Source organism: Bifidobacterium sp. M0307 (assembly GCF_016100445.1).
In the GTDB taxonomy this organism is placed as follows: Bacteria; Actinomycetota; Actinomycetes; order Actinomycetales; family Bifidobacteriaceae; genus Bombiscardovia; species Bombiscardovia coryneformis.
This window is the reverse complement of sequence record NZ_JACFSL010000001.1, coordinates 519,044-576,714: the sequence shown is the minus strand read 5'-3', so window position 1 is coordinate 576,714 and position 57,671 is coordinate 519,044. Positions and strand designations below refer to the sequence as shown.

Here is a 57,671-nt window from a genome sequence, read left to right as displayed (position 1 = left end):
GACGGCCTCCTTGGCATTCTGCGCAGGACGGCTCAGGTCCAGACCGTATTCCTGCCCAAGCTTCAGCAGCTGTTTCAGGGCCTTGATCTGCTCGGAGTGCTCCTCGCGGAAGCGAATCCAGTGCTCGATCTCTTCCTCGGTGAAGTCATTGCGGTAGGGAATCGAATCCTTGTCGGCCTTCTTGTGGGCGATCAGCTCATTGATACCGTACAAGGCCACTCGACGATAATCGCCGATGATGCGGCCGCGACCATATGCATCAGGCAGACCTGTCAGAATCTTGTTGTGGCGGGCCAGCTTGATACGACGGGTATACACGTCAAAGACGCCGTCATTGTGGGTCTTGCGATACCGGGTGAAGATCTTCTTGACCTCGGGATCGGGCTCCTTGCCGGCCTCCATGAGGGCCTGCTCAACCATGCGCCAACCTCCGTTGGGCATCATGGCTCGCTTGCAGGGGACATCGGTCTGCAGGCCTACGATGACGTTGTCCTGCGTCTCGTCAGCCGACTTGCCGTCGATGTATCCGGCGGGGAAGGCGTCGATTCCGGCAGGCGTGTGGGTGTCTACATCATAGATGCGCTGCTTGCGCTCAACGGCAAGGAAGTTGTCGTCGAGGTAGTTCCACAGGAACTTGGTCTTCTCGGTGGCTGGCGCCAGGAAGGATTCGTCTCCGGTGTAGGGGGTGTAGTTTTCCTGAATGAAGTCTCGGACGTCGATGTTCTTTTTCCAGTCTTCACCCTTGAAGCTGTCCCAAGCCTTGGCTTGCAGCTCCTCGGGAGAGACTGATGTGGTCTCAACTGCTGTCATACTCAACTCCTTGTTGATATGTCAATGGCGCTTCCTCACACCACTGTTACCACCAAGTATAGAGTTGGCGTCATTCCCGAAAGTCAGCCAGGGACGTGAGCTTTGTCACATTGAGCAAGCCGTTCTTGAAGATATGCGGAAATGGGCTTGCATCCGCCGCCAAAACCTACGGAACGAGCCCATGACATGCGCGGCAGGAGCGTTCCATCCACTCAGTCGGCGACGGAGATGGCGAGAGCCGAAACACAGTAATCAGCGGAGACTCCCCTACTCTTCCCATTCCCGATACCCCTCTATAAGGACTCCGGGTCCCCCTCCCACTCCTGGCGCCAACGTCGGTCTTCCTCTTCCCAGGCCTTGTTACGCTTTTTGGCGATTTTCCATGCATCGAGCGCTTCTTCGTAAGACTGATAAGGACCCATCCTGCGGTCGGCCGGCGACTGCTTGCCCAGCTCAGGCTCGCCCGTCACCGTATTGAGAAACCACTCTGGCCTCTGCTCCGCCATGATTGCCTCCTGGCCATGATTCCTGTGACCGCATGCCACCCGGACCTGGGTGGTGTCACGCAGCCGTATCCCGCGAGCGCAACCCAGCTCTGGTCTTCACAGCCGACAAGGCAGAACCCAGGCAAGAGGGAAATCGATGCTTCACCATGCTGGACCCGAATCAGCCGGAATCGGTTGGGCACACAATGTCACTCTCTGAAAGCGTTGGTGATCGGGAGGCGACGATCCCGACCAAAGGCAAGCGATGTCACCTTGGGACCCAGGGGGTACTGACGCCTCTTCCACTCGGCCCGATCCACCAGACGCATGACCGTATTGACGGTCTCCGGGTCAAAACCGTCGGCCAAAAGGTCCTCGCGGCCGTGGGCCTTCTCGATATACGCCTCCAAGACACGGTCCAGAAGAGCATAATCAGGCAGGGAATCAGAGTCCTTCTGGCCCTCTCGCAACTCGGCCGAGGGCGGCTTGAGGATCGAATTGGCCGGAATGGGTTCAACCTGCCCCTGGCGCCTTGCCTCCTCATTGCGCCACCTAGACAACTCCCAGACCCTGGTCTTCAGAAGGTCCTTGATCGGAGCGTACCCGCCCACAGCGTCTCCGTAGATCGTCGAATACCCGCAGGCCAGCTCGGACTTATTGCCGGTGGCCAGGGCCAGGAGGTTCCTGGAATTGGAATAGGCCATGACGATGACACCACGTATGCGGGCCTGTATATTCTCTTCGGCCACACCTTCCAGATGCAACTCCTCCTGGAAGGCATCGAATTCGGGGCCGATGGCCTTCACCTCGTAATGCAGGCCCAGCCGCTGGGCCAGGTCGGCCGCGTCGTCACGAGACCCTTCGGAGGAGTACCGGCTGGGCATGGAGATGCCCCATATGTTGGAGCCACCGCAGGCATCGGCGGCGATTGTGGCCACCAGAGCCGAGTCAATCCCCCCGGACAGTCCCAGACAGACTCCCGTGAAATGGTTCTTGACCATATAGTCCCGCAGACCGAGCACACAGGCCCGGTAGATTTCCTCATCTCCGGGAAGATCACCGATCAGGGCGGACTTGGACCCGGCAGCCGTCTCCCCCACAACCCCCGATTCCGGCAGGGTCCAGTATCCCAGGTGCTCTATGAACTGGGGGGATCGTTCCAAGAGGGCACCGTCGGCACCTACCACGAAGCTCCCGCCATCGAAGACCAGGTCGTCCTGCCCTCCTACCTGATTGACATAGATGACCGAGGCATCAACCTGGCGAGCGCGCCTGGCCGCCAGATCGCGACGCACATGTCCCTTGCCCTCCTCGAAGGGGGAACCGTTGATGGTCACCAGGAGGTCAATGCCCTCTTGGGCCATCTCGCTGATGGGCCCGCCCTCCTGCCAGATATCCTCGCAGATGGCCAAACCGATACGTCGGCCTTTGATGTCGAGAATGACGCTCTCCTGGCCGGGAGTGAAGATTCGATATTCGTCGAAGACCCCGTAGTTGGGCAGGAAGTGCTTGTCATACCCGGCCCACACCAGACCGTCGTGAAGGACCACCATCCGGTTGCGCGGCCTGTCCTGTTCCCGGTCCGTGCCGACGGTACCGACGATGACGTATAAACCACCCAGCCCCTCATCCTGGAGACCCTTGGCCAACTGGTCGGCCTTGGACCAGGCTGCCCTGCGGAAAGTCGCCCGGAAGGCCAGGTCCTCGATCGGATACCCCGTCAGGGTCATTTCGGGGAAGACCACCAGATCGGCTTTCTTGGAGGCGGCTTTGCGGCAGTACTCCATGATTTTCGCCGCATTGCCGTCCAGGTCACCCACGCAGGTATCAATCTGAGCCAGGGCCACCAGGAGGGAGCCGTCGGATGAATGGTCGTGTTCTTCTATACCCATACTGGCGATTCTAAACCGAAAGCGGTGCCAGGCAGGGAAACCGCGCGTGATTCCCTGGTCGATTCCCCTTGCACAGCCCTGTCAGACCCGGTCGGCACCGGCCTTGCGTGCCGCCTGCCGCACCTTGATCGAGGCCACCAGACCCACCAGAAGGAGCACCCCCGCGAAGGCCATGGACAGTTGGGCCCCCTGGGTGAATCCCCGTGTCAAAGCTTCTGTGACTTGGGGTCCCAGCACGCCGAGTTGCCCCTTGGTGCCCTGCATCCTCATGGAGGATATGACATTGCCCGCCGATGACCGCACCGACTGGGTCAATCCCTGGGCAACACCGATTGGCAGGCCGGGGATCGCCTCCAAGTGAGCCGGCATGACCATACCCACGGCGGCGGAAAGAACGCTGCCGGAAACAGCCGCCCCAAGGGCAGTGCCCCACTGTCGAATCGTCGACTGGGTGGCGGAGGCCTGGCCTGACTGGGCAACGGGTACGCCGGACAGAACCAGGCTGGTCAGCTGAGCGGACGCAAAGCCCAGGCCCGTCCCATAGATGACAAGGGTCACCAACATGGTCCAGAGAGGCATGGAGTCGCGCATGAGCAGGACCGAGGCGGCAACGCCGAGAATCTCCATACCCAGACCAAGCTGGACCGTACCGCCTGCCCCCAGACGAGCGGAGACCAGCCGGGCAAGCCCGCCGGAGACCACAGACCCCAGAGCCATGATGCCCAGGACCGATCCTGCCTGAAGAGGGCTGAGGCCACGGGCATTGATCATATAGAGGGGCAGGATGAAGATGACGGCGAACTGGCCTGCATTGATGATGGCCGCCGTCAGGTTTCCCCAACCGAAGGTACCGATGGTGAACATGGACACATCGAGGACAACGATACGGTCCTGCCTCTTGCGGCGAAGCTCCACCAGGGCAAAGCCGACCAGGAGGACCAATCCCAGGACCAGGCTGATCGGCACCGGTGATACTGGCGCGCTGTCCGACCAGACCAGCGGACCCAGGACCAGGGTGGACGCAGGCCTGACCCAGCCATAGGTCTGTCCCTCAATCAGGGCAAAGACCACAAAAGCCGAACCCAAAGCCGACAGGAGGATTCCCTCCCAGTCGCGGAGCAGACCGAAACGGTCGGCGGATCCCGCCGGCGACGACTTGGTCTCGGGTACGAAGGCCATCGAGGCGAGGATGACAACCAGCCCCAAGGGAAGATTGACCAGGAATATCCAACGCCAGCCAATCGTAGAGGTGAACAGACCACCCAGGAAGGGTCCGACTGCTGCGGCACCGGACATGACGGCCCCCCAGACACCGAAGGCCGTGGCTCGGTACTTGCCTCGGAAGGTGGCCGACACCGATGAGAGGGTTGACGGCATGACCAGCGAGCCGCCTATGCCCTGGACCACACGTGCCATCAGAAGCCAGGACCCGCTGGAAGAGGTTGCCGCAAGAAGGGAACCCAGAATGAAGATGACGGTCCCGACCTGGAGCATCCGCTTCCTGCCGACCATGTCGCCCAGTCGTCCGGCGGGCAAAAGGAGGGCGGCCAGGACGATGCTGTAGAGTGCTGTGACCCACTGCGCCTCGGTCATGGTGATGTGGATGGCATTGATGATGGCCGGTATCGACACATTGACGATGGAAGAGTCGAGAACAATCATGGCCAGCCCCAGGGCCAGCACCCAGAGCGCCTTCCAGGGCGGTTTGCCTGCGCTCGCCTCCCCTACCGGATTCGTCCGTGCTTCTGTTGCGGCCCGGGTCCGCTCCCCCTCGTCGCCCTGATCTCGTCGGGTCATCCGACACCCCCTCATTGTCTGCCACCGGGAATCTTATGCGCTGATGTCCATTCAGCATCCCGATAACTCGTCTACGGACTTTTGAGACTATACGTCGCAAAAATTCCCCTGGCAAGCAGCGAGGCGGCAATCGCCAACAGCGGAACGGAAGAATCAGGACGGGGAATCGGGGCAGCATCGCAAAACGGCACCAACAAGCTGAGGCAACCAAGACCCGATGTCCACCAGCCGAAGTTGAGTCCATACACCCGGAGCCATATGATTCTTTGCAACGGGAAGAATCGCGGCCATATGCGATCGCATCATGCAGGAGCACAACCCCAGGAGGATCATGCCCAAGATCGAGGAAGCCAGTCTGGACGAGCACCGTTCCAGGACGCTCTCGCGCATCCTCACGGCAACCGAGCGGATACTCAGAACCTCTGGCCGGCGTGGTCTGACCATGGCCGCAGTCAGCAGAGGGGCAGGCATGGCGAGGAATTCCCTCTACCGGTACGCTGCCGACACCGACCAGCTCTGCGACATGGTCCTGGAGGCCCACCTGCCCGTCTGGTCCACGTCCCTGACCCAGGCCCTGAGTCAGGCGCACACGCCACAGGAGATCATCCTTGCCTGGACTCGGACCAACCTGATCCAGGCCGGCCATCACGGTCACAGTTGGCTGATGAACCTCTACGCCGACAGCAATGACACCCAGTTCCGAGACTCCTTTCTGTACGGGCAGCCCATCACACCTGACCAGAAGAAGACGGGCTCCACGGATAGGACCACGGGCGCCATGGTGGACTTCCACCGTCAGGTGAACCAGCCCTTGATTGACGCCTGGGAGTCCTTGCGTCCAGGAGATGCCCAGACCGGCGTGGAGGTCACCAGAGGCATCGTCCAATCCGGTATGCGACTGATTGACGCCTTGGCCATGGAGGGCGGAGAACCCAGCCGCGACAAGGTATCACGTATCGTCGAAGACATCACGAAATCCACTCAGGCCGTGGTGGAAACCCTGTCCGTAGAACAATCACGGCCACATCAGAGGGACCGGGGCAAGGACAACCTCTCATGAGATTCCTGGGCAACATCATCTGGCTTCTCCTGGGCGGTCTGGCAATCTCACTGTGCTGGGCCCTGATCGGCATCATCCTTTGCTTCACAATCGTCGGCATTCCGCTGGGTGCACAGGCTTTCAAGATGGCCGGTCTGACCCTGTCGCCCTTCGGCCACTCCGTCGCTTATCAGGGACGGTTCGGATCCGCACTGGCCAATCTGCTATGGCTGGTCCTGGGTGGCTGGTGGTTGGCCCTGTCATACTTCGTGGCAGGCCTGATCAACCTCGCCACCATCGTCGGAATACCCTTCGGCATACAGTCTTTCAAGATGGCCAAACTGGCCTTGATGCCCTTCGGCGCCGTCATCATCTGAACCAGACAGAATCGCCAGCACTCTGCAGCTGCCCACCACGCCCCTTCACCTCTTGCCGAAGCCGTATAAGGTGGAGCAATGAGCCCACTTGGCCTTGCGGTCGTTGGCCTGCCCATAACCAGAACAAGACTCGACCGAGCAGGTCGCGCACCGGGGATATGCGTCGGGCAGTCATGAAAGAATGAGAGGCATGACTACCATCATCATGCATACATCGGAAGGCGACATCCGCCTTGACCTCTTCGACGACAAGGCACCTGAAACCGTGTCCAACTTCCTGGATCTGGCCCTGGGCAAGAAGACATGGACGGACCCGGAGACCGGCCAGGAAAGGGAGGACCCCTTCTACGACGGTCTGACCTTCCACCGAATCATCAAGGACTTCATGATTCAGGGCGGCTGCCCCCTGGGAACAGGCACGGGCGGCCCCGGTTATGAATTCGACGACGAGATCGACTCCGAGCTGACCTTTGACCAGCCCTACAAACTGGCCATGGCCAATGCCGGCCTGCGTCGTGACCCCGCCACGGGCAGGGCCCACGGCACAAACGGCTCCCAGTTCTTCATCACGACCGTACCCACCCCCTGGCTGGATGGTCACCACACCATCTTCGGCCAGGTTGCCGATGAGGATTCCAAGAAGGTCGTCGACAGGCTTGATGCCGTAGCCACCGACTCCGGCGACCGCCCCCAGGAACCGGTCTTCATCAACAGCATCGAAGTGCTCTGAGCATAGGGTCCCGGGTATGCCTTCGAAGGTGGCTCCAAGCAAGTACAAACCCGGTACCCGCAGCTACACCATGTCCCGCATCAGGGGCAAGGAGACCTCCATTGAACGGTTGGTCCGGTCCTACCTCTTCGCCCGCGGACTCCGCTTCCGCAAGAACGACAAAAGGTACCCGGGCCACCCCGATGTGGTCCTGCCCAAGTGGCGGGCCATGGTCTTCGTCAACGGCTGTTTCTGGCATATGCATGAGGGCTGCGCCAAATTCTCCATCCCGAAATCGAACGTGGAATTCTGGACCACCAAGCTGACAAGGAACCGTCAGCGGGACCAGGAACAGGGCAGCAAACTGCGTGCCATGGGATGGAGGGTCTTCACGGTATGGGAATGCCAGTTGAACGCCACCCACCGCGATAAGACCCTGGACGAGCTGTATCAGGCCATCATCGACCCCGATCGCCAAGACGAATCGATAAAACCACCAATGCAAACAAAGGAGTAAGGATGAGTAGATTGAACGGCAGGCGGCAGGAAGCCCAGCAAAAGGGAAGGCGCGTCAACGTGGCTATTTTGGGGGCCGGCCGCATAGCCCACTCCCTGGCCAGGACACTGGTCATGATGACCAAGGATGAGCGCTACAGCCGACTTGTGGCCCCCTACGCCGTGGCCTCCCGGGACCGCGAGCGCGCCGGAGCCTTCGCAGCCCAGTATGGCTTCGAGCACCCATACGGTTCGTACCAGGAACTCCTGGAGGACCCCGAAGTCGACCTGGTCTACATCGCCACCCCCCATAATCTGCACGCGGAACAAGCCGTAGCCTGCATGGAGGCCGGCAAGAACGTCCTGGTTGAGAAATCGTTCACAGCCAACGCCAAGCAGGCCAGGCAGGTGATCGAAACCTCGCAGAAGACAGGACTCCTCTGCACGGAAGCCATCTGGACCCGTTACATGCCTTCACGACCCATCATCGACCGCATCGTGTCATCCGGCGATCTGGGCACCGTGCAGACGGTCACCGGCAATCTGGGCTATGTGACCACAGGAAAAGCCCGCATGACCGACCCTGCTCTTGCCGGCGGCGCCCTACTCGATGTAGGCGTCTACCCGCTCAACTTCATCGACATGATCATGGGGCCCAGGCCCATCGAGCGAATCACCACAGACTGGGTACGCAGCCCCGAAGGGGTCGACAGCCAGAATTCAACGACCCTGCTCTACCAGGACGGGACCATGGGGGTGGCAACCAGTTCCATGGTTTCGAACAGTGACCGCTTCGGCTCCATATGGGGAAGCGAGGGCTACCTCATGTGTGGGAACATCAACAACGTGGAATCCTTGGACCTCTACGACAATACGCACGAAAAGATCCGCAGTTATCCAATCCCAGATCAGCTGACAGGATACGAATACGAGGTGGCCAGCGCCGCCGAGGCCATCCTGGACGGACGGACCGAGTGCCCGGAGATGCCCCACCACGATACCCTGCGCATCATGGAGCTGATGGACTCGATTCGCCAGCAATGGGGTCTGGTCTACCCATTCGAAGGCTGATTCCTTGTTCCGAAGGGTCACTTGATGCGGTGCACGCATCCCCTCTCAACCAGGTATGCCTTCCTGGCCAGCTGCACCATCGGGGCATCGAAGTCGCTGTCGGTGTAGAAGGAGTCAATCCGTGCATCGTCCCCGACCGCTTCCATGAAATGAACTGGTTTGCCCGGACCGAAGTTGAGATACCCGACCTCCAGGGTCTCCATATCGAGTGTCGAACCGATGCATCGGCCCACTCCCAGGCGGCGGCACGCCTCTCCCGCCACCACATCGAAACTCGCCGTCAGGATGACATCATCCTGACGGGGTCGGTACCAGTCCATGATTTTGCTCATGTTCCTGTCCCAGAATTCGCTGACCAATCGATCCATATCAAAATCGGGACGGGACGTGAGCTGCTGTAGATACCTGCCGCCTATGCGGCGCATGGCCCTGTCGAGCTCTTCCAGGGTTACCCTGCCGAGCCGGTACCTGATGGCGTAGTACAAGGCGGCAGGAGCGAACCTCACCATGCTGCCGTACCGGCGCAGGGTGAAGAAGTAGAAGTCGAGCAGGCTCTCACCGTCATAGATGGTGCCATCGAAATCCAGTACCCGCATACCAACCTTCCTGACCAGGGCTCAGAACGAAGTGAACCCTAGCGTGCAGTAATGACAGGAGCGAGGGCACCTTTCCCCTTGAACCCAGACCTGGCAATCCGCACGTCCACCGGTAATCGAGTCCTGACATCTCCGGTAGGGCTCGTCAGATTACTTGCCAATCACTTGATTATTGTCATCGAGACTCCACGGTATGTACTATTGTCGCTATTCTGTCGGTTTTGCCATGGAAAACAGGGGGGTTGGCCATGTCGGAACATCGGCAGTAGACGAAAGGCAGCATGATACCCATGAGGGGGGGGGGCATGTTCGTATCGGTTAGGGAAAGGCAACTGAACCATGCTCAGGAAGAAGCAATACCACAACCTCAGTGGCTGCATTGCCGGCATTTACCGGCACTCAAGAAACAACATCAACAGGTACATCAAGAGCAACGGAATCAGGGGCACGCAAAACGACCTGATCATACACCTCTATGACCACCCGGGACTGAGTCAGCGGCAGATCGCCCGTGATCTCTGCGTCGACCCCAGCCTTCTGGCTCGTGACCTGAAGGCCTTGATTGAGCAGGGCCTGGTGAACCGTGAGCAGAACCCCTCCGACCGTAGGGTGAATGTCATCATCTTGACCGAAAAAGGCTCCGATATCGCCCAGGACAGGATCAAGGCAATCAACGGTTGGTGGGCAGAGCTCTTCGATGAGAACCCTCAGATCGATCCCGAGGGCTTGTATAAGGAGTTGCGTTGCGTTTACAACCGACTCCTCACAGCCGATGCGTGAGGGCCACCGAACCACGGAAAAGGCTGTGCTCCTTCTTTGTGTCCGGGCACAGTCTTTTCCCTTATCTGCCGCAGAGGTCACCTGATACAAGGACTCTCACCCGGCATCGATACCGTTCTCCCAGCCAGAGAAAGCAACCAGGAAGAACAGGTTGCCTAGGCAGCGATACCCCATCCTAGATTCCCGGGCAAATCCATCACGACTTATCTGTCACCGGACCCGCTCTGTGAGCCATCAGCCTGATCCAGTATCCGCCTGATGGCCTCCAGCCGAGGCCCAAGCTGGTGTTCATACCCGCGGTCCTTGGGCTGGTAATAACGACGACCTACCAGATCGTCCGGCATATACTGCTGCGGCGCCACGGCACCCGGAGCATCATGGGCGTACTGGTAACCCTCGTGGTTGCCCAACTGCTTCATCAGTTTGGTGGGTGCATTGCGCAGGTGCAGGGGAACCGGACCGGTCCTGCCTGCATCAACATCGGCAAGCGCATCGTTGATGGCCATATAGGTGGCGTTTGATTTCGGGGCCGTCGCGACCGCAACGACCGCCTCAGCCAAAATCAGCCGGGCCTCGGGCATCCCCACCATGGCTACGGCCTGGGCCGCCGCCACCGTTACCTGAAGCACCTCGGGAGAGGCCATACCGACCTCCTCGGCCGAGGCGATCATAATCCGCCGGGCAATGAAACGGGGATCCTCCCCCGCCCTCAGCATCCTGGCCAGATAGTGCAGGGAGGCATCCACATCAGACCCTCGCATGGACTTGATGAAGGCCGAAGCCACGTCGTAATGGTCATCACCCTTTTTGTCGTACCGGACCGTGGCCACATCCATCACCGAGGAGACCACGTCGGCGGTGATAATGGGGCGCCTCGCCCCCTTCGCCCTGGGGCCGTCCTGAGTCACAGCCCCGGCCGCCGCCTCCAGAATGGTCAGCGATCGACGGGCGTCTCCCCCGGCGAAGCGGACAATCTGATCCAGGGCCGCAGGATCCATGCGAACCTGGTTCTTGAGTCCTCGCTCATCCTTCAGGGCTCGCTCGATCAGGGTTTTGACATCCTCCACATCAAGGGCCTCCAACTTGACAACCACGGAACGTGACAGCAGGGGCGCAATGACGGAAAAACTGGGATTCTCTGTCGTGGCGGCAATCAGGGTCACATCCCGGTTCTCAACACTCGGCAGCAAGGCATCCTGCTGGGACTTGGAGAATCGATGGACCTCATCGATGAAGAGGACCGTCTCCTGGCCACTGGTGACGAGTCGCTCGTGGGCCCGGGCAATGACGTCACGGACCTCCCTGACTCCGGATGTGACAGCGGAGAGTTCCTCGAAATGCCTGCCGGACTGACCGGCCACGATGTATGCCAGGGTGGTCTTGCCGACCCCGGGAGGACCGAAGAGAATGATTGAGCTGGGTGCAGTCAGCTTATTGGCCGGATCAGCCCGGGCCAGACGTTCCAGAGGTGTGCCGGGGGCGATGACCTTGTCCTGGCCCAGCACCTGGTCAAGTCTGGTCGGACGCATCCGTACAGCCAGGGGCAGGGTGTGATCCTGCGGAGGATCTGCCGCCTGAAACAGATCATCAACCATGGTGCACCTCTCTCATACGCTTACCTGATTCGTTTGCTCTGATGCTACTTCCAGCATAGGTGGTACCTCAGGCAGGCAAGGCGCGCCTGACCGACCGCAGCGATGGCAAATCGTATCGCCATACGCGAATTAAACGGTTCGTAACCATCGACGAGTAGAGTGTTGCTCTACTTCACAGGCGTGAACAGAACAGATATGCCTTGATGTAGCTCGTGCCAAGCCCGGACACCCCTACCGGGCGTACCATTCGGTACAGCACGTCTTGAAACGCACGTTTCATATCCATGCCCCCTGTGGGGCACAGTACAGTCAGGAAGGGATGCACGTGATGCCTCTGAGGAATAATCAAGGCAGGAGCCTGAACCTGCCCAGGTGGGTTGCGATCCTCCTGTCGCTGCTGTTGGGTGCCGCCACCCTGACAGGAACCCTGGTGACGACCGGGGAGACGGCAGAGGCGTCCACCGTCTCTCAGGCGGTCGAGGGGAAGACCTTCAGAATCGCCACGGACACCACGTTCGCCCCCTTCGAGTTCCGCGACACCACAGGCGAACTGGTCGGTATCGACATGGACCTGATCCGGCAGATTGCCGAACGGGAGGGGTTCAAGGTTGAAATCCAGTCCCTGGGCTTCAATGCCGCCCTCCAAGCCCTGACCTCCAAGCAGGCTGACGCCGTCATCGCCGGCATGACCATTACCGAGGAACGCAAGCAGGTCTATGATTTCACGGACCCCTACTTCGATTCCGGCGTACAGATGGCCATTGCCAAGAGCAACGACGAAATCAAGGGATACAAGGACCTCAAGGGCGCGGTTGTCGCTGTCAAGACCGGCAGCGAGGGCGAAGCCTTCGCCAAGCGTAATGCAGACAAGTACGGCTACTCGATCAAGGCAGTCGATCAGTCTTCCACCATGTACGAAATGGTCAAGTCGGGCAACGCCCAGGCCGTCGTGGATGATTACCCCGTCCTGGCCTATGGCATAACCCAGGGCAACGGGCTCAAGACCGTTACCGAAAAGGTACCGGGCGGTTCATACGGAGTGGCCGTCAACAAGGGTGAGAACCAGGACTTCGTGGCCGCCTTCAATGAGGGTCTGGCCAAGATGAAGACCGACGGCAGCTATGACAAGCTCCTCAAGCAGTACCTGGGTCAGAGCGGCTCCGGAAAGAAAGCCGCAGCACCTAAACTCAGCTTCTTCGGCCTGGTCCGCCAGTCCTTCCCCTCCCTGATGCTCGGCCTGAAAAACACCCTGCTGATTACGGCCATGGCCTTCGTCATCGCCCTCCTGATCGGCGTTGTTCTGGGCCTGTGGCGAATCAGCCCCAACAAGATCCTCTCCTGGATAGCACGGATCTATGTGGCGATTTTCCGGGGTACGCCCGTCCTGGTCTGGGCCTTCTTCTTCTACCTGGGTGTTCCCCAGCTGATTGGCCATAAAATCAGCATCTGGCTTGCCGGTGCCCTGACCCTTGCCCTGAATTCCGGTGCCTACCTGGTGGAAATCGTCCGAGGAGCCATCCAGTCGGTCGATACCGGACAAATGGAGGGGGCTCGGTCCCTGGGGCTCACCCGGCGCATGGCCCTTCGCAGGGTCATCCTTCCCCAGGCTGTTCGCATCGCCACCCCGTCCATCATCAACCAGCTGGTCATCATGCTGAAGGACTCCTCGCTCCTCCTGGCCATCGGGTTCGGCGAGCTGCTCTACCAGGCCCAGCAGATATACGCGGCCAACTTCCGCGTTACCGAGACCCTCTTCATGGTGGGCATCATCTACTTCGTGGCCATAACCCTGTTGACATGGCTGGCCAATATCCTTGATAGGAGGATGAACCGATGAATCAGGCACTGAACCAGGCCATTGGCGGGCTTGAGGATTCCGACATGGACACCAGCCGGCTGACCCGGCGAATCCGTCAGACCCAGCAGAGCGACAAGCAGGGAAATACCGGAGTGGCCGTCAGAATCAAGGACCTTCACAAGCGCTACGGGAATACCGAAGTGCTCAAGGGAATCGACATGGAGGTGAAGTCGGGCGAGGTCATTTCGATCATCGGCCCCTCCGGCGCCGGCAAGTCCACCCTTCTGAGGTGCGTCAACGCCCTGGAAATGCCCAGCTCCGGATCGGTCACCGTCTACGGCATGGATCTATCCGACCCCAAGACCAACATCGACAAGGTCCGCGAGCATGTGGGCATGGTCTTCCAGCATTTCAACCTCTTCCCCAATATGAGCGTGGCGGAGAACATCATGCTGGCACCTCGCATGATTCACAAGACCCCCAAGGAGGACGCCTACCAGCAGGCGCTGGACCTCCTGGAGATTGTGGGACTCAAGGAGAAGGCCGATACGCGCCCCACCGACCTTTCGGGCGGGCAGCAGCAGCGCGTCGCCATCGCTCGTGCCCTGGCCATGAATCCTGCCGTCATGCTCTTCGATGAAGCCACATCAGCACTGGACCCTGAAATGGTGGGCGACGTGCTGGAAGTCATCAGATCACTGGCCGAGGGCGGCATGACCATGCTCCTGGTCACCCATGAGATGGGATTCGCCAGGGAGGTCTCATCCCGGGTCATCTTCACTGACGCAGGAGTGATCGAGGAGGAGGGAACGCCCGAACAGATTTTCGGGAACCCCCAGAGCCCCAGGCTTCAGTCCTTCCTCTCCAAAGTGCTCTGATGACAAAACACCTCATTCACAGCCTCTGGCGTTCGTCCGAGAACCGTGCCAAGCCCTGACGAACACCAGACGGACACATGGACAGGGAGGCCCCTGCTTCGGGTTGCAGAAACCGAAGCAGGGGCCTCCCTGGTTTTTCAGTAGGAGGGCCTGCACATGTGACGGCCCGAACACCGGTTCACTCCATGCAGGATGCCACTTGAACCGTCCGGGTCAGAGGGCCATGAGTTCTTCGATGGGCCCGACCCTATAGCCGCCGAATACCACCTGACCGCTTTCCTGGGTGGCATCCAGGTCTACGATGCCGGCAATCCCCCAGTCGTGGTCTCCCTCCACGTCATCGAAGATCTGGCGGACCTTCCAGGTGTGATTCCTGGATTCCCCCTGCTGGTCAATGCTGAAGTAGTCGGCGGACCGGGCCTGGGCATCCGTCCGTATCTCATCATGGGCCTCATAGAGGTCATCCAGCGTGTCCTGCCAAGCCCGCAAGCCGTAACCCCAGTCGGAGTCCAACTCGGCCAGACGCTCGGGTCTGTCGTTGGCGACCAGTTCCACCCGCTGGAACATGGCGTTACGGACCAGAACCGTTAGCCCTCGCCGGTCCCCGACCACCTGGTCGTCCTGGCTGGGCGGGGCTGCGTCCAGACCGCTCCCCTGGTCAGAGTCCGTACGTCCTGCGGCCTCCCACTCATCGACCAGGCTGGAATCGACCGATCGGACAATCAGCCCAAGCCAGGAGACGATATCCTCCAGGCGCTCGTCCAGGTACTCTTCGGGAACCGTCCTGTCCAAGGCCCTGTAGGCATCAGAAAGGTAGCGCAGGAGGGTCCCCTCCGACCGGGATATGCCATAGCGAGATATGTACCCGTTGAAGTCCGAGGCCGTCTCAACCATGTCGCGCAGGACGGACTTGGGGTGAATCTCATAGTCGTTGGCCCAAGGCACGTCCCTGCGATAGCGGTCAAAGGCCTCTGCCAGCATATCCCCCATCGGCATGGGGTAGGTCATCTCCTGGAGCCGTTCCATCCGATCCTCATATTCAAGCCCCTCCTCTTTCATCTCCTGAATTGCCACATCCCTGGCCTGTCGCTGCTGGGCCTTGAGTATCTGCCTGGGATCCTCCAAGGTGGCCTCGACCATGGAAATGAGGTCCATATCGTACGAGGGATCATCGGGATCCAGCAGCTCCAGGGCGGCCAGAAGAAACGGCGAAAGAGGCTGATCCAGAGCGAAGTCCTCAGGCAGATCGACGGTGGTGTAGTAGTCAAGACCACCATCAGGGTTCCGCTCTGTTTCGATGACCTCCGTGTCGGTCAGGGTCTGGAATATCTCGTCGGCCCTCTCCTGGAGGTTCTCCTTCTGCTGGGGCGTTTGACGGGAGTCCTCGATGAGGTCTTCCACCCTGGCGCGGGCATCACCACCCTGAGCCACCTCGTTCAGGACCATGGCATGGGTGATTTTCAGGTGTGGTGTCAGGGTTTCGGGGCTGGCGTGAATCAGCTTGTCGAAGGTGCCCTCGCCCCAAGTGACGAAACCCTCCTGAGGCTTCTTCTTTTTGATTCGTTTCAGCTTCTTAGGATCATTGCCTGCCTTGGCCACAGCCTTGGCGTTTTCGATTTCGTACTCTGGCGCCTCGGCCACGACCAGGCCCTGGGTATCGAAGCCCATCCGACCCGCGCGCCCGGCTATCTGGTGGAATTCCCTGGCCCGGAGCCTGCGCATCCTGGTCCCGTCGAACTTCGTCAATCCTGTCAGCAGGACCGTATGGATAGGTACATTGATGCCGACTCCCAAGGTGTCCGTACCGCAGATGACGGGAAGCAATCCCTCCTGGGCCAGCTGCTCAACCAGTCGGCGGTAGCGGGGAAGCATGCCAGCATGGTGGATCCCCACGCCAGTGCGGAGAAGCCGCTGCAGTATCTTGCCGAAGGCCGTCGTGAACCGTGTTCCGGCCATGGCCTCCTTGACCCGATCACGCTGCCTTCGGTCCGACACCCCTGAACTGGACAGGGCCTGGGCGGTCTCCAAGGCAGCATCCTGGGAAAAGTGGACGATGTAGACCGGAGTGTCCTGATTCTCCAGCAAGGATTCGACCGTTGTCGGCAGGGGTGTATCAACGTATCTGTATGACAGCGGTACAGGTCGTGGGGCATCCGAAACGATGTCCACATCCGATCCTGTCTTCCGCTCCAGGTCATCGGCAATTTGGCTGACATCACCCAGGGTGGCTGACATAAGCAGGAACTGGGTGTCGGGGAGGGTCAGGAGCGGTACCTGCCACGCCCAACCCCTGTCGGGGTCACCATAGTAGTGGAATTCATCCATGGCCACACAGCCGATATCGGCATGACGCCCCTCGCGCAGGGCCTGGTTGGCAAGAATCTCCGCCGTGCAGCATATCACCGGCGCATCCGTATTGATATGGGTGTCACCGGTAATCATCCCCACCCGGTCACGACCCAGAACCTTGACCAGATCGAAGAACTTTTCAGAGACCAGAGCCTTGATGGGCGCCGTGTAGTATGACCGCCTCCCGGTGCAGAGGGCGATGTAGTGCATGGCGAGAGCCACCATCGATTTCCCTGAACCTGTCGGAGTGGCAAGAATGACATGATTCCCAGACACCAAAGAGAGGATGGCCTCCTCCTGATGGGGCCAGGGGGTGATGCCTCGGGATTCGACCCATTGGAAGAAGCGCTCATAGATGTCATCATCCGTCAGATTGCGCGGCTCTCCCCACTCCGGCACCATGTCGCCGAGGAGAAGAGGGTCCCCGGTTTGCTCCTTGGACGAGGTCTCCCCCGGTACGGATGAGGTGGGTTGCACATGTTCTGACAAAGACATGACTCCCAGTCTATCCATCGGCAATCACATAGGGTGCCGGACTCATGGAAAAGCCCCCGCCTGCCAACATCGATCAGGCAGGGGCGGAGGCTCACTGACAGGAATCAGAGTCAGGATTTCCTGCTGGACGAATCGGAGGCGCCATTGGAACCGCGCCCCTTCTTCTTCCCCTTGTTCCTCTTGTCCTTATACGGGATAGGTGGCTTGAGGAAATCGGATATCTCCATGTTCCTGGGCTCGACCAGGGTATCCGGCTGGGTACGGTCGTATCCCTGGATGTACCGGGTCTTCTTCCAGTGCTTGATGGAGGCGTTGGACCCCCGATGATGCTCATGGTACTGCCTGGGAGCGCCACCGTACTTGTCCTCGTCGACCTCCTTGGCCACGGCGATCTGGTTCACATTCGAGGGATCCATGATGGCCAGGGGCGCCACCGGCTCCACAAAATCAGATGGGGCCGCCGTCCGTTCCTGCATCTTCCTGGGCAGCCAGCGCGCGAAATGCGAGAGGAGGAAGCAGACGAAGAAGTAGACCACGGCCGCAACCACCAGGGTCTGGAGGATGTTGAAGTACATGGACCCCAACCGCCGAGACTCCTGGAGCAGATCCGTATACATGATGATTGAACCGAGGGCCGTATCCTTAAGAACCACAACCAGCTGGGTCACGGCCGCAGGGAGCATGGCGTAGACCGACTGGGGCACCTCTATCTGCATCAGGGATTGGGTCCTGGTCAGACCGAGGGCCAGGGAGGCTTCACGCTGTCCGTTAGGCAGGTTGCCCACCCCGGAACGTATCAACTCGGCCACAACAGAACCGTTGTAGAGGATCAATCCCAGAACAACGGCCCAGTAGGAGGCTTCGCTGATGCCGGAGAAGGCGAACCACCGCCAGAAGAAAATCATCAGCATCAGAACGGGGACGGCCCTGCAGAACTCGACGATAAAACCGGAAACCGTTCGAACGATGACGCTGGGAAGGAGGCGTCCTATGCCGAAGATGAAACCGAAGAGGACTGAGCCTATCACTGCCAGGACCGCGGCCTTGAGTGTCAGCCATAGGCCCGGCAGGTAGAAGTCCGTCCAGGCCTCATAATCAAGTGCCGGCTTCCATAGATCCCAACTGAGCTGGTTCTCCCCGCCCGGGGGATTGTGCAGACGCATCAGAATCAGGACAATAACCAGCGCGAAAACCAACGCCGCGACGAAATTGGCGATACGAATGACGCGACGCCCCTTGGGACCGGGCTGGTCAAAGAGGAGTGAACTCTCGTTTGTCTGTGCCATCCCGTTCACCTCCTCACGGCTAGCTTGTTGGACAGGAAGGTGGTCAGGGCCCCGATGGGCAGAATCAGAACAACGTATCCCATGGCGAATATCAGGAAGATCGCCACGATGGAATTGGCATGGTACTCAATCATCTCGCTCATCAGGGAGGAGCTCTCCGAAGCCACCGACGCGGCTGCAGCCACCGTGGAGTTCTTCAGGAGGGCGATGAAGGTGTTCCCCAGAGGTGCAACCGATCCTCTGAAGGCCTGGGGCAGGATGATCTCAGAGGCCGACTGTACGAAGCTCAGACCAAGGGCTCTGGCTGCTTCCGCCTGACCCAGGGGAACCGTGTTGATGCCGGACCGCAGGGACTCGCAGACGAAGGCTGCTGTGTAGAAGGACAGTCCGACCACGGCCAGCCAGAAGAAGTTCACGGAAAAGACGTCCGAGAAACTCAACTTGAGCTGGGCAAAGGCACCCAGGACCATGAAGACCATGATGATGGTCAGGGGCATGTTCTGGAAGAACTCCACATAGGCCTTGCTGAAGATCCTCATTGAGGAGATCGGCGAGATGCGCATGACCACCAGGAGCACACCCAGAATGAGCGAGAAGAGGGCAGCCCAAAGCGTCAACTGGATATTGACCCAGAAGGCGCCCGGTATGTTGTACTCGGAGAATAGCTGAAGCACGGAACCCATGATCACTCCCCTTCCTGAGGCTTGGGCGGATTGAACTGGGGATTGGGCTTGTAATGGGTGCCCCTGGTGTTGTTGTCGAGGGCGCGCTGCCAGGAGCCGTTGGCCTCCATATCCACCAGAGCGGCGTTGATCTTCTTTGCCAGTTCCTTGTCGCCCTTCTTGATGCCCACCCCGTAGCGCTCCTCGGTGAAGGGCTTGCCGACCAGCCTGAGCCGCCCGCGGGAGGCTGAGGCCAGGCCCGCCAGGATGATGTCGTCCGTGGTAACGGCATCGACAATCCCCGAAAACAGCGCGGTGGCGCACTCGGCGTATCCGGGCTGCTCCATGAGCTGGACCTCGCTGGCGAACTTCTGCTTGACGGTGACGGCCGACGTAGAGCCGGTCACCGAGCAGAGGCGCTTGCCGTTCAGGTCCTCCGGCCCGTTGATCTGGTGGTCATCCGTCCTGACCATGAGGTCCTGCCCGGCCACAATGTACGGCCCGGCAAAACTGACCGCCTTCTTTCGTTCATCGGTGATGGAGTATGTGGCCAGAATCATGTCCACGTCACCGTTCTGAAGCATGGCCTCACGTTGCTTGGAAGGGGCCTCCTTCCAGACGATGTCGTCTTCCGAATACCCCAGCTTGTTGGCTATGTATGTCGCCACATCAACGTCGAAACCCACGTAGGTTCCGGACTTCTTGAATCCCATTCCAGGCTGGTCGAATTTGATTCCGATGCGAATCTTGCCGGCTCCCTTGTCCGACCCGCAGGCCGCCAGGGAGAAGAGACAAGCCATGGCGCACAGGGCCGCTGTCAGGTTGCGTAAGAACCGCCTGGCATGGACCACCATCCCTTGCATGTTGTCTTTCATTCCATGTTCTTTCTATGACTGTTCAAGTCTTGCCTTCACTCGACTCAGTGGGTGAGTATCTTGGAGAGGAAGTCCTGGGCGCGCTTGGTCTTGGGGTGGTCGAAGAAGCCATCGGGGGTGTCCTCTTCGAGGATGCGACCATCGGCCATGAAGACGATTCGATTGGCTGCCCTGCGGGCGAATCCCATTTCGTGGGTGACGCAGATCATGGTCATCCCCTCCTGGGCCAGCTGGGTCATAACATCAAGCACCTCGTTCACCATCTCAGGATCAAGGGCCGAGGTGGGCTCGTCAAAGAGCATGATCTTGGGCTTCATGGCCAGGGCTCGCGCAATGGCCACCCGCTGCTGCTGACCGCCGGACAGCTGGGAGGGCATCTTGGATGCCTGGGATTCCACTCCGACCCTGGCCAGGAGATCCATAGCCAGGTCCTCGGCATCCTTCCTCTCCATATGGCGCACCTTGATCGGCGCCAGGGTCATGTTCTCCAGGATGGTCTTGTTGGCGAACAAGTTGAAGGACTGGAAGACCATACCCACCTCGGCCCTCAGATTGGCCAGGTCTCTACCTTCCTGCGGTAGGGGATCGCCGTCTATCCTGATGACACCGGAATCGATGGACTCCAGCCTGTTGATGGTCCGGCACATGGTCGACTTGCCTGAACCGGAGGGACCGACCACCACCAGGACCTCCCCGGTATTGACCTTCAGGTTGATGTCCTTGAGGACATGCAGGGACCCGAAGTGCTTTTCGACGTGGGACAGTTCCACCAAGGGCTTGGTGGCTGTCATGGCTGCTGAGACGCCATTACCGGCATGGCTTTCCGCGGTAGGCGCTGTTCTTGTCTCGGTTTCACTCATAAACGGCAGTGTAGTCAAGGTTTGTTAGGAGGCAAGAAACGAGGTTGGTTCCAGATAGGCGTTGATGGTGCCGAATCGGATAATCCTTGGAAAACCGCTGAATGGCTAAAAAGGGAAACGGGAAAACCAGTCTCGCATATTGAGCAGGAGCGTGTATTTCAGGAGGAGATGCGAATGGAACATGGGAATCAGCGGGAAGGATAACCCAGCACCCTGAAAAGCAATGGGGAGGGGCCGAAACAGATGGCCCCTCCCCTGCACAAAATCGACCGTCAGTCGGTCTCGTCCTCTGCATCCGGGTCGTAATCGACGCCGGTCTCGGCACGCTGGTCATCGGAGATGGGAGCCGGGGCACCGGTCATCGGATCCTGTCCGCCACCGGACTTGGGGAATGCGATGACATCGCGGATTGAATCGGCCCCGGACAGAATCTGCGCAGCCCGATCCCACCCGAAGGCGATGCCCGCGTGGGGCGGTGCACCGTACTTGAAGGCCTCAAGCAGGAATCCGAACTTCTCCTGGGCCTCTTCCTTGTCGATGCCGAGCACGTTCAGGACCCTGTCCTGGATGTCATCACGGTGGATACGGACGGAACCGCCGCCTATCTCCTCGCCGTTGCAGACGATGTCGTAGGAATCACTCATGGCGTGCTCGGGATCCTGGTCGAACCTGTCAATCCAGTCTGCCGAAGGCATGGTGAAGGGATGGTGCATGGAGGTCCACTTGGAGTGCCCCACTGCCACATCGTCGTCCTCCGGGTCATCCGTTGGCTTGAAGAGCGGGAAGTCGACAACCCAGGCAAGGGCGAACTCATCAGGCTTCAACAGCCCCTGACGACGGGCTATCTCGACCCTGGCGGCACCCAGGAGGGTCTGGGACACCTCACGCTGACCGGCGGCAAAGAAGACGGCATCCCCATTCTCGGCATGGACGGCCTCCTTGAGCCCTTCACGCTCCTGGTCCGACAGGTTCTTGGCCACAGGCCCCTTGAGAACACCGTCTTCGGAGAACTGGACATATGCCAGGCCCTTGGCCCCACGCTGTCGGGCCCACTCCTGCCATGCGTCGAATTGACGGCGGGGCAGGTCGGCGGCGCCCTTGTAGACCACGGCACCAACGTAAGGGGCCTGGAACACCCGGAAGGGGGTGTCCTTGAAGTAATCGGTCAACTCGACAATCTGGTTGCCAAAGCGCAGGTCAGGCTTATCGGAGCCATACTTATCCATGGCATCATGCCAGGAGATGCGCTGGATGGGGAGCTTGACCTCAAAGCCGGCTGCCTTCCAGACGGACGCGATGACCTTCTCGGCCATGGCCATGACATCCTCTTGCGAGGCGAAGCTCATCTCGATATCAAGCTGGGTGAACTCAGGCTGGCGATCGGCTCGGAAGTCCTCGTCACGGTAGCAACGGGCTATCTGGTAGTACCGCTCGAACCCGCCGACCATCAGCAACTGCTTCAGGAGCTGGGGGGACTGCGGCAGAGCATACCAGGAACCGGGAGACAGACGGGCCGGCACCAGGAAGTCACGGGCACCCTCAGGAGTGGACTTGATCAGGGTGGGCGTCTCGATTTCGCAGAAGTCCATATCATCCAGGGCGGCACGGGCGGCCTTGTTCATCTTGGCCCTGAGTCGAATCGCCTGCTGCATGGAGGGCCTGCGCAGGTCCAGATAGCGGTACCTGAGGCGGACATCCTCACCGGGAAGCTTGTTCTCGGACTCGTTCTCCAGGGCCGTGGAGACCTGGAAGGGCAGGGCATCGGACTTGGAAAGCACCGTGATGGCATCGGCCACGATCTCGACATGACCGGTGGTGAGATGGTCGTTGTCGTTGCCTTCGGGCCTGGCCCGCACCATTCCCCTGACCTGGACGACGAACTCGCTCCGAAGGGGACGGGCGACCTCTTCGTCGTAGATGACGACCTGGACCAGACCTGAGCGGTCCCTCAGATCGATGAAGGCCACACCGCCATGATCTCGACGACGATCCACCCAACCGGCGACCGTAACCTCTTCTCCGATCCTGGCCTCGGTGACCTCCGTGGCGTAGCTGGTTCTGTAAGCCGAACGGCCCATGCTTCCTCGTTCCTCCATTGTGCTCGCCTGTCCCTGTGTCAGGCCTTGAATTCCACTGTCTGCCGGGCATATACGCTATCCGGCGTCCAAGACAGCAAATCAGCAGGTTCCTGATCTCCTGTGATGATGTTCTTGACCTGGTCGCCCTCTTCCCCGTCTTCCTGGGCCGGGAACCAGACATAGGGGATACCCAGATGGTCGGCGTACCGGATCTGCTTGCCTATCTTGGCGGCTGTCGGCGCCACATCCGCCGCTATTCCCCTGGCCCGGAGGTCCTGGGCGATGTGGTTGCTGGCGGGGCGGTCATCCTCGTTCCAGACGGCCACCATGACCGATGCCGGGGAGACGCGCGAGGCCTGGGCCCCATGGGCCAGCAGGTACGACAGGAGTCGGGAGAGCCCGATGGACAGGCCCACACCCGGATAGGTCTTCTTGCCCTGGGAGGCAAGGTTGTCGTAGCGACCGCCGGAGCAAACGGAACCAAGGGACTCGGCCCCCTCAAGGAAGGTCTCATATACGGACCCGGTGTAGTAGTCCAGGCCGCGGGCGATCTTCAGATCCGCGATGACCGCGCCGGGTCTGATCCTATCGGCCTCGTCAATGATCATGGCCAGGGTTCCCAGTCCCTCCATGGCCAACGCATAGGAGTCCGATCCCTTATCGATGCCTACCCTGTCGGCCAGGTCCTCGAACCGCTCGCGCAGCTGGTCGCCGTTCCGGGCGGTCAACTCGGCCAGATCCAGGCAGGCGCGGGCCTGTTCCCGGTCGGCACCGCACTCGGATACCAGGAGGTCGGCAACCTCGTCCGCCCCGACCTTGTCCAGCTTGTCGATCTCGCGGAGCACACCCTCGATGTCGGTCAGCCCAATGCCCCGATAGAACCCCTCGGACAGCTTACGGTTGTTGGCATGGACCGTGGGTTTGGGCAGGCCGAACGCGCGAAGCTCCTCCAAGGCGCTGAGCATGACAAGCGGCACCTCTACCTCGTAGTGGTCGGGAAGATCACCATTGCCCACCACATCCACATCCGCCTGGACAAACTCGCGGAACCGGCCTTCCTGGGGCCTCTCCCCCCTCCAGACCTTCTGAATCTGCCAACGCTTGAAGGGGAAGACCAGCTGCCCGCTGTTCTCGACCACGTACCGACTCAGGGGCACGGTCAGATCAAAATGGAGTCCGAGGCGGTTCTCGACCGGCACGTCCTTTTCCTGGCCCAGATCCTGAAGCCTGGAAAGGAGATAGATCTCCTTGCTGGTCTCACCCTTTTTGAGCAGACTGGCGCCCTGCTCCACGGCCCTGGTCTCTATGCCTATATACCCGTTGAGCTCAAAAACCCTGCGGAGAGTATCGATGACCCGCTGCTCAACCACCCGCTGGGAGGGCAGCCATTCCGGAAATCCTGATAATGATGCGCCTTTTGCCATAAGAACCTATAATAGAAGAAATCAAGGAAAACGCACCGTCGTATTCTGCGATCTCTCCAACACACAAGCTTAAAGGAGCTGGCCATGGCCGACGAGACTGCCACCACACCCGAGAACACCCAGATGCCCGAGGGGGAGCAGCGCACAGACAATGCGGTGGGCGGCAACGCAACCGCCGTCACCCCCCAGGTCGGCACCGAGCCCACTGCCACAGCCGAAGCTCCGACACCCTCCGAGCCTGAGGTAACACCCGAAGCACCGGCAGCACCGGTTTCCCCTATTGCGGAAGCCGTACCCGCCTCCGCCGGAAAGCCCGTACCTGCTCCGGGCAAACCCGAAGGTCCTGCCCCCACACCGGCTGCTTTTGCGAAGAAGACCCCGCAGGTGGCCCCCGCTCCCGGCACACCCACATACTCCGATAAGGACATCAAAGAGGCCGAGAGTTTCGGCCGGGTGGACGACGAAGGCAATGTGTTCGTCAAAGAGGGTGAAACAGAACGCCAGGTAGGCCAGTTCCCGAACGCCACCAAGGATGAGGCGCTGAACCTCTATGCTCGCCGCTTCCTGGACATCAGGGAGAAGCTTGACCTCTTCGCAGCCCGGCTCAAGACCACCAAGATCAAGCCTCACGAGATTGACGAGTCGGTCAAGAGCCTGGGTGAGGAAATCAAGGAGCCTGAGGTCGTCGGCGACATCGCCTCCCTCCGGTCCCGTCTTGACGACCTGACCAAGCAGGGCCAGGCGAAGAAGGAGGAACTGGCCGAGGCCCGAAAGGCCGCCATGGCCAAGGCCATCGAAGAGCGCACAGTCATCGTTCAGAAGGCCGAGGAACTGGCCAATTCCCTGGATGAATCGACCAACTGGCGTTCCACGGCCGATAAGTTCCGCTCCCTCTTCGAGCAGTGGCAGAACCACCAGCGCACCGCCATCCGCATCGATAAGGCAGAAGCGGATGTCCTCTGGAAGCGTTTCTCCTCAGCCCGGACCACATTCAATCAGGCACGCCGTAAGTGGGCCCAGCAGCGTGATGCCCAGCGTTCCGACGCCAAGCGCATCAAGGAAGAGATCATCGCCCAGGCCGATAAGATCAAGGATTCGACCGATTGGGGCGCCACCTCCCATGAGTTCAATGAGCTCATGGACCGATGGAAGCAGGCTGGGCGTGCAGGCCGTCAGGATGACGACCAGCTCTGGGCCCGCTTCCGACAGGCCGCCGACGTCTTCTTCAACGCCAGGCAGGCCGACCGCGACAAGACCTCCGTCGATGAAAAGGACAACCTGGCCAAAAAGGAAGCCCTCCTGACCAAGGCGGAGGCCCTGCTGCCCGTCAAGGATGTCAAGGCCGCCAAGCAGGCACGCCAGGCCCTGGCCTCCATCCAGGAGGAATGGGACCAGATCGGATATGTCCCCCGCGATGACGTCCGACGCATCGAGGGCCGGATGGATGCGGTGGACAGGGAGATCAAGTCCGTGGAAGATGCCGCTTGGAACCAGTCCGACCCCGAAACCGATGCACGCGTATCCAGTTTCGAGGGGCAGCTCAGGGCCCAGCTGGAAGAGCTCAACCAGCAGATCGCCGCCGAGACCGACCCGGATAAGAAGCGTCAATTGGAGACCGAGAAGGCCACCAAGGAACAGTGGCTGAGCGCAGTCAAGTAATCGGCTCTCCTCGCCCGTGATTCAGGGCAAACCTAAAAGGGGGTCCGCACCGGTAAGGTGCGGACCCCCTTCACTTATGTCCTGTTCTAAAAACTGCGCATATGCGGGGTACCCGAATCCTTGGCGCCCGTCAGACGGTATGCGTCAAAGACCCCGTCAATCCTGCGGACGGCTGCCAGGAGGGTATTGAGATGCTGCGGGTCGCCCATCTCGAATACAAACTGACTGATGGCCACCCGGTCGCGACCGGTTGACTGGCTGCCGGACAGGATGTTGACGCCATGGTCCGAGAGGACCTGTGTGATGTCAGAGAGCAGATGGGGTCGATCAAGGGCCTCGACCTGAATCTGGACCATGAAGGTTCCCTGTTTGCTGGTCCAGGCCACCTCGATGATACGTTCGGGTTGCTTGCTCTTCAGGTCCAGAAGATTCTGACAGTCGGCCCGGTGAACAGAAACGCCCTGGTTCTTGGTGATGAATCCGACAATCCTGTCCCCCGGTACCGGGGTGCAGCAACGGGCCAGCTTCACCCAGACATCGTCCACGCCCTTGACGGAAATGCCTTGGGAGGACTCCGTGTGGGTGGTCTTGGTCACCTGGCCCAGGGGGATGGCCTCCTGCTCCACCTCGTCTTCCAGGTTGGACCTGCCGGCATCCTGGACCAGTCGCGAAATGACGTTTTGCGTGGATATCTGCCCGTCACCGATGGCGGCATAGACGGCTTCCTCGTTCGGGAAGTTCAGCTCATCTGCCGCCCCGACCATGGCCTCCGGAGTCAGGAGGGTGTTGACAGGCAGATTGCGCTTGCGCATGGCCCTGATCAGGTCGTCCTTACCCTCTTCAATGGTCTCGGATCGACGTTCCTTGCTGAACCACTGACGAATCTTGCTGCGTGCCCTGGGACTCTTGGCGAAACTGAGCCAATCCCTGGATGGCCCGTTGGTATCGGACTTGCTGGTCAGAATCTCGACCGTGTCGCCGTTCTGGAGCTTGGTGTCGAGAGGTACCAGGCGCCCGTTGACCCTGGCCCCCATGGTCCGGTGCCCGACCTCGGTATGGACCGAATAGGCGAAGTCGACAGGGGTCGAATCCGCAGGCAGGGAGATTATCTTCCCCTTGGGGGTGAAGACGTATACCTCCGAAGATCCCAGATCGTCCTTGAGTGATCCCAGGAACTCATCCGAATCGGGAGTCTCGCTGGTCCAGTCCGCCAGTTGCTGAATCCACTTGAGGTTGTCCTCCTGTGACAGCTCACTGACCTCTTGCTTCTCACGCTTGACGTCTGACTGGTCGGGTTGGGAGAGTTGCCTGCCGGCTGTCCCGTTCGCCTTGTACTTCCAGTGGGCGGCGATGCCGAACTCGGCCCTGCGATGCATCTCCCAGGTCCGTATCTGGATCTCGACCGGCTTGCCCCCGGGGCCAACCACCGTGGTGTGGAGGGACTGGTACATGTTGGTCTTGGGCATGGCTATGTAGTCCTTGAACCGGCCAGGAACCGGCGACCAACGGGCATGGACCGCGCCCAGTGCCGCATAGCAGTCTCGGATGGAATCGACGATGATCCTGACACCGACCAGGTCATAGATGTTCGCGAAGTCATGTCCCCGCACAATCATCTTCTGGTAGATGCTGAAGTAATCCTTGGGGCGGCCGGTCACCTGTGCTTCGATGCCCTGGGAGTCCAGATCCTCATGGATTTCGTCCAGTATCTGCCGCAGATAGACCTCACGCTGCCCCGCCCGCCTGGAAACGAGGACCACGATTTCGTCGTAGATCTTCGGGTAGAGGGTCTTGAAGCTGAGCTCCTCCAACTCGGTCTTGATGGCGTTCATACCCAGCCGATTTGCCAGAGGGGCGTAAACGTCCAGGGTCTCACGGGCCTTACGTTGGGCCGATGAGGGTTTCACGTACCGCCAGGTACGGGCGTTGTGGACCCTGTCGGCCAGCTTGACCACCAGGACCCGAACATCCCGACTCATGGCCACGATCATCTTGCGGATGGTCTCGGCCTGGGCCGAATCACCGTAGTCCATCTTCGATATCTTGGTGACCCCATCGACCAGACCGGCCACCGTATCACCGAACTCCTCCCTGCACTCGTCAAGGGTGTAGTCGGTGTCTTCGACCGTGTCGTGCAGGAGACCCGCCGATACCACGGTCGGCCCCATGCCCAGGTCGGCCAGGATCTGTGCCACGGCAAGGGGGTGGATGATGTACGGCTCCCCCGATTTGCGCCTCTGGTCGGCATGTTGCCTGACCGCACGGTCATAGGCCTTCTGGAGCATGGAGAGGTCTTCGTCGGGATGGTGGGCCCGGCATATCCATCTGATGGGGGCCAGCGGATTGAGAGGATTGTCGCTCACCTCGCACCCCAAGGCGCGGGAAGACAGCTCAGACGGCCCCTTGCCGCTCACGTCATTGCCGCAGACGCTGCCTTCCATAGCGACCATCAAACCTCCAATGTCCGATAATGCACCAATCCTACACGCTTCAGGCGTGCCGGCCCCAACCGTGTCTACAGTCCCCGGGTCAGACTCCTGTGGAGCCGAATCCCTGCGAGGAGCGGGCCGAACCCGGCAGACGAGTCGCCGGCACGAACCGGGCCTGCACATAGCGCTGGATGACCAGCTGGGCAATCCTGTCACCCGGTTGGAAGCGGACCGTATGTTCGGGATCCAAGTTGATCAGCGGAACCTTGATTTCACCACGGTATCCGGCATCGATGGTCCCCGGTGCGTTGAGAACGGTAACACCCTGCTTGACGGCAAGACCCGAACGCGGATGGACCAGGCCGACGTATCCGGCCGGGAGGGCCAGGGATATGCCGGTCGGCACCAGAGCGCGACTGAATGGTGCCAGCTCCACAGCCTCGCGGGTTCGCAGATCGGCCCCGGCATCACCTTCCAAGGCGTAGACCAGGGGGACGGACTCCTCCGTCCCCTCACCGTTAGGACCACCTACGTTCTTGATAAGGACCTCAATGGTTTCAGGTTCGTTGTACGCCTCATCCCAGGCCATCAGGCGGCGCACTCCTTGCAGACAGGCTGCCCGTCAGGAGTGGTGTAGGCCAACTGGCTACGGTGCTTGACCAGGAAGCAGCTCGAGCAGATGAACTCATCACCCTGCATGGGAATGACCGTAACCGATGAATCCTCGTTGCTCAGGTCCGCTCCAGGAAGTTCGTAGTCCTCAGCAATGGCGTTCTCGTCATCATCCAGGTCCGCCCCGGCGTCCTGGCTGGTCTTGCCGAGTTCCTGCAGGGATTCCTCATCTTCGTCCTTGTCACGGGGGGAATCGTAATCCTGTGCCATCATTACCCTTTCATTATTCATCCGGCCCTGTTCACCGATGAAGCGTATACGACATGTACTGCGCATAGGATACACGATTTCAAAAGCACGTAAAATACAAGCCATAGGGCACAATGGAATAAACATGACAATCGAAGAGATAGGGGCATGAATGTCTGAGAATGGGATCAGGATGGCCCGCTTTGACCACGTAAGTGAGAAGGGCGAGCTGGTCTTTGTCTGCGACCATCGGCACTTTGCCGTGCCGGTCGATGATGCGCTTGATCATGCCATTCTCGAGGCCAAGCAGGTCAAGGAAGAGGAGGAAGGCGCACCCCGTCCTCAGGCATCTACGCCCCTGCCGGTCTCCTCTATTCAGGCTGCGGTCAGGGCCGGTGCCCGCCCCGCGAACGTGGCCCAGCAATTCGCTGTGAACGAAGCCATCGTTCGGCGTTTCGCGGCCCCTGTCGAAACAGAAAAGAAATACGCCATAGAACAGTTCCTGACCATGCAGGCCCCCAAGGGTTCCGCCGGACACACCAATCAGGACCTGATCGCCAAGGTGCTCAGGCAGGCAGACGCAAGCATGAAGGACCTGACCTGGGAGGCCACACGCCGGGGGTACGAACCCTGGATGATAAGCGGGGTCATCCAGCTCGACAAGCTGATCATCAACGCCCAGTGGTCCTGGAACATGCGCGACAACACGGTCACCTGCCTCAACGATGCCGCACGGACCCTGCTTGACCAGTCCAGCCTTACCGACCTCCTCGGCAACATGTCCTCACCGACGCAAACACAGCAGGCAGACCCCGAGCAGGTTCCGGAGACCGAGCCGATTCAGTCTCAGCCTGAGATGACGGGGCCTCTGCAGGATTCCTTCGGGACAGAACAAGCCCTCCCAATTCAAAACACCGCTCCGATCGAGAACCCGATTCCGGTCGATAACCCCGTTACCAGCACTCCAATGACTGCCGCTGAAGCGATCGACAATGGGCCTCTGCCGACCGAGACGCACGAAAGTAAGTCCGGGGCCGGCAACGATGACCGGCACTCCGCCCTCACCGCCTGGCTTTACGGGAAACCCTCCAAGGAGAAGGCCAAATCACGAGAGACCCCACGGCTTGAGAACACCCCCCAGGAGCTGGACGACGAAACCAAACACTCGTTAGGCCAACCCGCAGCGTCCGTCCCTCTCCAGGAGCCGATAGATGATGATGCGGCCACAAGGATTATGCCGACCCAGGAACCAGTCGCACCTCAATTCGCCGAAGCCGACACACCACAGCAGACGGAAGAGACCCAGGTCCTTCCCCGGCAAAACCAGATGCACCAGGTATCCAGGGAGCCGGAAGCACAGCCGAGCCAGCAGGCAAGGGTGAGTCAGCGCAAGCACTCGGGACGTTCGGCCGTACCCAGCTGGGATGAGATTCTCTTCGGCGACTGATTCCGGCTGGGAAGAACTCCAGCCCCCAGGGCAATGATCCGGGCGGGCTGGAGACCCGGGGTGTCAGACCAGATCGATCAGGCAGGGAATCCGGGTCTCCAGAACCGTCGAAGATCCATGCACACCCGGCAAGCGCGTTGCTGCATCGATTTGAATCCTTGAATCCACCAGTGTCACGTGGTCATGGGCCAGAACCAGGAGGTCACCGATCATCGGCCTGACCCGATTATCGACCTCCCCGAAGAGTCCGGCACCAATGGCCTCCTCTCTGGTCATGACCGTGGCCAGGTCGCCAAGTCTGGTCCTCCATCGCTCTGCTATGGCTTCCGGGGCCACGTCTTTCCGGGCATACAGCATGACGGCTCTGGGCTCCCCGCCGACCAGCTCCACCCCCTCGTTCAGCACCGGTTCACAGGCGATGTCGATTCGCTGGGCAGGGTCGGCCGCGACCATGCCGTGGTCTGCCACAATCACGACCAGGGTGCCCTTGGGCAGACTTCGATGCAGGAGGGCCAGAAGGGCATCAGCGCTCTCCAAGGCCGCGATCCACTCCGGCGTGTCCCAGCCGTGATGATGCCCAACCTTGTCAACGTCACGAATGTAGAGGTAGGTCAGACCTGGTTCGCGAGCGGCCTTGGCCGTATCCAGAACACGCTGACGGGAGTGGTTTGCCGATTGGTAAACACTCCCCCGTAATGCCGCCCTGGTCAAGGCGGAATCACGGAATCGGGGAAGACCGCAGGAGGTCACCCTAACATCCTGGGCCACCAGCTGCTCGAATACCGTCGGCTGCCGTTGCAGGTCGAGTGGGTCGAGGGCATCCCGGAACTGAATCATCTGACTGATCAAACCGTTCTCAGGATTGAGCTGGGTGTAACCCGTCATTCCGGTCAGCCCCGGGCAGGTACCCGTGCCGAAGACGCCCATGGCGGCAACCGTGGTCGAGGGCAGGCAGGTGGTCAAGGGGCGCTGGTTCAGGGGTTCATTCAAAAGCGAGCGCAGATAAGGCACATGCCCAGCCCGGGTGGCCAGGTTCCAAAAGCCCAGTCCATCCACCAGCACCACCACGGCTGAGTCCGCATCCGGCAGATTGAGCGCCGCCTGGAGCCCCTCCGGCGAAGGATGGACGGGAGTCGCAATGGGATGCCCTATGGCCGAGCTCACCGCAGGCAGAACAGAAGAGAGATGCCGGGCCCCGCCGACTTTCCCTGTATCGTCCTGGTCCCCATATTGCAACGGCATGGTGGGGTGCAGCAGTTCCTTCATCTCCGGTACATCCAGGCCCATGAGCCTCATTCAACCACGCTTTGCCGATATTCAGAGCGCCGCTCGATCCGTCGGAACCTGTTTTGGCGGACCATCCGGTTATCATGGGGCGGAACGTCAGGAAGCAGGAGAGCAGACAGCATGGCAAGGCAACGCAGGAGCAAGGCTGCCGGGTACGACCCCCGGGAGGTCAAGGAAAACATCGTCGAGACCCCTCTGAACGAGGAGATGAGCAAGTCCTTCCTGGAGTATGCCTACTCCGTCATCTACGCCAGGGCCCTCCCCGACGCCCGCGACGGCCTCAAGCCGGTGCAGCGCAGGATCATCTATCAAATGGGGCAGATGAACCTGACCCCTGACCGGCCCTACATGAAGTCCGCCCGTGCCGTGGGCGAGGTCATGGGCAAGCTCCACCCCCATGGCGACTCCTCCATCTACGAGGCCATGGTCCGTCTGGCCCAGCCCTTCGCCATGCGTCTGCCCCTGGTTGATGGTCATGGCAACTTCGGATCGCTGGATGATGGTCCGGCAGCCTCCCGATACACCGAAGCACGCCTGGCCCCGGCCGCACTGGGCATGAACGCCGACATTGACCAGGACACCGTCGACTTCAGCCCCAACTACGACAACAAGCTGAAGGAACCGGTTGTCCTCCCCTCGGCCATACCCAACCTCCTGGTCAACGGGGCCTCCGGTATCGCCGTGGGCATGGCCACCAATATGGTCACCCACAACCTGGGCGAGGTCGTGGCGGCCGCCAAGTATCTGATGGGTCACCCAGACGCCGGCCTTGATGATCTGATGCGTTATGTCCCCGGTCCCGACCTTCCCGGCGGGGGTGTCATAGTAGGACGCGACGGGATTCGCCAGGCCTATGCCAAGGGCCGTGGCGCCTTCGTGACCCGATCGGTGACCCATGTTGAAAACGTCACCGCCCGGAAGAAGGCCATCGTCGTCACGGAACTCCCCTTCATGGTCGGCCCTGAACGTGTCCTGGAACGGATCGGCGAGGGGGTCAAGAACCACAAGCTGGAGGGGATTTCCAGCGCCATCGATCTGACCGACCGCCACAACGGCACCCGTATCGTCATCGAGATCAAGACAGGGTTCGACCCGGGCAAGGTCCTGGGCAAGCTCTTCAAATACACACCGCTTGAGGATTCGTTCACCATCAACAACGTGGCCCTGGTGAACGGGCGGCCCCACACCATGGGGCTCAAGGAGCTTCTTGAGGTCTGGATCGAACATCGACGTACGGTAATCAGACGGCGCAGCGAATTCCGCAAGACCAAGGCCAAGGAACGCCTCCACCTGGTCGAGGGCATGCTCCTGGCTCTGGTCGACATCGACGAGGTCATCCAGGTCATCCGCACCTCAGAAAACGCCGATGAAGCCAAAAACCGGCTCATGGCGGTATTCGACCTGGACCAGATCCAGGCCCAGTACATCCTCGACCTTCGTCTGCGCCGCCTGACCAGGATGAGCCGGATTGAGCTGGAGAGCGAGAGGGACGACCTGCGCCGCCAGCTGGACGAACTGGAAGGCATCCTCTCCTCCAGCGCCGCCCTGGACAGGGTGGTGATTGATGAGATGGACAAGGCCGTTGAGGAGTGGGGCAGCCCCCGGCGGACCGTGATTCTGGACCAGGAGCCTTCGGGCGAGTTGGCCCCGGTCACCGCCCAAGAGGACGAGGAGAGCGCCCAGAGACTGGCCAAGGCCACCAGGGCCCTTGCTGCGGCAGGGGAACCCGGCAAGAGTGGTACCGGAGCAGGTGCCGACCTCCAGCTTGAGGACCAGCCCTGTACCGTCATGATGAGCGCGACCGGTCTTCTGGCCCGGAGCACGGCTGGTGCCCTGGATGTCTGGAAGGGCAGGAGCAACGCGGACGGGCGGGCGGCCGATGATCAGATACTCTCCATCTTCCCCACCACAACCCTTTCATCCTACGGACTGATCACCTCCGCCGGCCGTCTGGTCACGGCCCAGGTGGCAGACCTCCCCCTGATACCGGCCACAGCCAGTCTCAGCCTGACAGGGGGTGTCCACGGGAGCGAGCTCCTGAACGGGACCCAGAGTACCGACCCCCTACCCGGGGAGGAGGCCATAACGGTCGTCGACCTCAAGGACACCACTCCCCTGGCCATCGGAACCAGGAACGGCATAGTGAAGCGGTGGAACCGTGAGGCGCCAACAACCATGGACTCCTGGCCCATCATTGATCTGAAGGATGGCGACGAGGTGGTCTTCGCCTCTCCTTGCGCAGACAAGGACCGACTGGTCTTCATCGCTTCCGATGCCAGCCTCCTCACCTTCCCGGCCGAGAAGGTCCGCCCACAGGGACGTAACGCCGGAGGCATGGCAGGAATCAGACTGAACGAGGGATGCCGGGTCACCACATTCGCCGTGGTACCGGTCGGTGGACTGGCCTGGACCTACGAGGAGACGGATACCGGCCTGACCTCCCAGTCCGGTGCCGTGGTCCTGACCGTGGCCGGTGATTCCGAGGCCCTGCCGGGGACCGAGAACGGTGCCGCCAAAGTGACACCCCTGGAGATGTACCCCATCAAGGGACGAGGCACTGGCGGAGTGCGTTCCCAACGCTTCCTGAAGGGGCAGGACACCCTCCTGACGGCATTTGTGGGTTCCTGGCCGCTTCGAGCCTCCACGGCCGCTGGCACCCCCGTAGAACTCCCCGAAGTGGATATGCGCAGGGATGCCTCCGGTCAGGAACTGGCCGCACCCATTGCCTACGTGGCCTGATAGCAGATCCGATTGTGTGAGGCTCCGGGTGGGAAGGTCCTGTTCCGGTAACACCGACTCTCCCGCCCGGGCCTGAACGGGCGAGTCCCCTAAGGCACGAGCGCATATCGGCCGCCTTGGTGCAGGAGGCATCCCGACGCCTGTGAACAGGAGCACCTGAGATGAATCGGGGGTAAACGCCCCCATAGACGTTTACCCCCGAACCGAACCGCCGGAATCAGGATCGATCAGGTATCGATCTTGCTCCGATCAAAGTCATCGGCATTGTCCACGATGAACTGCTTGCGTGGCGGCACGTCATCACCCATGAGCAGTGGGAATATGCCGGAAGCCCTCTCGGCGTCCTCCATACGGATTCGGCGAAGCATCCTGGTCCTGGGGTCCATGGTGGTGTCGGCCAGCTGGTCGGCATCCATCTCACCCAGACCCTTGTAGCGCTGCACATCGGGGTTGTAATCGATATGCTGCCTACGCAGGTCGGCTAGCTTCCCCTCCAGCTCATCGTCCGAATAGGTGTAGATGAACTCACCCTTGCGCTTGCCCGCCAGGGCGATTCTATGAAGGGGCGGCACGGCGGCGTATACATGACCGTACTCGATCAGCGGCCGCATGTACCGGTAGAAAAGGGTCAGCAGGAGGATGCGGATATGGGCACCGTCAACATCGGCATCGGTCATCATGATGACCTTGTTGTACCTGGACTGGTTGATATCGAAACTGGCTCCGGACCCGGCCCCGACCACCTGGATGATGGAGGCACACTCCTTGTTGGTCAGCATCTGCGAGAGCGAAGCCTTCTGGACGTTGAGAATCTTCCCCCTGATGGGCAGAAGGGCCTGGAACATGGAGTTCCTGGCCGCCTTGGCCGTACCCAGGGCGGAATCGCCCTCCACGATGAAGAGCTCGGCGATATCGTCATTGCCCGGCATGGAATCCGAGAGCTTCGATGGCATCGAGGCGGACTCCAAGGCGTTCTTGCGCCGGGTGACCTCCTTGGTCTTTCTGGCCTGAATGCGGGCATGCATCTCGCCCACGATCTTTTCGAGGACCCGGCCCGACTGCTCCTTGAATCCCCGCCTTGAGCCGGTAATCATCTCACCGAACTGATCATCCGTCATTCGGGTCACCAGTGGCTTGACCTGCGCCGTTCCCAGGACGTCCTTGGTCTGACCCTGGAACTGGGGTTCGGCGATGCGAACCGTAACCACGGCCACCAACCCGGCCAGGACATCGTCACGTTCGATCTTGCTGTGGGAGTCCTTCAGGTTCACCTTGAGCTTACGGGCGTTGGCCTCGACGGCCTTGCGAACCTGGCGGGTCATGGCGTTCAGGAACCCATCCACGTGCATGCCGCCGCCGGGCGTGGCCACCACATTGACGAAACTGCGAATGACCGAGTCGTAATCATTGACCCAGCGCAGGGCTATATCCACCCCGCAGGTTCGTTCCACCTGCTCGGCATGGAGCTCCCCGTCAGGACCTACCTTCTGGGTCTCTTCCTGGTAGGTGGACTCGCCGGAGATGTGCCAGACATCACTGACGGGCTCCCCCTTGGAAAGGAAGTCAACGAAGTCCTTGACCCCGCCCGTATGGAGGAACTCCTCCACGCGCCGGTGACCGGCCGATTCCACCGGCTCCAGCATGGCCTGGTCAGCCTGCTCGGTGGGGCCAATCTCCGCCCCGGCCTGCTCGGTCTCCCCTGCCTCGGCAGTCTTGAAAACCTCTACATCGGCCTCATCCTCTTCGTCATCACCAGGTAGAGCGGCATCGGAGAGTTCTGATTCCAGATTCAGCGAAGCCGCCGAATCGGATAGGAACCCAGCTGCCGAATCCGTGGTCTCGTCAGCGGATGGACCCGACTCGGAGGAACCCCTGTCAACCTCCTGCATGAGGTCCTGGTCCGGATCGCCTGTTTCCGGCACCTGCTCATCTATGACGGTTATCTTCAGACCGGGAACCAGGAAGCTGGTCTGCCTGGCCCTGTCTATCAACTGCTCATAAGAGAAGCGGGCCGTGGCATTGAAAATCTCGGGATCGGCCCAGTACCTGACCCTGGTACCGGTCTTGCGCTTGGAAACGCTTCCCACAACCTCCAGGGGGGTGGGCTTGTTCTTTCTGGTGCGCTTGAAGGGGGAATCCGGTGAGGGATGCTCAGGGTCGGCATCCTGGTAGACACCGGGATGACCCTGGTGGAACTGCATCCGATGGGTCTTGCCATCCCTGTCGACCTCAACATCCAGGCGGGAACTCAGCGCGTTGACCACGGACGAACCGACACCGTGCAGACCACCTGCAGCGTTGTATGAGGCGTTGCCGAACTTGGCACCCGCATGGAGCTTGGTAAGGACCACCTCGACACCGCTCAGGCCCGTCTTGGGCTCAATGTCGACAGGAATGCCCCGGCCGTTGTCCGCCACCTCGATGGAGCCATCCTGGTGGAGAGTGACCGTAATCTCTGTGCAGGCCCCGGCCAGAGCCTCATCGACGGAGTTGTCGATGATCTCCCAGAGGCAATGCATGAGCCCCTGGCTGTCGGTGGTTCCGATATACATACCTGGACGCTTGCGCACCGCGTCCAGACCTTCCAGAACCGTCAGACTATTGGCACCGTATGCACTGCCCGTCTCAGCCTTGCTGCCAGCCATTTTCCTCGCTGTCCACCTTCGAAACCGTGGGCGGCTCCCGCAGACCGGACCGGATTCCTCCGAGCCGACCCGAGTAGCCTGCCCTCACCTACCGTCAACCTTTTCTAGCAAGGGACCCCCGACAGTGCCGGGCTCCCCCGCTTGGACTCACTGGTCCAGGAAGTCGCGCAGGGTCTGCGACCGTGAGGGGTGACGCAGTTTGGACATGGTCTTGGACTCGATCTGACGGATGCGCTCACGTGTAACCCCGTAAACCCTGCCGATGTCGTCCAGGGTCTTGGGCTGCCCGTCCTCCAGGCCGTACCGCATCTTTATGACGCCGGCCTCTCTGGGGCTCAGGGTCTCCAGAACCTGCTTGAACTGCTCCTGGAGAAGGGAGAAGGCCACGGCATCCGAGGGAGCGATGGCATCCGTATCCTCAATCAGGTCCCCGAACTCGGAATCACCATCTTCGCCCAGCGGGGTGTGGAGGGAGATGGGTTCGCGACCATACTTCTGGACCTCCTGTACCTTCTCGACAGGCATGTCCAGTTCCCTGGCCAGCTCGTCAGGGGTGGGTTCGCGTCCCAGGTCCTGGAGCATCTGACGCTGAACGCGGGAGAGCTTGTTGATGACCTCGACCATGTGAACAGGCACACGGATGGTGCGGGCCTGGTCAGCCATGGCCCTGGTGATGGCCTGGCGAATCCACCAGGTGGCGTAGGTCGAGAACTTGTAGCCCTTGGTGTAGTCGAACTTCTCCACGGCTCGAATCAGACCCAGGTTGCCTTCCTGAATCAGGTCCAGGAAGAGCATGCCACGGCCGGTGTAGCGCTTGGCCAGGGAGACGACCAGGCGGAGGTTGGCCTCCAGGAGGTGATCCTTGGCCTTCTTCCCGTCGTTGGCGGCCCACTTGAGCTCACGCCGACGCTTGAAGTCCATTCCCTCATCATCGGTATCCAGCAGGTGCTGGGCATAGAGACCGGCCTCGATGCGTTCGGAGAGGTCCACCTCCTGCTCAGCGTTCAGCAGGCTGACCCGGCCAATCTGCTTCAGATAGTCCTTCACCGGATCCGCAGTGGCACCTGCAGTGACCACGCGACGTTTGGGATTGCCGGAGGGGGTGACGCTCTCGTCATCCTCGGAATCGTCTACAACGAAGGCTCCTTTGACCTTGGCGGCCAACTCGTGGGCGGCCTTTCGATCCTCCTCGGCCTCCTCGCTTACTTCGCGGGCCTCGTGATCTTCCTCGTCGTCACTGCCGGGCTCGTCTTCCAACTGGTCCTGGTCCTTATCCAGTTCGTCGGACTCGGGGGTGCCGTTCTCATCGATGTCCGTGACATCGAATTCGTCCTCGCCGGTCTGGTCCTCCAGGATTGCGTCGTCAACAGGCTTATCCGTCGTCTTACCGGCCTTGGTCGAGGTACTCTTACCGCTTGTTTTCTTGGTGGTACCGGTCTTGGCTGCTGATTTTTTGGCAGAGGACTTCCTGGCTCCGGTCGACTTGGACTTCCCCGTTGAGGAACCCTCTACGGACTCCTTCTCAGCAGTGGCTCCGCTCTTGTTGGAAGAGGTCTTGGCGGCGGCGGTCTTCTTCGCGGCGGACTTCTTGGTCGGCGTTGCCGTCTTGCCCTTGGCCCGGGTACCAGTCTTGGCCTTGTCACCCTTTTGGCTCCGGTCCTTACCGGAAGTCGAGGGGGTCTTGGCCTCCTCGGCGTCCACCTCGGCTGTCTTGACTGACTTGGTGTCCTTAGTGGCCAAATTATCCTCCTGCGGTATACCCACCTTGCGAACCGCCCTTTGGGCACAGTTATGGCAAGGTCAAATCTTTACTCATTAAGTGAACCATCTCAGGGGGACGATTATTCCCGATTCAGCCGAATTCCTTCCAAGCCGGCAGAATCGAGTGAACCGTCAGGTTGAGCACGATGGCCGCCAGACTGCACTGGGCATCATCGGCAAGGGCCTCCTCCGCCTTGCTCGCAGCCCCATCACCACCCATCCACCAGAGGGTATAGGCGGCCACCGCATGGGATTGGGCCTTATGCCCCCGGCGCATGATCCCCGCCATGCGGTCCAGCAGGGCCAGTCCCGCCCTGCACCGGGGAAGGTCCGGACGTGAATCGCCATCCTTGAATGCCGAGTCGAGGATATCGCAGAGCAGGGTGACGTTGTCGGCCTCGTGGGGATGTACACACAGGTCCAGGAGTCTGGGACAGTCCAGATTGCCCTTTCCGCATATCAAGGAAGCAATCAACCCGTCACGGATGGGCAGGGTTTCACCAATCAGGACCGCCAGGACCGCCATCTGAGCCAGGGACATGCACCGATCCGAAGTCGGGGCTTCCGCCTGTTTCCCCGGGCCGCCACATTCTGACTCTCCGGCTTGTTCCAAGGCCCGGGACCAGGCACTGAGCGGGGACTGCAACCATGCCTTATCGGCTTCCGCAACCCCCGACTCCCGCCTGTCCGCCCGGTACTTCTCCAGGATCGACTTCTCCTGGGAGGCCGTCAGAGTCCCATCAGCCCCCATGACCTCGAACCGCGCCCCGTCTTGATTGACTCCTGTCATTCCCGGTACCTCCCGACCTGTTGATCTGCTGGTGGCACACGGGAGAACGACCGGAACCACCCGAACCACTTGGCTTCGTGACACAAGCCTGTCATCGATGTCCCATGAGGCACATGCCTCACAGACGGTGTGGTCGAATGTGGGCACACCCCATCTGCCCTGAGAAGAGCCTGACCCATGGGGACGTCTGCGGATAGGCTCATATCCATGGAAACCCTCACACCTGAGACCATCGAACAGCGGATGAGCGAACTGGTCGAGGCCTGTCGGCAGGACCACCTCGGCGAGCCGGAAACGGGCGCAGACGGCATCCCGACCCCGATACAGGCCTTGAATGCCGTGTGGGACGAGGCCGGCCGGGCGGGCCGGGGCGGCAAACGACTGAGGGCACTCCTGCTCTGGGACACCTATCGGGCGATCGGAGCAGGCGAAGAGAACACCGACCAGGCAGTCATCGATCTGGCCTGCGCGCTGGAGGTCTACCAGACCAGTGCCCTGGTCCATGACGACATCATCGACAACTCCCCCCTTCGCCGCGGCAAACCGTCCTCCCATATGGTCCTGTCGAACCTGACAGGCCCCGAGGAGAACCCTGAACGAACAGGCCTCGGAAATCCGATGCGTCAGGACCACCTCGGTGCCGGTCGAAGTTCAGAAGCGACAGCAGCCAGGGGGCGTGGGCTGGGCATCCTTCTGGGAGACCTGCTGTCCACCTCCAGCTCCGATCTGGTCTCCAGGGCGTCCGCCTCCCTCCCATCGGGCGAGAGCATCCTCCGGACCTTCCTCGGCATGCAGACCGCTGTGGAAACCGGGCAGGTCCTCGATATGGGCATGGAAATCATGCCCTTGGATGATCCCGAACAGCTGCGTCGTGAGGCATTCAGGACCATGGGATGGAAAACAGCCTCCTATACGACCATGGCACCCCTTGCCCTGGGACTGATGGCAGGCGGCATCGACCCGGACCGCACCCGTGCTCTGGCCTATGATCTCGGCCTCCATCTCGGCCTCCTCTTCCAGTTGCGAGACGACCTCCTCGATGTGGAGGGCCGCAGCGGTCAAACCGGCAAACCCCAGGGAGGGGACATCCTGGAGGGGAAGCGGACCGTGCTCCTTGCCGATACCCTCTCAATGGCCTCTCCGGATGAGGCCGAAAGGCTCAGGGCGGCCTACAGGGCACCCCAACGCACACCGGATCAGGTGGCATGGGTCCGACGCCTGATGGAGACCAGCGGGGCTGTGGAGAAAAGCCGGAACCGTATGGATCGTCTGACCAGTTCGGTCTATGAGGAAATAGCCAACCTGTGCCGAGAGTTGTCACTGGATGACAGGCAGGGCTCCATCATCGAGCGGGCCTGCCGCCGTTTCATGCCCGATGCCGCGACTCCCGGGTATCATAGGCATGGAATTGACGGATAAGGAGGCCGAACCAGCCTCCCCAGCGACCAGAAGGCCATACGATACCAGCATGAGTGAAGCGGAAGATACGACCAGGGACCGAATCATCGACGGCCGCTACCGCATCCTGCGCAAGGTGGCGGAGGGTGGAATGGCCACGGTCTACGAGGCCCTGGATGAACGGCTGAACCGCCATGTGGCCGTCAAGGTCATGCATACGCAGTTGGCCCAGGGCCCACACCGCGCCCAGTTCGAGGAACGGTTCCGCCGCGAGGCCCAGTCGGCCGCGGCAATCGCCAACCCCCATATCGTCCAAGTCTACGACACCGGGCTTTTCGAGGGACTGGACTACCTGGTCATGGAGTATGTGCACGGCATCAGCCTGCGCCAGGAGATGGGCCGTCAGGTGACCTTCAACCTGCGGGAGACCATGCGTATCCTGGGTGAGATCCTCGATGGCCTCTCCTCGGCGCATCAGGCCGGAGTGGTCCATCGCGACATAAAGCCGGAGAACATCCTCCTCAACGACCGGGGCCACGTGGAAATCACGGACTTCGGCCTGGCACGGGCCGCCTCACAGGCCACCCTTTCCTCAACCGGCATGCTCCTGGGAACAGCCGCATATCTGGCCCCCGAAACCATCGAGAACAACCAGGCCACCCCCCAGGGCGATCTCTATGCAGTCGGAATCATGGCCTATGAGATGCTGACAGGCACGGTCCCATTCGCCAGCCAGAACCCCGTCACCATCGTCTTCAAGCACGTCCATGAGGATGTCCCCGCCTTGTCAAAGGTCTGCCCAGGCATTGACCCGGCCGTTTCCGACATGGTCACCCGTCTGACAAGTCGCTCCATCGCGGGAAGGCCCAAGGATGCCACCCAGGCCCTGCAGGAATTGAATCAGGTCCAACATGGGCTGAGCATGCAGGCGCTTCAGTTCATCATGCCCGCCCCCCATGCTCCAGAGGCGACAAACAGCACCAACGGGGTCCAGCAGACATCGGACGCGACTGCCGACGGGTCTTCCCTACCTCAGTCCGATAAACATGACGCCACCACCGATATGGACCAGCCGGTCTCCCCCGCCCCGCCAGTGCCGGCGCCCCCGCAAACGCCCGGACGGGATGGAACCGACAGGGCGACTTCAGCGGAGACCCGCAGGTACATCCTGAACGATGTCAACCCCGAACAGACCCAGGTCATGTCGTCCCCAGCCACGAACCCGTCGGAGACCACCCGAATCGGCTCTGACCCCCTGGCACCAGGCCTCCAGAGCGATGCAGGACTGCCGGCAGAGGCCCAAGGCGAGGAGCAGCTCCCCTCAGGGTCGGGCAGCAGGAAAAAGGGGAAGCGGGCACTGATCATCGCACTCATCGTCATCCTCGTCCTTGCCCTGGCAGGGGGCGGAGGCGGTTCCTGGTGGTACTTCATGGGGCCCGGCAGCTATCACACCCTCCCCAAGCCTGATGATATTTCCTGCGCTGAAAACCAGGCCTGCAAGGTCATTGGTGCAGATTTCGCCAAGTACTCCCGCACTCTCAAGGTCGCCGGCATTGAGATGGAATCTGCTTATGACTTCAGCGATTCTGTGGCCAAAGGCGCCATCATGGCAGCGGATCCTGATACGGTGGGATCCCGCATCAGCAAGAGGATGGGTCGAGTCAAACTGACCGTCTCCAAGGGCGTCCGTGAGGCCACGGTGCCGGAAAACCTCCTCACAGCAGACACCGCCGAAGGCAAGGACCCATTGCAGGCCCTGAAAACAGCTGGGTTCAGTCGGATAGACCATGACCAGTCCAAAGATCAGTACTCGATGGACATACCCGAGGGAGCGGCGATTTCAGTGGACCCCGCCCCGGGAACCAGGACCCGCCACGACACCCAGGTCACCCTGGTTCTGTCCAAGGGAAAGATGCCGGTGGCCATGCCCGACGTCGTCGGCAAGTCAAGAGAAGAAGCCAAGGCTGCCCTGGAGGCCCTTCGACTCACCGTCAACTACCGTGAGGACTGGTCGGACAAGGTGCCCCGCAACCGGGTGGTATCCGCCTCCCATCAGGCCCAGGAACAACTCCACTGGGGGGACACGGTCGACGTGGTGGTGTCCAAGGGACCGCAGGCCATCTCCATGCCTGATGTCAAAGGAAAAAGCCAGGACGAGGCCACCAGGATTCTGGAAGGCTACGGGCTCAAGGTCAACATCTCCGCACCCCTGGGCAACCTGACCCATACCGTGCGAATCCAGGACCCCGAACCAGGCAGTCAGGTCAAGGTGGTCAATGATGATGGCTCACCGGCAGTGGTGACCCTGACCGTGGTCTGATGACCTGCCCGCAGGCATCCTTCGGCAGACCGGAACGTCAGTCGAGCTCCTTCTTCGCCTGATGCGCCTTGATGACCTGGGCATATACATCCACATACCGCTGCCCGCTCATCTCCTGAATCTCCTGCATGATCCGATCGGTCAGGTTACGGACCTCTTCATGGGTGAGACTGTTGACGGGAGTGTAGGGCACGGGAATGGGCTTGCCGAAGATGACCTTTGTCCTGCCCCGGTGAGGAAGCACACGACCAGGCTCCTGAAGTTCCCTGGTACCTATGATGGCTGCGGGAACCACGGTCGTCCCGGTCTCGAAAGCGAGACGCGCCACCCCGGTGTGCCCCCTGTACAGCCGACCGTCAGGGCTGCGCGTACCCTCCGGGTGAATACCAAAGATATGCCCGTGCTCAAGGATGGAACGCGCGGTTTCCATGGCTCCCAGCGATTTGGAACCACCCGACCTGTCAACGGGGAACACCCCGACCGAGCTGAACCACCACTTCTTGAATCTGCCCTTGAATCCCTTGCCATTGAAATACTCGGCCTTGCCCATGAAGTGAATCATCCTCGGGCAAGTGATGGGCAGGAGGGCATCGTCGATTACGGCCAGGTGGTTGGAGGCGATGATCACGGCCCCATCCTTGGGAATGTTCCCCGCACCTTCGACGGTCGGCCCGAACCAGGTACGGGCCAACGGACCAAGCAGTTTGACGAAGAACCAATACAGCACAAGGCCTCCTTGGTAGCGGATGCGTTCCGCCGAGGTTACGATGGTTACATGACCGAGCACAAGAATAACAACGCCGGGGAACAGTATAACAGCGATGAGGGAACCGGGTCCGCACAGGAGAACGGGGAGTGGGAGCACTTCCTGAACTCACATGCAGACGAGTTGAATTCACTGGAGTCATCCAGGACGGCAAGGAAGTTCGAGAAAAAGGCTCGGAAGTCCGAGAAGAAGGCGGCTCTGAAGGCAGAGGATCTCAGGCAGGGCTCATTTGTCGGCGGTGCCGGTCCACGTGATTTCCGGGGTAGCAGCTGGCTCGACACCGATGAGGTCATGGACGGGTCGTCGACCTTCACCCCGCCCGATCCCGATCTGAGCGACCTCGGCAGAAGCAGAATCGTTTACATCATCATGACCGTTTTGGGCCTGGTCTGCTTTTTCCTGACCTTACTCATTCCCGGATGGTCCCGACTGACAGGCATCCTGGCTGGCCTACTTCTGTTAATCGGAATCTCTGGACTCATCATCGACAGGAAGAGCTTCCGTCAGTCCTCAAGCGGCCTCTTCGATGACGACGAACGTCTGTACCGGCGTTGATGTCAAAGACCCTTCACGCACATCAGTCCTGCTCGTAGCGGGACCTTGCCGCCCGGGCCCCTTCCACCCAGGACGCAAGCAGGCTGGCGGCCCTGCCCTGGTCCACAGCCTCCTCTGCCAGGTGATAGGCCTGGGCAAAGCGGGAGGTCAGATCGGCCCCGGGGCCCGCATTGATTAGCGATCCGTCCGCCACGATGGCGGATGCCGCATTGAGCAGGGCCGTGGAACGTGAGGGAACCGGCTTTCCTGCAAGGAAGTCCCTGACAACGCCGGCGTTGAAGGCGGGATCACCGCCGCGCAGGTCATTGATATCGACGGGGTCGATTCCCAATTCACGAGTCGGATCGAAGGTCCTCTCCTCCACCTGTCCCCGTCGAATCTCCCAGATGGAGACCGGACCGGTCGGGGCCATCTCGTCAAGACCTTCCGCCGATGTGTAGACCATCCCCTCCTGCCCCCGAGATGCATAGACCTGGGCCATCATGGGGCTGAGTTGGCGTTGGGCGCAGCCGATGGCCACATGGCTTGGCTGGGCCGGATTGGTCAGGGGGCCAAGCAGGTTGAAAACGGTCGGAATGCCCAGAGCCGAGCGGACTGGGCCCACAAAGCGCATGGCGGGATGGAAGGTCTTGGCAAAGGCGAAGGTGATGCCGAACCTATCAGCCATATTGGCCACATCACGTGGCTTCAGGTCCAACGGGAGACCAAGCTGCTCCAGGCAGTCGGCTGTACCACTCTTGCTGGAAGCGGCCCTGTTCCCGTGCTTGACGATCCTGACCCCTGCCGCAGCGGCGACGATGGCACCCATGGTCGACAGGTTGACCGTTGCCGCCCCATCGCCGCCCGTACCGACAATGTCAGTCACGTCACCACTGACCTTCAGAGGCACCGCATGCCCCACCATGGCCCTGGCCGCCCCTTCAACCTCCTGGCTGGTCAGCCCCAAAGCCGACTGCATGGACAGGACTGCACCCACCTGAACCGGGTCGGCGCTCCCATCCATCAGGTCGTTCATGTACCACTCGGTCTCATCCGCGCTCAGGTGTCGTCTGGACACCAGCGAGTTCAGGATGGATTTCCAGGTAAGTGGCCGCATGATGACTCTTTCCTTTGATCTGGGGCGTGAAGCATCCCTGTTTGCTCCAGGTTTACTCCCCCGCCCTCACTCCCGTGCAGGACCGTCCCGAATGATGGTCACCCCACGACCGGCATATGGAAAACGACCACCGCCCTTATGGGCGATGGCCGCCAATCAAACCAGGAGCCCACGGAGGATTCCCGATTCGACCACAGGTCCTGAATTCAGTAACAGTACCTAGGGCACTTCACATTTCGTTCTGTCCGTGGCACATCTTGTATTTACGACCCGAACCACATGGGCAGGGGGCGTTCTTGGAGGTACCGGGGAAGGTCCTGCCGTCCGACCAGGGAGAGTGCTCCTCCTCGGCCTTGGGACGCTTGTTGACAGGGACCTTGCCATCGGCATGGCTCAGAGGCTCCGGACCAACCACGGCAGAGCCTCGTTCGTCCTGGTCGGACAGATCCTCATTGCCGGACTTCTGACCGTCCACCTCGTCGATTTCCGCATCCTCATCCGCGGTATCGGGATCCTGGGGGGCCGTATAGCTGACCTCCTCGGAAGCGTCCTCCTCGGCATCCTGCTCAGTCAGGTCTTCGCCTTCCTGTTCGGATTCCTGCTTCCGGGCCAACTCCTCAGCCTCCTGGCTGGCGGCAATCTGGGCCAGGTCCACATTGAAGAGGAGCTGAACGCTCTCCTCCTTGATGGCATCAATCATGGAGTTGTACATCTGATAGCCCTCGCGCTGGTACTCGACCAGAGGATCGCGCTGACCCATACCACGCAGGCCGATACCGTCCTTGAGGTAGTCCATCTCGTAGAGATGCTCACGCCACTTGCTGTCGAGCACGGAGAGGACAACCTGGCGCTCAAGCTGGCGGGTGCCCTTTTCGCCCAGCTCCTCCTCGCGTTCACGGTAGATGCCTTCAGCATCATCGAGGACCTCCGTCAAGAGGGCCTTGACGGCCTTGTCGCCCTTGCTGCCTTCCAGGGACTTCATGGTCTCGTCCTGGTCCAGGGTAATCGGATAGACCGAGCCAAGAGCCTTCCAGAGCCCATCGGCATCCCAGTCCTTGGGCTTGTCGGACCCCTTCTGAGCACCCCGAATGTAGGACTCGATGGTCTCCTTGATGAAGCGCATGACATCATCATGGATGTCCTCGCCCTGGAGAACCGCCTGACGCTCGGCATAGATGACCTTGCGCTGCTTGTTCATGACATCGTCATACTTCAACACGTTCTTGCGAATCTCGTAGTTGCGGGACTCGACCGACTTCTGGGCGTTACGCACACCCTTGGAAACGCTCTTGGACTCGATGGGCTCACCCTCGGGCAATCCGGAGGACATGACCCTGGCCACCAGCTGGGTGTTGAAGAGCCGCATGAGGTCGTCCTCCAGGCTCAGGTAGAAGCGGGACTCACCCGGGTCTCCCTGACGGCCGGAACGACCACGCAGCTGGTTATCGATTCTCCGGGACTCATGGCGCTCGGTGCCGAGTACATAGAGTCCGCCGAGATCGACGACCTCCTCGTGCTCGTCCTTCACCTGTTCCTTGACCTTGTCAAGGGTCTGGGGCCAGAGCTTCTCATACTCCTCCGGGGTGTCATCCGGTGAGTATCCCTGCTCCTTGAGCTGCTGGTCGGCCAGGAACTCCACATTGCCGCCCAGCATGATATCGGTACCACGACCGGCCATGTTCGTAGCCACGGTCACGGCGCCCTTGCGTCCAGCCACTGCAACAACCGAGGCCTCACGTGCGTGCTGCTTGGCGTTGAGCACCTGGTGGTCGATTCCGGCCACGTCGAGCAGGGAGGAGACCACCTCGGAAGACTCCACGGAGGCGGTGCCCAACAGGACCGGCTGCCCCTTGGCATGACGCTTGGCCACATCCTTGACGATGGCGGCCAGCTTCTCCTTCTTGGAACGGTAGATCAGGTCGTCCCGGTCCTTGCGGATCATCGGCTTGTTGGTGGGAATCGGGAGCACACCCAGCTTATAGGTGTTCATGAACTCGGCTGCCTCGGTCTCGGCCGTACCGGTCATGCCCGCCAACTTGTCGTACATGCGGAAGTAGTTCTGCAGGGTGATGGTGGCGAAGGTCTGGTTCTCGGCCTTGACCTCGACGCCTTCCTTGGCTTCGATGGCCTGATGAAGACCCTCGTTGTAGCGACGCCCATTGAGCAGACGGCCTGTGTGCTCATCGACAATCAGGACCTCGCCGCGCTGGACCACATAGTCGCGGTCGCGCAGGAAGAGCTCCTTGGCTTTGATGGCGTTGTTCAGGTAACCAATCAGGGCTGTGTTGCCGGGCTCATAGAGGTTGTCGATGCCCAGATAGTCCTCAACCTTGCTGATACCCGGATCCAGGATGCCGACGACCTTCTTCTTCTCGTCGACCTCGTAATCCTCATCCCGGTTCAGTCTTGGGGCCAGTTTGGCGAACTGCCGGTACCAACGGGTCACATCACCATCGGCAGGGCCGGAGATGATCAGCGGGGTACGGGCCTCATCAATCAGGATGGAGTCAACCTCGTCCACGATGGCGAAGTGGTGCCCACGCTGGACCAGGTCGGCCTTGTCCCAGGCCATGTTGTCGCGCAGATAATCGAAACCGAACTCATTGTTGGTTCCATAGGTGATGTCGGCCTCATACTGCTTGCGACGCTCCGCGGGCTTCTGGTCGGTGATGATGCAGCCGACACTCATGCCCAGGAAGCGGAAGATGCGACCCATGAGCTCGCTCTGATAGGAGGCCAGGTAGTCATTGACCGTGACCACGTGGACACCCTTGCCCTCCAGGGCATTCAGATAGCTGGGAAGGGTGGCAACCAGGGTCTTTCCTTCGCCTGTCTTCATCTCGGCGATATTTCCCCAGTGCAGGGCGGCCCCACCCATGAGCTGGACATCGAAGTGACGCTGTCCGAGGGTCCTCTTGGAAACTTCACGTACGGTCGCGAAGGCCTCGGGCATCAACGAATCAAGGGACTCACCATTGTCCAGGCGCTCCCTGAACTTCGCCGTCTGGCCCTTCAGTTCTTCGTCATCCATGGCGGAGATCTTGTCCTCCAGGGCGTTTGTCGCGTCGGCGACTCCCTGAAGTTTACGGATCTGCCGTCCTTCACCCATACGAAGGACCTTGTCCAAGACTGCTACCACGTTGCGCTCCCTATACGTTCTTTCAATCCCCCGTCACACCATCATGAGCCGACGGAGGCCCAGACTTCCACCATATTACGCGAACGCACAGATTTTCACCATGCGACCTGCGTCAGCCTCGGCACGGCATCGGCAGGGTACCCGCAAACCACCCTCAGAGCCCCTGTCCCCACTTCGTTTCCATGGCCGTCGGAGACCCCTTGCAGAGGACATGAAAAACCCGCCGACCAGGACTTCCTATCCATCCGTCCGGGACCGGCGGGCCGACAATCGCTACAGCTCACTCCCTGCCGACATGCTCGGGGGTGTCAATCTCAAAGACGCCGTAACTCCACCCGTGCCTGCGGTAGACGACGGAGGGTCGGTTGGTCTCCTTGTTGACGAAGAGGAAGAAGTCATGACCGATCAGCTCCATTTCGTACAGCGCCTCGTCGATGCTCATCGGCTCGGCGATGTGCAACTTCCTGCGAATGACGATCGGGGTGTCCCCGACCTGGACCTCGACAGCCTCTCCTGGCCCGAGGTCGGATGCCACGGCATCCTGTGCACTATTGTCCGGTTCCGGTGCCGCCACGTCTTCTGGGCGAGGCGTCTCCGCAAGCGGCACTTCGAGCGGCAGGGGGGCATGGTCCAGACCACGCCGGTGGTCCTTGCGCCGATCACGTGTGCGACGCAGACGCTGTGTCAATTTGTCTATCGCCATATCGAAGGCGCTGAACTCGTCGGCGCTGGAAGCCTCAGCACGAATCACCGTCTTGCCGGCCTGAACGGTCAGCTCAACCCGCTGTGCGCTGTCGGCCTGGCGAGGATTGCCTTCATGGGTCAGCTTGACCTGGATACGCTGAGCATCAGGAGCTATGGCCGTTACACGATTCATCTTGCTCTCGACGACATCACGGAACCGCTGCTTGATCTGGGTATGACGTCCGGTAATGACGATCTCCATGAGAATCTCCTTGCACTCGTAAGCGGTCAACCCGCTTGTGCGACGGTGAGGGAAAGTCACCGTCGACTGTCACTTCGATTGTAGCTGAAAGAAGCGGTCAATTGCTGATTGCAGGCTCACATTTGCATGTAGGTAGTCTGAGTCCATTGGTCCGATTCCTGGCGTTGAGACCTACTGCCTAAGGTTGCCCGCCCTCCAATCGACGGACCGGGGTGGCGACGGTCCCTCAGGTGGGATAAGCTGACCCCTCGAGACCTCTCGATGGCCGCGGCCATTCCTCTCGGGAATGGCTGAGGAACTTCCGGGCTCCATAGAGCACGATGGCGGATAACGTCCGCCCAGGGCGACCTGAGAGATAGCGCAACAGAGAACAGACCGCCTGCCCATAGGGCAGGTAAGGGTGAAACGGCGGTGTAAGAGACCACCGGGCCGCTGGTAACAGCGGTCGCATGGCAAGCCTCATCGGGAGCAAGGCCAAGCAGAAGGCATTTAGGGGCTGCTCGTCCCGCCTTCGGGTAGGCCGCTAGAGCCTGGCGGTAACGTCAGGTCGAGATGGATGGCCATCCTCCTGTCGGACTCCGACGGATGACAGAACCCGGGGTATATGAGAGGTCTCATCCCACTTCATGCAGGAAACACGGCAGACACATGCCGCCATTGCGGCCATTCCCATCACGTATCCGCCGGATAATCAAAGCCTACGGGGCGAGACTTTCACACGTCCGTATCGGAGTCGGCCAGGAGGTCATTGGCCACCTGGGTCAGGAGGGATGGGTTATGTCCTTTCCGGGAACCGGCACCCCAGAGGCGACGCCTGCGGACGTCGGGAGCGAGACCCTCTGTCCGCTTGGCAACCTTACGACCCAGCTCATAGGCCGAGTCGACAAAGAGACCTTCTTCGGCAGCCCGCGCTATGACATCCTCCGACAGTGAGCGGTCAAGACCCTTTCGGGTCATCTCGTTGAGGGTGCCTCGCTCCCCCATGGTGCGGTGGAGGCACGAGCGGAGGAGGTCCTGAGCATACCTGCGGTCATCAAGAAGCCCCAGCTGGGTAAGTCTGGTTATGACCTGCTCGATGGTAGGTCCTGTAAACCCCTTGTTGGACAGACGCCGGGCCAGGGTTCCGCTGGACCGGGCCGAGGCATCCAGCAGGGTCAAGGCCGCCTCGCGGCAGGCATCCACACTGTCCGCATCAGGCCGAACCTCCTTGGCAGCCATATCGCTGGCACCAAAGCCTCCAGCCTTGGGCTGATGAACCGGATAAGCACGCCTGCCTTTGCGCTTGAATCTGGTTCGGCCCCTCTCCTGGCTGTCGATACGATTACCCTGGTCGCTGCTGTCTCCGTCCCTGTCCTGAGCAGGAGCGCCAGGTTCCGGCTCCCCTGTTTCGGGGAGCCGGATCGGATTGGACTTAAGGAAGTCCTCTGCCGAAATCATCGATCATGCGGCCTGGGCCGTCATAGGGGCACCCTTACCCGGGTCCGCCTTGGCTGCTGACCCTGCAGCCGTCAAGGAACCGGCATCACCAGGCACGGACTTGCCTCCGTCCACGGATTGTTCGTCCCCCTTGGGCTCGGTCGCGAGTCCGAAAGCGGCCTTGACCTTATCTTCAATTTCCTTGGTCAGACCAGGATTATCCTTAAGGAACTGACGGACATTCTCTCGTCCCTGACCCAGCTGATCGCCCTCATAGGTGAACCAGGATCCGGACTTCTTGATGATATTGGTCTCCAAGGCCATGTCAAGAACCGAGCCCTCTTCGGAGATGCCCTCACCGTACAGAATGTCGAACTCCGCAATCTTGAAGGGCGGAGCCATCTTGTTCTTGACCACCTTGACCTTGGTCCTGTTGCCGACTGCCTCGTCCCCGTTCTTCAGGGTCTGAATGCGACGGATATCGAGACGAACAGAGGAATAGAACTTCAGCGCCTTACCACCCGTGGTGGTCTCCGGGCTGCCGAAGAAGACTCCGATCTTCTCTCTGAGCTGGTTGATGAAGATGGCCGTGGTATTGGCCTGGGACAGGGCACCCGTCATCTTACGCAGGGCCTGGCTCATCAGCCTGGCCTGGAGACCGACGTGGCTGTCGCCCATATCGCCTTCGATTTCGGCCTTAGGGACCAGGGCGGCCACCGAGTCGATGACGATGATGTCCAAGGCGCCGGAACGAATCAGCATGTCCGCAATCTCAAGGGCCTGCTCGCCATTGTCAGGCTGGGAAACAATCAGGGAGTCGGTATCGACGCCCAACTTCCGGGCATATTCAGGATCCAGGGCGTGCTCGGCATCAATGAAGGCCGCCACTCCCCCGTTGGCCTGGGAATTGGCCACTGCGTGCAGTGCCAGGGTTGTCTTGCCGGAGGATTCGGGACCGTATATCTCCACGATGCGCCCACGGGGCAGCCCCCCGATGCCAAGAGCCATGTCAAGAGCCAGGGAGCCGGTGGGAATGACCTCGACATCCTGGGCGGGCTTGTCTCCCAGGCGCATGGCCGAACCCTTGCCGAAGTTCTTCTCAACCTGTGCGAGGGCGGTGTTCAAGGCTGCCTGACGACGGGGATCGATTCCGTCCTCCTGCTCCTTCTTCGCCTTGCCACTGTTGCTCTGTCGTGCCATATGGCTCTCCTTTTCCATAACGTCCTTACGAACCTCATGCTATCCGTCTCAAATCTCCCGGGAGGAGATCCCGACCAATGTGGTCGAACGAGCAGATGACACCCGAATCATCTGTATCACAGTATAACCTGCCATGCGAACAAATGTTCGAAACCTCTTTGACGGGGGAACCGGATCCAATCAGACGGCCGGCATTGGCGGGGCGTTGTGGTCCCTTCCCCACCGGCGCGAATCGGGAATCTCCATCTGGTCACAGAGAACGTTCCAGACCACACGGGGCTCCACCCCTTCGCCGAGCGCCTCCACCACAGTCATGGAGTCCAGTCGATCCAGCCGCTGGTCCCGAGCCAGGCTGCGCCCATAGACACGGCCGAAGACCTCCTCCAAGAGTTGCCAGAACTCCCGTTCACGCACAAAGACCACCTCCGCTTCAACTTTCTTCCAGCCCCGGGACCAAGGCGAACAACCCCGGAAACATGGAATGGCGCCCGGACCTTACGGACCGGACGCCACACTCATATTGGACAATCCTCAAGCCAACCCGAATCAGTACAGAGCAGAAATACAGCCGGGTCGATTCACTACGGCAGGCCAGCAGCAAGCCGACTGGATCTGTCAGTCAACAATCCTGGAGTTCACTCCTGGGTCGATTCCAGGTAGTCGGCAACCATACGCAGGGTCTGGGGAACACCCAGACCTAGGGCCTCGGCGATGGAGCTGAGCAACTCGGAACTGGCCTCCTTCTGGCCTCGTTCCACCTCGGACAGGTACCCCAACGAGACACCTGCCTTTTCGCTTACCTCGCGCAGGGTCTTGTGATCATTGGTGCGAAGCTCACGCAACACGTGCCCCAGTGCCTCACGTAGGGAAACCGTGTGCGAAACCGTCTGGGTCTCCTTTGCCGAAGAGGCGCGCTGCCTACCCGCCTCCATACCGTCTTCTTCCATCCACATCTTGTTCAGGCTGGCCTGGCGTTCTTCCTTGGCCTTCTTGGCGGCCCGGGCTTTGACCACCTGCTGCTGGGCGAAAACCACAGCCCGGCGCTGTGCAGGGGTCAGATCACGAACGCGGGCATTGCACTCCGTCGCCGACGCTGCCGGCTTGGCGTCATACCTCGTATCATTCCTCGTCATCACGGTCTCGGTGCTGGCCATTGCAGCCCCTTTCGCAACTTCCTGCTTGTTGTATTCCATTACACAAGAACCAACCGGCGCACCGGGGGATTATTCCAGCGGATGAACCGGACGGCGATATCTGTGACCAAGGTCACGTATAGAGCATCAGAGTCTTGTTCAGTCTATCAAGCACCCGCATGACCGTTCCCTTTCTGACCTGCTCCCGGTCGCCTTCCAGGTGAAGCTCATAGGACAGGGTCCGGTAATCGTCGACCAGTTCACGGTGGACGGCCGTCGGCTCGATCAGCCGCCTGGGCAGCGCATACCCGATGTACACCAAGCCGGCAGGGTTGTCTCCATCAGGGCCGGGGCCGGCAACCCCCGTGGTGGCCATACCGATGACCCTGCCCTCGTAGTCATACTGGGTGTATAAACGGGCCGTTCCCAGAGCCATCTCCTCGGCCACTCGGGGATGGACTGCACCATGCATCTTGAGGAGATTCGGATTGACACTCAGAACGGAGGCCTTAGCGGCGATGTCATAGGTAACGGAAGACCCCAGAAAGACATCGGAGGCACCGGGAATCCTGACGAAGGCATCCGCCAAAAGCCCTCCTGTCAGCGACTCGGACGCAGCCAGGTAAAACCGGGAGTCTCGGCAGATGTCGATGACCCTGCCGGCCAGGTCATCGCAGCAATCCCGCATTCCAGTGTTCATCGGTCACCTCGCTGCCCCAGGAAGAGCCGGGCCATACGTCGAACCAGCCTAGGGCTACGCCTTACTATACCTCCGGTGTCCTTTATGAACGGGAAGAGGCCGCCCGCGATCCGCTACCGTAAACCCCTGCCAGATACTCTCCACCCGAATAGAGGCAGAGCACCAGGGCCAGGATGATGACCGCCCGCGTGATGGGCAGATACCAGGACCAGGACGACCCCAGGGGCACCATCAGCATCCCCAGACCCAGACACTGGAAGAGGGTCTTGTACTTGCCTGAATTGGAGGCGGCGATGACCGTCCCCCGCTTGTTGACCACCATGACCCTGAGCAGGGTGATGCCGATTTCGCGGACGAGGAAGAGGATGGTGACCCACCACCAGATTTCATGGTGGAGGGCGGCGATGATCAAGGCGGAACAGACCAGGAGCTTGTCGGCTATGGGATCCATCAGCTTGCCCAGCTCGGTGACCTGGTTATAGCGGCGAGCCATCCAGCCATCGAGTTTATCGGTCGAAGCGGCAATGATGAAGAGTACCGCTGCAGTCCAGCGCAGCCCCATATCGGCCTGCCCCCAGTCACCTGCCATGATGTCGAGGATGATGAAGACGATGACCAGCAGAATCCGGGTATAGGTAACCAGGTTGGGAGGGCTGTTCCACCCGTCGAGAAGCGAGTGCTTCCCTCCAGAGGTCGTAGACTCGGCATGCTCCTGCATTACCACTCCTTATTCACAGCTCGTTTCATAACCTTGCACGCGTCCCAGTGCCATGCTGTAGTGCCATCCTAACGGTAGACCACTCCATGCCTGACCTGGTTTAAGTTCAGCCATCCGCTTGCCCATCGCCCTCGGAATCGGTCTGGGCCGGACCGATGGCCGCCTGGTCGCCTCTGATGAAGGCCAGGGCCTCCTGAAGCTGGGATGGTTGTATCAGCACCTCCCGTGCCTTGGACCCTTCGGAGGGTCCGACGATTCCCCTGGACTCCAGAAGATCCATGAGTCGGCCGGCCCTGGCAAAGCCCACGCGGAGCTTGCGCTGAAGCATGGAGGTGGAGCCGAATTGGGTGGTCACCACCAACTCCGCAGCCTGAAGGAGCTCGTCCATATCGTCGCCGATCTCCTCCTGGATCTCGCTCTTCTTCTCCGCCGTATCAGCCATCTTCTCGATGTCCTCGCGGTAGTGGGGCTTGCGTTGGGTGCGCACATAGTCGACAGCCCTGCGGATTTCGGACTCGGAGACCCAGGCACCCTGGACGCGGGTCGGTTTGGCCTGACCCATGGGCAGGAAGAGGGCGTCACCTTGACCAATCAGGGTCTCGGCCCCGGTGGCATCCAGGATGACCCGGGAATCCGTGGAGGACGAGGTGGCGAAGGCCAGACGGGATGGGATGTTGGCCTTGATAAGACCGGTCACTACGTCGACCGAAGGGCGCTGGGTGGCCAGAATCAGGTGGACACCGGCCGCACGTGCCAGCTGGGTGATGCGCTGGATGGAACTCTCCACATCATTCTTGGCGACCATCATCAGGTCGGCCATCTCGTCCACCACCACGACCAGGTATGGGTACGACGCCACCTTCCGGTTGGATCCGGCCGGGGCATGGACCTTGCCTTCACGTACCGCCTTGTTGAAGTCCTTGACATGGCGGAAGCCGAAGAACTGGAGGTCGTCGTACCGGGCATCCATCTCCTTGACCACCCACTCCAGGGCCTGGGCAGCCTTTTTGGGGTCGGTGATGATCGGTGTCAGCAGATGGGGAATACCCGCATAGGCGCTGAGTTCGACACGTTTGGGGTCGACCATGATGAGGCGGACCTGCTCCGGGGCGGCCCTCATAATCAGCGAGACGAGCATGGAGTTGATGAAGCTGGACTTGCCTGAGCCGGTGGCACCTGCCACCAGAAGGTGGGGCATCTTGGTCAGATCAGCCGTAACATAATGCCCCTCGACGTCCTTGCCCACGGCCGTCATCATCGGATTGTCATCACTCCTGGCCTGGTCCGAACGCAGGACGTCACCCAGATGGACAATCTCACGGTCCACGTTGGGAATCTCAATGCCGATGGCCGACTTGCCGGGTATGGGAGAGAGTATCCGCACATCGGAACTGGCAACAGCGTATGCAATGTTGCGCTGAAGATTGGTGACCTTTTCGACCTTGACACCCGGGCCCAGCTCAACCTCATACTGGGTGACGGAGGGGCCGCGCAGGAAACCCACCACCTTGGCATCGATGTCGAACTGGCGGAAAGTGGATTGCAGGGCCTTGATGACGTTGTCGTTGGCCTGGGTCCTGACCGCATGGGGCTTCCCCTTGGAGAGCAGGTCGGGACTGGGCAGAACATAGGGACGGGATTCGTCGGTCGGCTCGGCCGAACTGTCCGGCTCCTCCGGGGAATCCTCCCCATCCGAAACGGCCTGCGACTCGACCTTACCGAACTGAACGGTATCGGCTGCGGCAGCCGCAGCAGCCCAAGGGTCCGAGGCCCCCACCCCGGACAGGGCAGCAGGACTCACCTGCATCGGCCTTGTGGAGGAATCGATACCGGAATCACCATCATGATCCGATGGATCCGTTTCATCGGCGGTTTCCCCGTTCATTGGCATACCGCCCATCTCGGGGTAATCGGCTTCAGCCGATGCCCCATAGGGGTCACCATCGGTGCCGTCAGGTAGATTGGCCGCCTGAGTAAAGGGATCATCGGCCTCGTAGTGCTCAAGGCGGTCATCATCCCCGCCAGACTTCCTACGACGGAAGAGGCGCTGGAACCAGTTTCCCCCGGCGGATGCCTTGTCGTCTTCGCCATCCTGACCGCGCCCGTCATGGGTGGGGACGCCCGGAGCCATGTCCAGCGTGCCATCGTCGAATCTGACCTCGTTGGGATAGGCCTGGTCCTCCGCCTCGTCCGAAGCGGTCTCACCCTTCCCATCGGAAAAGGCATGGACCCAGTCGAAGATGTCCCTGACGTGAACCTGGAAAATCAACAGTAGGGCAAAGATGGCCACGATGACGAAGAAAATGGCCGCGAAG

General features: G+C 60.5%; 44 protein-coding genes, 1 other RNA gene and 2 pseudogenes (2 of these 47 running past the window's edge). 15 read left to right on the top strand and 32 right to left on the bottom strand.

Going from position 1 to position 57,671, the window contains the following annotated elements; translation table 11 throughout:
- From pflB to H3V08_RS02190, 4 genes are all read right to left on the bottom strand, one after another.
- Positions 1-810, bottom strand: partial view of a formate C-acetyltransferase gene (gene pflB, locus H3V08_RS02205; protein WP_198181464.1) — the beginning only. The gene continues 1,566 nt to the left of window position 1, outside the view; 810 of the gene's 2,376 nt are visible here — the first part of the coding sequence; it begins with the start codon at positions 808-810; its stop codon lies off the left edge, out of view.
- Positions 811-1,103: 293 nt separating this feature from the next.
- Positions 1,104-1,316, bottom strand: a complete 213-nt coding sequence (locus H3V08_RS02200; protein WP_198181463.1) for a hypothetical protein — start codon at positions 1,314-1,316, stop codon at positions 1,104-1,106.
- 188 nt (positions 1,317-1,504) lie between these two features.
- The gene (locus H3V08_RS02195) at positions 1,505-3,187 is read right to left on the bottom strand and encodes an NAD+ synthase (RefSeq protein ID WP_198181462.1); all 1,683 of its coding nucleotides are present in this window, start codon (positions 3,185-3,187) and stop codon (positions 1,505-1,507) included.
- A gap of 81 nt (positions 3,188-3,268) precedes the next feature.
- Complete coding sequence (locus tag H3V08_RS02190; protein WP_198181461.1) at positions 3,269-4,984, bottom strand: MFS transporter; 1,716 nt, start codon at positions 4,982-4,984, stop codon at positions 3,269-3,271.
- Between the two features lie 331 nt (positions 4,985-5,315).
- Here H3V08_RS02190 and H3V08_RS02185 point away from each other — a divergent pair, with 331 nt between their 5' ends.
- The 5 genes from H3V08_RS02185 to H3V08_RS02165 all read left to right on the top strand — a co-directional run bounded on the left by H3V08_RS02185 (position 5,316) and on the right by H3V08_RS02165 (position 8,675).
- On the top strand, positions 5,316-6,044 hold the full coding sequence (locus tag H3V08_RS02185) for a TetR/AcrR family transcriptional regulator (protein ID WP_198181460.1): 729 nt from the start codon (positions 5,316-5,318) through the stop codon (positions 6,042-6,044).
- On the top strand, positions 6,041-6,400 hold the full coding sequence (locus H3V08_RS02180) for a YccF domain-containing protein (RefSeq protein WP_198181459.1): 360 nt from the start codon (positions 6,041-6,043) through the stop codon (positions 6,398-6,400). The genes H3V08_RS02185 and H3V08_RS02180 overlap by 4 nt, the downstream gene beginning before the upstream one ends.
- Before the next feature lie 190 nt (positions 6,401-6,590).
- Positions 6,591-7,130 carry a peptidylprolyl isomerase gene (locus tag H3V08_RS02175; RefSeq protein WP_198181458.1) on the top strand — a complete coding sequence of 180 codons (540 nt, stop codon included), beginning with the start codon at positions 6,591-6,593 and terminating at the stop codon, positions 7,128-7,130.
- 16 nt (positions 7,131-7,146) lie between these two features.
- A complete protein-coding gene (locus H3V08_RS02170) occupies positions 7,147-7,626 on the top strand; it encodes a very short patch repair endonuclease (RefSeq protein WP_198181457.1) in 480 nt (159 codons plus the stop codon).
- 2 nt (positions 7,627-7,628) lie between these two features.
- Positions 7,629-8,675, top strand: a complete 1,047-nt coding sequence (locus H3V08_RS02165; RefSeq protein ID WP_198181456.1) for a Gfo/Idh/MocA family protein — start codon at positions 7,629-7,631, stop codon at positions 8,673-8,675.
- A 17-nt stretch (positions 8,676-8,692) separates the two neighbouring features.
- On the opposite strand, the gene H3V08_RS02160 is transcribed toward H3V08_RS02165, so the two are convergent.
- Complete coding sequence (locus H3V08_RS02160) at positions 8,693-9,271, bottom strand: haloacid dehalogenase-like hydrolase (protein WP_033489943.1); 579 nt, start codon at positions 9,269-9,271, stop codon at positions 8,693-8,695.
- A gap of 339 nt (positions 9,272-9,610) precedes the next feature.
- On the opposite strand from H3V08_RS02160, the gene H3V08_RS02155 reads away from it, so the two are divergent.
- Entirely contained in the window at positions 9,611-10,051 is a 441-nt protein-coding gene (locus H3V08_RS02155) for a MarR family winged helix-turn-helix transcriptional regulator (protein WP_198181455.1), read from the top strand.
- Between the two features lie 203 nt (positions 10,052-10,254).
- Here the strand turns inward: H3V08_RS02155 and H3V08_RS02150 are convergent, their stop codons facing one another.
- A complete protein-coding gene (locus H3V08_RS02150) occupies positions 10,255-11,646 on the bottom strand; it encodes a replication-associated recombination protein A (protein WP_033489941.1) in 1,392 nt (463 codons plus the stop codon).
- A 328-nt stretch (positions 11,647-11,974) separates the two neighbouring features.
- Between H3V08_RS02150 and H3V08_RS02145 the strand changes: the two genes are divergently transcribed.
- Positions 11,975-13,483 (top strand): amino acid ABC transporter substrate-binding protein/permease, encoded by a 1,509-nt coding sequence (locus H3V08_RS02145; protein WP_052108902.1) that lies wholly within the window; start codon positions 11,975-11,977, stop codon positions 13,481-13,483.
- Between the two features lie 44 nt (positions 13,484-13,527).
- Entirely contained in the window at positions 13,528-14,322 is a 795-nt protein-coding gene (locus H3V08_RS02140) for an amino acid ABC transporter ATP-binding protein (protein WP_081830864.1), read from the top strand.
- Between the two features lie 213 nt (positions 14,323-14,535).
- Here H3V08_RS02140 and H3V08_RS02135 read toward each other — a convergent pair whose 3' ends face one another.
- From H3V08_RS02135 to hisS, 7 genes are all read right to left on the bottom strand, one after another.
- A complete protein-coding gene (locus H3V08_RS02135) occupies positions 14,536-17,073 on the bottom strand; it encodes a DEAD/DEAH box helicase (RefSeq protein ID WP_232340268.1) in 2,538 nt (845 codons plus the stop codon).
- Between the two features lie 203 nt (positions 17,074-17,276).
- Positions 17,277-18,452 (bottom strand): amino acid ABC transporter permease, encoded by a 1,176-nt coding sequence (locus H3V08_RS02130; RefSeq protein WP_198181453.1) that lies wholly within the window; start codon positions 18,450-18,452, stop codon positions 17,277-17,279.
- Positions 18,453-18,457: 5 nt separating this feature from the next.
- Positions 18,458-19,135 carry an amino acid ABC transporter permease gene (locus tag H3V08_RS02125; RefSeq protein ID WP_033490820.1) on the bottom strand — a complete coding sequence of 226 codons (678 nt, stop codon included), beginning with the start codon at positions 19,133-19,135 and terminating at the stop codon, positions 18,458-18,460.
- Positions 19,136-19,137: 2 nt separating this feature from the next.
- The gene (locus H3V08_RS02120) at positions 19,138-19,989 is read right to left on the bottom strand and encodes a glutamate ABC transporter substrate-binding protein (RefSeq protein WP_414734081.1); all 852 of its coding nucleotides are present in this window, start codon (positions 19,987-19,989) and stop codon (positions 19,138-19,140) included.
- Between the two features lie 44 nt (positions 19,990-20,033).
- Complete coding sequence (locus H3V08_RS02115) at positions 20,034-20,780, bottom strand: amino acid ABC transporter ATP-binding protein (RefSeq protein WP_269748715.1); 747 nt, start codon at positions 20,778-20,780, stop codon at positions 20,034-20,036.
- A 341-nt stretch (positions 20,781-21,121) separates the two neighbouring features.
- Entirely contained in the window at positions 21,122-22,927 is a 1,806-nt protein-coding gene (gene aspS, locus H3V08_RS02110) for an aspartate--tRNA ligase (protein WP_198181451.1), read from the bottom strand.
- A 38-nt stretch (positions 22,928-22,965) separates the two neighbouring features.
- Positions 22,966-24,351 (bottom strand): histidine--tRNA ligase, encoded by a 1,386-nt coding sequence (gene hisS / locus H3V08_RS02105; protein WP_033489931.1) that lies wholly within the window; start codon positions 24,349-24,351, stop codon positions 22,966-22,968.
- 84 nt (positions 24,352-24,435) lie between these two features.
- Here hisS and H3V08_RS02100 point away from each other — a divergent pair, with 84 nt between their 5' ends.
- Positions 24,436-26,010, top strand: coding sequence for a DUF349 domain-containing protein (locus H3V08_RS02100; RefSeq protein ID WP_198181450.1), 1,575 nt, complete (start codon positions 24,436-24,438; stop codon positions 26,008-26,010).
- An 86-nt stretch (positions 26,011-26,096) separates the two neighbouring features.
- On the opposite strand, the gene H3V08_RS02095 is transcribed toward H3V08_RS02100, so the two are convergent.
- The 3 genes from H3V08_RS02095 to H3V08_RS02085 all read right to left on the bottom strand — a co-directional run bounded on the left by H3V08_RS02095 (position 26,097) and on the right by H3V08_RS02085 (position 29,321).
- Positions 26,097-28,451 (bottom strand): RelA/SpoT family protein, encoded by a 2,355-nt coding sequence (locus H3V08_RS02095; protein WP_198182087.1) that lies wholly within the window; start codon positions 28,449-28,451, stop codon positions 26,097-26,099.
- Positions 28,452-28,539: 88 nt separating this feature from the next.
- On the bottom strand, positions 28,540-29,028 hold the full coding sequence (gene dut, locus H3V08_RS02090; RefSeq protein ID WP_198181449.1) for a dUTP diphosphatase: 489 nt from the start codon (positions 29,026-29,028) through the stop codon (positions 28,540-28,542).
- Positions 29,028-29,321: a DUF4193 domain-containing protein gene (locus H3V08_RS02085; protein WP_033490817.1), complete on the bottom strand. Its 294-nt coding sequence runs from the start codon at positions 29,319-29,321 to the stop codon at positions 29,028-29,030. The genes dut and H3V08_RS02085 overlap by 1 nt, the downstream gene beginning before the upstream one ends.
- Before the next feature lie 151 nt (positions 29,322-29,472).
- On the opposite strand from H3V08_RS02085, the gene sepH reads away from it, so the two are divergent.
- Entirely contained in the window at positions 29,473-30,747 is a 1,275-nt protein-coding gene (gene sepH / locus H3V08_RS02080) for a septation protein SepH (protein ID WP_198181448.1), read from the top strand.
- Positions 30,748-30,810: 63 nt separating this feature from the next.
- Here the strand turns inward: sepH and H3V08_RS02075 are convergent, their stop codons facing one another.
- Positions 30,811-32,034: an alkaline phosphatase family protein gene (locus H3V08_RS02075; RefSeq protein ID WP_198182086.1), complete on the bottom strand. Its 1,224-nt coding sequence runs from the start codon at positions 32,032-32,034 to the stop codon at positions 30,811-30,813.
- A 120-nt stretch (positions 32,035-32,154) separates the two neighbouring features.
- Here H3V08_RS02075 and H3V08_RS02070 point away from each other — a divergent pair, with 120 nt between their 5' ends.
- Positions 32,155-34,773, top strand: coding sequence for a DNA gyrase/topoisomerase IV subunit A (locus H3V08_RS02070; RefSeq protein ID WP_033497145.1), 2,619 nt, complete (start codon positions 32,155-32,157; stop codon positions 34,771-34,773).
- A 227-nt stretch (positions 34,774-35,000) separates the two neighbouring features.
- Here the strand turns inward: H3V08_RS02070 and H3V08_RS02065 are convergent, their stop codons facing one another.
- The 3 genes from H3V08_RS02065 to H3V08_RS02055 all read right to left on the bottom strand — a co-directional run bounded on the left by H3V08_RS02065 (position 35,001) and on the right by H3V08_RS02055 (position 39,969).
- A complete protein-coding gene (locus H3V08_RS02065) occupies positions 35,001-37,418 on the bottom strand; it encodes a DNA gyrase/topoisomerase IV subunit B (RefSeq protein ID WP_198181447.1) in 2,418 nt (805 codons plus the stop codon).
- A gap of 147 nt (positions 37,419-37,565) precedes the next feature.
- On the bottom strand, positions 37,566-39,158 hold the full coding sequence (locus H3V08_RS02060) for an RNA polymerase sigma factor (RefSeq protein ID WP_198181446.1): 1,593 nt from the start codon (positions 39,156-39,158) through the stop codon (positions 37,566-37,568).
- A gap of 112 nt (positions 39,159-39,270) precedes the next feature.
- Complete coding sequence (locus tag H3V08_RS02055) at positions 39,271-39,969, bottom strand: hypothetical protein (protein WP_198181445.1); 699 nt, start codon at positions 39,967-39,969, stop codon at positions 39,271-39,273.
- 207 nt (positions 39,970-40,176) lie between these two features.
- Between H3V08_RS02055 and H3V08_RS02050 the strand changes: the two genes are divergently transcribed.
- Together H3V08_RS02050 and H3V08_RS02045 are read left to right on the top strand one after the other, a co-directional pair.
- Entirely contained in the window at positions 40,177-41,388 is a 1,212-nt protein-coding gene (locus H3V08_RS02050; protein ID WP_198181444.1) for a polyprenyl synthetase family protein, read from the top strand.
- Positions 41,389-41,437: 49 nt separating this feature from the next.
- A complete protein-coding gene (locus tag H3V08_RS02045) occupies positions 41,438-43,687 on the top strand; it encodes a Stk1 family PASTA domain-containing Ser/Thr kinase (protein WP_198181443.1) in 2,250 nt (749 codons plus the stop codon).
- A gap of 37 nt (positions 43,688-43,724) precedes the next feature.
- On the opposite strand, the gene H3V08_RS02040 is transcribed toward H3V08_RS02045, so the two are convergent.
- Complete coding sequence (locus H3V08_RS02040; RefSeq protein WP_033489917.1) at positions 43,725-44,414, bottom strand: lysophospholipid acyltransferase family protein; 690 nt, start codon at positions 44,412-44,414, stop codon at positions 43,725-43,727.
- Between the two features lie 48 nt (positions 44,415-44,462).
- On the opposite strand from H3V08_RS02040, the gene H3V08_RS02035 reads away from it, so the two are divergent.
- Positions 44,463-45,008 carry a hypothetical protein gene (locus tag H3V08_RS02035; RefSeq protein ID WP_198181442.1) on the top strand — a complete coding sequence of 182 codons (546 nt, stop codon included), beginning with the start codon at positions 44,463-44,465 and terminating at the stop codon, positions 45,006-45,008.
- Between the two features lie 22 nt (positions 45,009-45,030).
- On the opposite strand, the gene trpD is transcribed toward H3V08_RS02035, so the two are convergent.
- The 4 genes and pseudogenes from trpD to hpf all read right to left on the bottom strand — a co-directional run bounded on the left by trpD (position 45,031) and on the right by hpf (position 50,189).
- On the bottom strand, positions 45,031-46,104 hold the full coding sequence (gene trpD, locus H3V08_RS02030) for an anthranilate phosphoribosyltransferase (protein ID WP_198181441.1): 1,074 nt from the start codon (positions 46,102-46,104) through the stop codon (positions 45,031-45,033).
- A gap of 229 nt (positions 46,105-46,333) precedes the next feature.
- Positions 46,334-46,519, bottom strand: a pseudogene (locus H3V08_RS07635) (SEC-C metal-binding domain-containing protein); the annotation flags it as partial.
- A 233-nt stretch (positions 46,520-46,752) separates the two neighbouring features.
- Positions 46,753-49,243 (bottom strand): annotated as a pseudogene (gene secA, locus H3V08_RS02025) (preprotein translocase subunit SecA); the annotation flags it as partial.
- A gap of 280 nt (positions 49,244-49,523) precedes the next feature.
- Complete coding sequence (gene hpf, locus H3V08_RS02020; protein WP_198181439.1) at positions 49,524-50,189, bottom strand: ribosome hibernation-promoting factor, HPF/YfiA family; 666 nt, start codon at positions 50,187-50,189, stop codon at positions 49,524-49,526.
- A gap of 249 nt (positions 50,190-50,438) precedes the next feature.
- Between hpf and rnpB the strand changes: the two genes are divergently transcribed.
- Positions 50,439-50,810, top strand: an RNA gene (rnpB, locus tag H3V08_RS02015) — RNase P RNA component class A.
- 93 nt (positions 50,811-50,903) lie between these two features.
- Here rnpB and H3V08_RS02010 read toward each other — a convergent pair.
- From H3V08_RS02010 to H3V08_RS01980, 7 genes are all read right to left on the bottom strand, one after another.
- The gene (locus tag H3V08_RS02010; protein WP_198181438.1) at positions 50,904-51,626 is read right to left on the bottom strand and encodes a regulatory protein RecX; all 723 of its coding nucleotides are present in this window, start codon (positions 51,624-51,626) and stop codon (positions 50,904-50,906) included.
- Positions 51,627-51,629: 3 nt separating this feature from the next.
- Positions 51,630-52,805 carry a recombinase RecA gene (gene recA, locus H3V08_RS02005; RefSeq protein ID WP_198181437.1) on the bottom strand — a complete coding sequence of 392 codons (1,176 nt, stop codon included), beginning with the start codon at positions 52,803-52,805 and terminating at the stop codon, positions 51,630-51,632.
- A 180-nt stretch (positions 52,806-52,985) separates the two neighbouring features.
- Positions 52,986-53,219, bottom strand: coding sequence for a DUF3046 domain-containing protein (locus H3V08_RS02000; protein WP_045921758.1), 234 nt, complete (start codon positions 53,217-53,219; stop codon positions 52,986-52,988).
- Between the two features lie 221 nt (positions 53,220-53,440).
- Positions 53,441-53,938 (bottom strand): helix-turn-helix domain-containing protein, encoded by a 498-nt coding sequence (locus tag H3V08_RS07475; RefSeq protein WP_232340259.1) that lies wholly within the window; start codon positions 53,936-53,938, stop codon positions 53,441-53,443.
- Positions 53,939-54,071: 133 nt separating this feature from the next.
- A complete protein-coding gene (locus tag H3V08_RS01990; protein WP_198182085.1) occupies positions 54,072-54,626 on the bottom strand; it encodes a CinA family protein in 555 nt (184 codons plus the stop codon).
- Between the two features lie 94 nt (positions 54,627-54,720).
- Positions 54,721-55,356 carry a CDP-diacylglycerol--glycerol-3-phosphate 3-phosphatidyltransferase gene (gene pgsA, locus H3V08_RS01985; RefSeq protein WP_033489903.1) on the bottom strand — a complete coding sequence of 212 codons (636 nt, stop codon included), beginning with the start codon at positions 55,354-55,356 and terminating at the stop codon, positions 54,721-54,723.
- A gap of 106 nt (positions 55,357-55,462) precedes the next feature.
- On the bottom strand, positions 55,463-57,671 hold the 3' portion of the coding sequence (locus H3V08_RS01980; protein WP_198181436.1) for a DNA translocase FtsK. 566 nt of this gene lie beyond the right edge of the window; the window shows 2,209 of its 2,775 coding nt (coding positions 567-2,775); its start codon lies beyond the right edge, outside the window; its stop codon occupies positions 55,463-55,465.

Bases quoted from the DNA above. Each gene is read 5' to 3' on its own strand.
- H3V08_RS02200 (WP_198181463.1), bottom strand. From the start codon at position 1,316: ATGGCGGAGCAGAGGCCAGAGTGGTTTCTCAATACGGTGACGGGCGAG.
- H3V08_RS02195 (WP_198181462.1), bottom strand. From the start codon at position 3,187: ATGGGTATAGAAGAACACGACCATTCATCCGACGGCTCCCTCCTGGTG.
- H3V08_RS02190 (WP_198181461.1), bottom strand. From the start codon at position 4,984: ATGACCCGACGAGATCAGGGCGACGAGGGGGAGCGGACCCGGGCCGCA.
- H3V08_RS02185 (WP_198181460.1), top strand. From the start codon at position 5,316: ATGCCCAAGATCGAGGAAGCCAGTCTGGACGAGCACCGTTCCAGGACG.
- H3V08_RS02180 (WP_198181459.1), top strand. From the start codon at position 6,041: ATGAGATTCCTGGGCAACATCATCTGGCTTCTCCTGGGCGGTCTGGCA.
- H3V08_RS02175 (WP_198181458.1), top strand. From the start codon at position 6,591: ATGACTACCATCATCATGCATACATCGGAAGGCGACATCCGCCTTGAC.
- H3V08_RS02170 (WP_198181457.1), top strand. From the start codon at position 7,147: ATGCCTTCGAAGGTGGCTCCAAGCAAGTACAAACCCGGTACCCGCAGC.
- H3V08_RS02165 (WP_198181456.1), top strand. From the start codon at position 7,629: ATGAGTAGATTGAACGGCAGGCGGCAGGAAGCCCAGCAAAAGGGAAGG.
- H3V08_RS02160 (WP_033489943.1), bottom strand. From the start codon at position 9,271: ATGCGGGTACTGGATTTCGATGGCACCATCTATGACGGTGAGAGCCTG.
- H3V08_RS02155 (WP_198181455.1), top strand. From the start codon at position 9,611: ATGCTCAGGAAGAAGCAATACCACAACCTCAGTGGCTGCATTGCCGGC.
- H3V08_RS02150 (WP_033489941.1), bottom strand. From the start codon at position 11,646: ATGGTTGATGATCTGTTTCAGGCGGCAGATCCTCCGCAGGATCACACC.
- H3V08_RS02145 (WP_052108902.1), top strand. From the start codon at position 11,975: ATGCCTCTGAGGAATAATCAAGGCAGGAGCCTGAACCTGCCCAGGTGG.
- H3V08_RS02140 (WP_081830864.1), top strand. From the start codon at position 13,528: ATGGACACCAGCCGGCTGACCCGGCGAATCCGTCAGACCCAGCAGAGC.
- H3V08_RS02135 (WP_232340268.1), bottom strand. From the start codon at position 17,073: ATGGTGCCGGAGTGGGGAGAGCCGCGCAATCTGACGGATGATGACATC.
- H3V08_RS02130 (WP_198181453.1), bottom strand. From the start codon at position 18,452: ATGGCACAGACAAACGAGAGTTCACTCCTCTTTGACCAGCCCGGTCCC.
- H3V08_RS02125 (WP_033490820.1), bottom strand. From the start codon at position 19,135: ATGGGTTCCGTGCTTCAGCTATTCTCCGAGTACAACATACCGGGCGCC.
- H3V08_RS02120 (WP_414734081.1), bottom strand. From the start codon at position 19,989: ATGAAAGACAACATGCAAGGGATGGTGGTCCATGCCAGGCGGTTCTTA.
- H3V08_RS02115 (WP_269748715.1), bottom strand. From the start codon at position 20,780: ATGACAGCCACCAAGCCCTTGGTGGAACTGTCCCACGTCGAAAAGCAC.
- aspS (WP_198181451.1), bottom strand. From the start codon at position 22,927: ATGGGCCGTTCGGCTTACAGAACCAGCTACGCCACGGAGGTCACCGAG.
- hisS (WP_033489931.1), bottom strand. From the start codon at position 24,351: ATGGCAAAAGGCGCATCATTATCAGGATTTCCGGAATGGCTGCCCTCC.
- H3V08_RS02100 (WP_198181450.1), top strand. From the start codon at position 24,436: ATGGCCGACGAGACTGCCACCACACCCGAGAACACCCAGATGCCCGAG.
- H3V08_RS02095 (WP_198182087.1), bottom strand. From the start codon at position 28,451: ATGGAAGGCAGCGTCTGCGGCAATGACGTGAGCGGCAAGGGGCCGTCT.
- dut (WP_198181449.1), bottom strand. From the start codon at position 29,028: ATGGCCTGGGATGAGGCGTACAACGAACCTGAAACCATTGAGGTCCTT.
- H3V08_RS02085 (WP_033490817.1), bottom strand. From the start codon at position 29,321: ATGGCACAGGATTACGATTCCCCCCGTGACAAGGACGAAGATGAGGAA.
- sepH (WP_198181448.1), top strand. From the start codon at position 29,473: ATGTCTGAGAATGGGATCAGGATGGCCCGCTTTGACCACGTAAGTGAG.
- H3V08_RS02075 (WP_198182086.1), bottom strand. From the start codon at position 32,034: ATGGGCCTGGATGTACCGGAGATGAAGGAACTGCTGCACCCCACCATG.
- H3V08_RS02070 (WP_033497145.1), top strand. From the start codon at position 32,155: ATGGCAAGGCAACGCAGGAGCAAGGCTGCCGGGTACGACCCCCGGGAG.
- H3V08_RS02065 (WP_198181447.1), bottom strand. From the start codon at position 37,418: ATGGCTGGCAGCAAGGCTGAGACGGGCAGTGCATACGGTGCCAATAGT.
- H3V08_RS02055 (WP_198181445.1), bottom strand. From the start codon at position 39,969: ATGACAGGAGTCAATCAAGACGGGGCGCGGTTCGAGGTCATGGGGGCT.
- H3V08_RS02050 (WP_198181444.1), top strand. From the start codon at position 40,177: ATGGAAACCCTCACACCTGAGACCATCGAACAGCGGATGAGCGAACTG.
- H3V08_RS02045 (WP_198181443.1), top strand. From the start codon at position 41,438: ATGAGTGAAGCGGAAGATACGACCAGGGACCGAATCATCGACGGCCGC.
- H3V08_RS02035 (WP_198181442.1), top strand. From the start codon at position 44,463: ATGACCGAGCACAAGAATAACAACGCCGGGGAACAGTATAACAGCGAT.
- trpD (WP_198181441.1), bottom strand. From the start codon at position 46,104: ATGCGGCCACTTACCTGGAAATCCATCCTGAACTCGCTGGTGTCCAGA.
- hpf (WP_198181439.1), bottom strand. From the start codon at position 50,189: ATGGAGATCGTCATTACCGGACGTCATACCCAGATCAAGCAGCGGTTC.
- H3V08_RS02010 (WP_198181438.1), bottom strand. From the start codon at position 51,626: ATGATTTCGGCAGAGGACTTCCTTAAGTCCAATCCGATCCGGCTCCCC.
- recA (WP_198181437.1), bottom strand. From the start codon at position 52,805: ATGGCACGACAGAGCAACAGTGGCAAGGCGAAGAAGGAGCAGGAGGAC.
- H3V08_RS07475 (WP_232340259.1), bottom strand. From the start codon at position 53,938: ATGACGAGGAATGATACGAGGTATGACGCCAAGCCGGCAGCGTCGGCG.
- H3V08_RS01990 (WP_198182085.1), bottom strand. From the start codon at position 54,626: ATGCGGGATTGCTGCGATGACCTGGCCGGCAGGGTCATCGACATCTGC.
- pgsA (WP_033489903.1), bottom strand. From the start codon at position 55,356: ATGCAGGAGCATGCCGAGTCTACGACCTCTGGAGGGAAGCACTCGCTT.